Here is a 57,671-nt window from a genome sequence, read left to right as displayed (position 1 = left end):
TCCCGTCGGTTGCCGGCAGGTTAAAATCAATTGCTTGTTCTCCAATTTCCAGTGTAAATGCCATAATTTTAAATTTTAAGATTATAAATTTTAAGTATCAAGATTTTTAGTATCAGGTATCAAGATTGTGAGAATTACCGATTTTGTTTTATGCTTCATTTTATTTTTTGTTTCTCTGTCTTGTGTCTAACCATCCTGATACTTGTATCTTTTTGTCTTGCTACTTGTGTATAAACGTCTTGTCTCCTTATAAAAAAATTCATCCGTTAAATGTTTAATGCAAACCAAAAATCTTACGTATTTTTAACCGTTTTGAAATTCAAATAGTAAATAAGTTTTCAGGAATGAACCGCGAAGAAGCTCATCAAAAAATAGTGCAACTTCGAAAAGAACTCGAAGATCACAATTACAAATATTACGTACTGGCACAGCCCGAAATCAGTGATTACGATTTCGACATGCAACTGCGCGAACTGGAAAAACTGGAAAAAGAGTTTCCCGAATTTGACGATCCCAACTCCCCAACCAAACGGGTGGGCAGCGACATCAGCAAGGAATTTGAACAGGTGGAACACCGCTACACCATGTTGTCGCTTTCCAATGCCTATTCCGAAGAAGAATTGAAAGATTTTGATACCCGCATTAAAAAGCTGGTAGATGAAGATTTTGAATACGTTTGCGAGCTGAAGTTCGACGGTTCTTCCATCAGCCTGCTCTACGAAAAAGGGAAACTGGCGAGGGCAGTTACCCGCGGCGACGGCACCAAAGGCGACGATGTAACCAACAATGTACGCACTATTCGTTCGGTGCCGCTCACATTACGAGGAAATAATTATCCCGAAAATTTTGAAATCAGGGGCGAGGTAGTCTTGCCGTTCAAAGTATTTGAAGAACTGAACCAAAAACGGGAAGAAAACGGCGAGGCACTGTTTGCCAATCCGCGGAATGCCGCAGCCGGCACGTTGAAAATGCAGGATCCGTCTATTGTTGCATCGCGCAAACTGGATGCTTATTTTTATTATATCCCCGGCGAAAAACTACCGGCTGACAGTCATTTTGAAATGCTACAGAAAGCCCGTGAATGGGGTTTCAAAGTTTCAGAAGCCACCAAGCGATGCAAGAACCTCGACGAAGTTTTTGCTTTCATCAAAAAATGGGATGAAAAACGATTTGAATATCCTGTTGCCACCGACGGAGTAGTAATAAAAGTAAACTCGCGGCGAGTGCAGGAAGAACTGGGTTTTACGGCCAAATCGCCACGCTGGGCCATTGCCTATAAATTCAAGGCCGAAAGTGCCTCCACTGTGTTGCGCTCAGTTTCGTACCAGGTAGGCCGGACCGGCGCAGTTACCCCGGTGGCCAACCTCGACCCGGTGCCCATTGCCGGAACCATAGTGAAACGCGCTTCGCTACACAACCAGGACATCATTCAAAAACTGGATTTGCATTTGAACGACACCGTTTTTGTGGAAAAAGGCGGGGAAATTATTCCCAAAATTACGGGAGTGGATCCCGCAAAACGACACCCCATGTCGGCACCGGTCCGGTTTATCAAAAACTGCCCGGAGTGCGGCACTCCGCTCGAACGTAAAGAGGGCGAAGCAGCGCATTACTGCCCGAACGAGGTGGGCTGCCCGCCACAAATCAAAGGCAAAATGGAACATTTTGTCAGCCGAAAAGCGATGGACATTGACGGGCTGGGGCAGGAAACGATTGAACTGCTGTACAACCAGGGACTGGCCAAAGGAATTGCCGATTTGTACCGTCTCGAAAAAGAGCAACTGCTTCAACTTGAACGTTTCCAGGAAAAATCGGCACAACGCATTATGGATGGTTTGGAAGAATCGAAAAAAGCCCCGTTTCAACAAGTGCTTTTTGCATTGGGAATCCGCTACGTGGGCGAAACAGTGGCCAAAATACTGGCAAAAGAACTTCACTCTATCGATAACATCAGGAATAAAACCAAAGATGAATTGGTAGCCATTGATGAAATTGGCGACCGGATTGCCGAGAGTATTATCGATTTCTTCTCTAAACCGGAACACATCGAAATGATTGAATTTTTGAAAAAACAGGGCCTGCAATTTCAGATCAGTGAAGACCAGCTGAGTGACCGGACTGATAAACTCAGCGGTTTGAGCATTGTTATATCGGGAACTTTTGAGAAGCACTCGCGTGACGAGTTGAAACAACTGATTGAAAAAAACGGTGGCAAAAATGTAGGGTCACTCTCAAAAAAAACCAGTTACTTACTTGCCGGCGACAACATGGGGCCAAGCAAACGCGAAAAAGCTGAAAAACTCAACATCCCGGTTATTTCCGAAGCGGAATTTTTACACTTATTGAAAACATAGTGTTCTACACACAAAATAAATATTATTTATATCGTTTTATATACAGAACAAATTACACTATATTTGTTCTACATACGAAACAAAATAGATGGATAAAGAAATAATAAAACAAATAATCATTGAAAATCAGGAGTTCATAAAAGATGTCAATCTTTATGAAAGGGACAACAAACTGGAAAAACAGGGCAACTACGTACTCATAGGTGCCCGGCGCGCCGGGAAGACCTATACTATGTTGAAATACATTAAAGACACACTTTCTGAAGGAACTGATTTATCTCAGATACTTTATATCAATTTTGAAGACGAGCGGCTGATTGAACTTAAAACAAATGACTTAAATCAAATAATTGAAGCATTCCGCGAACTTTTTAATGATAAACCTTTAATCTTCTTAGATGAAATTCAAAACATCCACGGTTGGGAAAAATTTGCACGCAGACTCGCTGATCAAAATTATCAGGTTTTCATTACCGGAAGTAATGCTCAAATGTTAAGCCGTGAGATTGCTACTATACTGGGTGGGCGTTTTCAGATATATGAAGTTTTTCCGTTATCATTTGAAGAATATTTAAAGATGAACCAACTAATTCCTGAGAAAAATTGGGAATATTCATCTCAACGGTTTGAGATCAGAAAACTATTTGAAACCTATTTTTATTTTGGCGGCTTTCCTGAAATAAACAAGTTTGATGAAAAAAAACTATGGCTAAGAAATTTATACAGTAAAATATTCTTTGGAGATATTATTACCCGTTATAAAATCAGAAACGATTTTGCACTCAAAATATTGGTTAAAAAGTTAGCCGAAAGCGTACACGATGAGATAACTTTTACACGGATACGAAACATAATTCAGTCATTGGGGATAAAAATCGGAACGGCAACAATAATTGAATATTTGAGCCACCTGCATGAATCATGGCTGGTTTTTAAAATAGAAAATTACTTTGCAAAAATTACCGAAAAGGAAACATCTGGAAAGTACTATTTTATTGATAATGGAATCTTATCACTCTTTCTTTTGAATCCCGAAACAATATTACTGGAAAATATAGTTGCACTGCAATTGAAGCGCACATACGGAAATGATTTTTATTTTTTGAAAAAAAATTATGAAGTTGATTTTTATGTTCCTGAGGAGAAATTAATGTTACAGGTTTCATATAAACTAACCAAACCCGAAACAGAAAACCGTGAAATTAATGCAATGCAGGCACTTTCAGAAACTGTTGAAACAAGATCAATGGTCATTATTACACTCGACATTGAAAAGAAAGTGGATTCAGGAAAAAACAAAATTAGTTTTATCCCGGTTTGGAAATGGCTTTTGAATTTCTCAAATTAAATACACTGCGCTTAAAAAGTATTTTTTCATTTCATTACATTTGCGCTACCGATGAAGATAATTGAAAAAATTGCGTACTACACGCTCAGCAAAAAAATAAAAGCCACAGAAAGGCAGGTTGAACTACTTCATCCGGATCAAGCCAGGAAGGTGGGAGTGGTTTGGCGGCCTGATGAAAAAGCGGCCTTTCAATTCCTTCACGATTACTTTGCACGCGACAAAGTCATTTTCAGAAATATTTGCGTGTACGAAGATCACGCCGGTGTGCCGGCAGACACAAGCATCATTACTTCAAAAGATTTAAACTGGCTGGGATTGCCTAAACCCGGGCCGGTTGACGAATTTATTGAAACGGAGTTCGATGTTTTGTTCAACATCGCACTGGAACAAAACCTTGTGCTCGATTACATCACAGCACTCAGTCGTGCCAAATTCAAAATTGGCTGGTCGCCCCAAAAAAGCAATTTTTTTGACCTCAATATTAACATCTCCGGCAAGCAGGATGCATTATACCTTGCTCAGCAACAAATTTATTATCTTGCACAATTAAATAAAACTACATAATTATGAATCATCGTTTTACAGGTGCCGGCGTAGCTTTGGTAACGCCATTCACCACTGAAAATAAAATTGATTTTAATTCGCTTGAAAGAATTATCGACAACCAGAAAAAAGGCGGCATGGATTACCTGGTAGCTCTGGGAACCACTGCCGAAACCCCTACCCTCACGGCAACCGAAAAGGCCGAAGTGGTAACTTTTGTAAAAGAGAAAAAAGGCGACTTGCCGCTGGTGGTTGGCATGGGAGGAAACGACACCCGCAAAATCATTAAACAGATCAATAAATTCAATTTCAACAAAGTTGACGGGCTGCTTATTGTTACGCCGTACTACAACAAACCTTCGCAGGAAGGGATGTTCAACCACTACAAGGCCATTGCAAAAGAGAGTCCTGTGCCCATTATCCTATACAATGTTCCGTCGCGCACGGGAGTGAGCATGAAAGCCAAAACCACCATCAGGCTGGCCGAAGCATCTGAGAAAATTGTTGCTGTAAAAGAAGCTTCGGGCAACCTGACCCAAATCACCAGAATTAACAAATACAGCCCCGATCATTTTTCAGTTATTTCGGGCGACGATCCCATGGCGCTTCCCATCCTTTCAGTTGGTGGCAGAGGGGTAATTTCAGTTGTAGCCAATGCATTACCCCAAAAACTGAGCAGCATGATCCATTTAGGAATGGAAGGGAATTTTGCTGAAGCGCGTAAAATCCATTTCGAGCTGACAGAAATGCTTGGACTGCTGTTTAAGGAAGGAAATCCGGGTGGAATTAAAGCGCTGCTGAATATTCAGGGAATCATTGAAAATGAATTGCGGTCGCCGCTGTATCGTATCAGCGAAGAAACCTACCTGAAAATTAAAGAAGAATATCAAAAGCTGAGCTAATCAGTTGCATAACCACAAAAAAACCGGTGAGTATATGCTTACCGGTTTTTTGTTGCAATTACTTTTTTGAAAATGATGTTGCTGATCCGCTCTTTTCGGGGATGGCAGCAATTTCGCCAATTGAAATGAACGGGTTGTTGTTCACCTCATCTTCGGGCACTTCAAAACGCATACGCGGATCGTCGTGGGCGATTACCTCACCGGCCAAATCCATGTGGTTCGGACCGCGAACATTGGTTGCTTTAAACCGTTTCATGGCGAGGTAACTTTTCCCTTCGCCCCATAATTCAATCCGGGTCTGAAAATAAATTTCATTCAGTAGATCCTCACCTCTAAGCGATTTAATCCGGTTTTCGGCTGCCGGGTTGCGTTCTTTAACAAGTTCCCAAAGGGCCAGTGCCCCTTCAGGATCTTTTCCGTCTCTCGCTAAAGCTTCGGCTTTTATCAGGTACATTTCGGCCACACGCATGTAGAGCAAATCATTTGTCCATGTGCGGTCGCTCAATGGTGTCCGGGCTTCATGATAAAATTTCCAGACAGGCAGCAGGCCGCCATCATTAAACATATTTACAAACTGACCTTTACGCACGTCGGTTTCGGGAATTTGTTCCCATAAATTACGGTCAATTCCCTTGTAATCGCCCACACCGGCGTAGCTAAATGTGAAAATATCCATGTGCCCCCAGAAGCTGGCCAGTGCGTAAGTATTATCAGTTGTCAAATCTACTCCCCAAATCCATCCCGGGATGGCAACATTTCTGAAACCGGATTCAATTACTTCACCGGCACTCATCAGCGTAAAGCCGCCATTGGTTACTACATCGTTGGCTGCTTCAACAGCACCTGCATAATTCCCGGTGGTTAAATAGGCATAGGCAAGATAGCCCTGCGCCACATATTTATTAATTTCAACTTTGTTGGTTCGTTCATATCCTTCGAGCGCTTCAACAGCATCTTCCAAATCTTTTATAACAAGGCTGTAAACCTGCTCAACCGTAGCGAGCGGTTGTGCTTCGGTGGTTAACTGTGTTTCGTAAACCGGCACGCAGGGTTTGTTTTGGTTTCCATCATAAGTATGTTGGTAAAGATTGTCCAAATAAAAGTAAGCATACGCACGCAGGGTTTTTGCCTGCCCGAAATAAGCGCGGTTGGTTGGGTCTTCGGGCATGGCATCGCTTCCCCCCAGACCATCGATAACCTCGTTGGCAGCTTTTATAATGGTAAAATAATATCGCCAGTTCATCGACGGGCGGAGATCCGTCATCTTTTGGTCTTTTAATTCATACACACCGGAAAACCAGGTGTAAGTTTTACCGCCCAGTGTCATATCGCCGCTCATTAAATCAGTGGCAATATCAATCGATTTCTGTCCGTAATCATCGTGTCCTGTGGTGCCTCCGGTTCCCTGGGCAAAAGTGAGCGAATAAATCCCCGAAACCATTGCTTTTGATATATCCGGATTGGTTTTCGATGCTTCTTGCAACTGTTCTGCCGTTATTGGCCCCGACGGTTCACGGTCGAGAAAATCTTCGCTGCAGGCTGTAAGCAGAAAGGAAATAACCGTGAGCAATAAAAATGATTTTATATGATTATTCATTTTGCTGATTTTTTAAATTTCTCAATTAAAATTGCAGCTTAATTCCAGACGCGATGGTACTCAACGGCGCATACCGCGTTGTTCTTGAGCTACCCGATTCAGCGCCAACCGGAATAAACCCCCGGCGCGCAGTCAACATGAACAGGTTATCGCCGGAAACCCATAAAGATGCCCGCCCAATATCAACAGTTTTGGTGACCGATGCTGGCAACGTGTACGATAACCTCACATTGGTTAAGTTGAGAAAAGCGTTACTGACAATAAACCGGGAAGAGGTAGCATTGACATTTTTGTCGAAATCGGAGGAAAGGCGCGGCACGTCGGTTACATCGCCCGGTTGCTGCCACCTGTTGAGAATATCCTTCGACCAGTTGCTTTTTCCGGGCAAATGATTTCCCATCAGGGAGGCATAAATGTTGTCGTACGAGTGCCCTCCAATACTGTAGGCAAACTGCGACGTAAGTTCGAACCCACTCCAGGAAAAATCGAGCCCAAAACCGCCGGTTAAGTCCGGAACAACCGATTTATCGATATATTTTTTTGTGGCTTTGTTATAATCGGCAGTGGTTTCAACCCCCAATTCCGAAACTGAATTTTCATTCCGGTAGGTTACCATGTCAACAATATATTCCCGCTCACCGCCAACTTCATTATAATAGCGGTTCCACAGCGAGAGTCCGGTTTCAGTGTCAACGCCTGCAAATTCCCTCACATAAAAATCATAAATCGAATGTCCTTCCGAATAGGCATAAGTTTCCTGAACTTCCAGTATTTTTTCTTCACCGGTTGAATCATCAATGGGCATCTGTGTGATTCTATTCCTGTAATTTCCTCCGTTAACTCGTAAATCGAGCGTCACTTTGCCGGTATTTATCAGGTGTCCAATCAATTCAAATTCAAAGCCTGAATTTAAAAGTTCCCCATCGTTTACGGGTACCTGGGAAAATCCAAGCGAAGGGGCAACCTGTTTGTAAAACAGCAGGTTGGTTGTTTTTTTCGTAAAATATTCAATCTGCCCCGAAATTACATTGGCCAAACCAAACTCAATTCCGGTATTGAATGAATTGGAACTTTCCCATGTTAAACCCGGATTTCCTTTGTAATCAAAGCTAAACGACAATTCATCATTCAAATTTGAAATTGAATACTGGTCGAAGGTAGGGTAATTACCGATGTCCTGGTTTCCCAATGTGCCCACACTGGCTTTCAGCTTCAGGAGGTTGATCCAGTGAGTGCCGGCCAAAAATGATTCTTTGTTGAGCATCCATGCAGCACCAAGCGAACCGAATGTGCCCCATTTATTATCCGGGAAGCGCGAAGTGCCGTCGCGGCGTGCGGTGGCGTACAGGTAATATTTTCCGTCGTAATTGTATTTTGCCTGTCCGAAAAAACTTTCCAGGGCATAATCCACCACCTCGGAATCCATCCAGTCCATTATTACCGCGTTGGTCCATTCAATATTGTATGGCCGAGCGATATTCGATTTCTGCCCCTCCATAAATGCATCGCGGTAAAGTGTGTTTTCGTGGGCGATAAAAGCTTCAATACTGTGTTTGTCAAAAGCATTACGATACGTTAAAATTTGATTCCAGGTGTAAGAAAACCGGTTATCCTGCCGCTTTAAGATTCTGCCGAGTCCTTCGGCATCGCCGTAAAACGGATTGGTAAGTTTGGAATTATTCTGCCCGTAATATTGCATACCAAAATTGGTATTGAAACGAAAATTATTCAGAAACCGAGCTTCCACGGCGGCATTTCCTGCAAAATTATGAATGATGTAAAAATCCCTGTCGAGCCGGGCAGCACCGGCCGGGTTGATATTTGCCCCAAAGCCACGGGTCCCCGTTCCACGGTCGAAACCATAATCATAAAGAAATCCGCCCACTTTGGAGTCTTCTACTTTATTTCCATTTTCATCGCGCACGTAAACCGGATAAACAGGGGGCATTTCATTTACAAAGAAAAACCCGTTATTGGCCACCTCCCTTTGCCCTGGAGAATTCCTTTCCATGTATGAATAGCTGAGGTTCAGATTGGCAGACAACCAGTCCCGCAACTCCTGATCGATGTTGGCCCGTGTGCTGAAGCGGTCGAATTCGGACCCCACATAATATCCTTCGTCATTGAGGTATCCAACCGATGTGTAGTAGCTTCCGTTTTCTCCGCCGCCACTCAGTCGAACACTTGCTTCCCGGCGTTTTGACGTGCTGAAAACTTCGTCGGCCCAGTTTTCCGGGGTATATTTTCTTTCGGTAGTTGTAAACTGCCCTGTGGCCGGGTCAATCAGCTCATTGTCATCCGCATTCCACATATTATAGTAGGGAGACAAACCGTTGCCTACTGAAAAAACATCTTCGGCAGCCACTTGCCCGGGATTTCCAATTCCCTGCGAAACGTATTTATTCTTCAGTCCTTCCCAGCTCAACTGCACATATTCTTCAGGCGAATCAATAACATTGTAGAGCGGAATCAGGCGAAGGTTTATTCCGTAATTTACATCCACATCGATAACCTGTTTGTTTTTCAATCCTTTTTTGGTGGCGATAACCACCACACCATTTGCGCCCCGTGCTCCGTAAATTGCGGTGGCCGATGCATCTTTCAGAACGGTGGTGGATTCAATATCGGCCGGGTCGATGGAGGCCAGGTTACCATTAAACGGAATGCCATCAACAATGTACAGCGGTTCGCGACTGGCATTAACCGAACCGAATCCCCTTATGCGCAGAGAAGCGGTTGTACCCGGCTGGCCGGAAGAGTTGATAACCTGCACGCCCGCCACTTCGCCTGCAAGTGCTTTGGTAATTTCCGATGTATTTTTGCCGGCCAGTTTTTCACCTTCCACTTTCGAAGCCGAACCAGTAAACGATTCTTTGGTGGCCGTTCCGTAAGCCACTACCATCACTTCATCAACGCCAATAACATCAGGTTCCATAACCACATCAACAGTTGCTCCCTGAATGGCCACTTCTGCCATTTGCATCCCCACAAATGAAAAGATTAAAGTCCGGGCTTCTCCGGGAATGGTAAGAACATATTTCCCGTCACTATCGGTAACTGTTCCCAAAGTTGTTCCTTTCACCACAACCGATACTCCCGGAATTGGCGTATTGCCTTCAGAATTGGTTACGCTACCTGATATGCGCCGAGGTTGGGCATTAATCACCTGAAAACCAGCCAAGGCAATGGTTAACAGCATTAGCGCAATTTTCTTCATAAATATTTGCTTTGATTCGGTATTCTCTCTCTCTCTTAAATGCAATGGTATGAACCAAAAAACCACTGCACCAAACAAGGAATGCAAAGTTATTATATTCCTTACGAGTAAAAACAATACTTCCCACTTTTCTCGCTGAAAGTCATAATATCTATTCATTCTACTGAATTTTACTGATGCACTAAAAAATAAAGAGGATGCCATATTGACATCCTCTTTATTAAAAAATTATAATTCAGAAATAGCTTAGAATACTATATCTATCTGAGTCCTATCCTTTCTAAATTTTTTGGGTGCTTTTTTCCCTTGAATTTCGAAATTATTACCAGCACCTAAATCTTGTTTTATAATTAGGTTTGCTGAGGAACGAACATTAAAGGAAGCAAAGTTTTGTGTATTGATATATGCAGACTTAGTTTGCAATGGTGAGAATACTAAGTTGTAGTATCCATCCAACCAGCCACCTGCAGCCTCGCTATTTATAAGATAACCATCTCCCTGGCTTGTTGATGTCATAACCAGGTTGCCCTGCATATTGAATGTGAAATCCATAACAGCAGTTGTACTGACACCTTCAGCATCGGTAGTGTATAACGTTGCATCATATGTAGCCGATTCGGTCACAATATCGGGCAACACCTGCGGTGTAACAGACATAATACTGGTTGACGGATCAAATGAAGCAATAACTTCGGCAGCATAATCAATACCAGTTATAACCAACGAATTCTCATCTTCACCTTCGGCAATGTTTATTTCCATATTAGCGTCTGCTTCACCGAACTGACTCAATCCTGACATTACGAAATCACCAAGGAAATCTTCTTTGTCGTACGATACGGCATCTTCAGAATAGAAGAATGTTTCGGCGAATTCGCCAACAATGGTTCCATCTTCAAAGTGGAATATTAATCCCAGGGTGTAAATGGTAACCCCTTTGGCATTTACCACAACGGATGATTCAATACTATCGCTGGGTGAAACATAAATGTCTTTCCCCATAAATTCAGCACCAATCGACTGATTTTCAGGAATTGTTACGCTTTCTTCTTCCTCATTGTAGTAGAAAGCAACACCATAACCTTCGGCATAGAGATTCGACAAATAATAGAGGTTCTTGTATTCACTCTCCTCATTTTCCGGATCGATATCAATGGCCATTGACAATGTTTGACTCCAGTTATCGCTGTATGCTGCAGATTCAAACTCTCCAACCTCACCTGCGATGGCTTCGTATTCCACATCGTTAAAATCATCAATCTTCAGGTTGGCAGCGATGAAAGCATCTTTGGTCAAGTAAATATAAGTAGGTACAGAAGCTGGATATTTACCACCATCATTATATTCTGCTTCACTTACAAATAAAGAATTACTCGGAAAAGTTATAACCCCATCCACAATTGTTCCTAATGGATAAGAGGCTTTATCGTCAGATAAATTATTATATACAGATCCTATAGAAAACATTCCATCACCCCATGCCATGCCCAATTCATGAGCATACATAAATACCTCACCGGTTGCATTATCGATTTCGATTATGGTATAATAATCGTTGTTTTCATCAAAATCACCCGGATAATTATATGGAAATCCGTCATAAATTCCATCTTCATCCGGGATAGCTTCATATTCTTCTCCAACCCATTCTCCAGTTGGAGCTACTCTGTATGCATTTTTGAAACGATAGCGGGTCATACCTGTAACTTCAGCTTTCTCAGCATTCACATACATCGGCAGGGCTTCTACCCCATAAAAATAAGCCACTGTTCCATCCACATAAACCATAGGTTCTTCAACAGCTGCCCATTTGATGCGTGTCACGCTGGTGGTTACATAGGGTAGTGCTGATGCATACGGATTAACATATTCATCGCCTTCAACGGCCAACTTCAAGTTATAAGTTGTTCCTTCACCGGCATCAGGAAAAGTCACTGTAAAATCCACTTCTGTTTCACCATCTGCAAAGCTAATGGATGACGGAACGTTATAAACATCTTCATCATTTACTTCAACATTTACAGGAACCTCAACTGCACCGGATGAAACCTCACGAGCAATTGTTATCGTAATTTGAGTGGGTTCTGTTGGTTCTAATTCATATGCGCTTGTATTTGAAGCCGGGAAATAAACCCCCTGACATCCATCAGGTACAGCCGGGCTCGGCTCAACAGTATCTTCGAATTCACTGCAGGCTGCTACTGCAAGAGCAACCAAAACAGAAATTGCTATCAATAATTTATTAATTTTCATAATTTTCTTTTATAGATGTGAAACTTTATAAATCTGCAACTGGCGAAGGTGCCGGTACGGCTGGGTTGTTATCTCCTTCAGTCAAAGCAGGGTTTGCCTGAATTTCGGCCTCGGGAATACGCCACAATAAAATATCGCTTCCGGCCGGAATATTAAATACCATAGTGGCATTTGGGAATGCTCCGCCCCTGCGATCTACATCTTTATTTAAACGCATAATATCAAACCAGTTCATCCCTTCACCCCAAAGTTCGAGCCTGCGGTGAAAAAATACTTCCTCCTGAATTCCTTCGGGTGATGAAGCATTACAAACATATCCCGGATCACGATAATTCTGCACAAAGCTTTCAAGAGTAGTTTTGCCATCACCACCACTCATTGCTTCGGCTTCGGCCTTAATTAAATACATTTCTTCAATGCGCATTAACGGAATATCGTTTGCGTTTGTTGAAGTTTTGGGCTCCTCGTTATATGGAGCAAATTTCACCTGGGTATAAGCAGGATAACCATATCCAGCCGCTGCTTCAGCTTCAGCTTTGTTTAAATTTGGTGAAGTTTCATTTTCGTCTAACCACCAGCCTTTGCGCACATCCGTTTCGGGAATGGATTCAAATAACGATTTGTTAATTTGCTTTCCACCGGAGAAGTTGGCATAACCATAATTAAGCGAGCCCATGTGCGATGGCCAGTTCACAATACCTGAAGAAACAACATCGTCGGTTTCCTTAACAATAATCCCCCACATCCAGTTCGATTCGTCGGAACTCCAGAATGAAGGCTTGCTTACATCAGCAATTGAAGCAGGTGTAGCACCAGAAACTTCGATAGCCTTGGTGGCATCAGCAGCCGCTTCGCTCCAATTTTGCATTGTTAAATTAACTCGGGCGCGTAATCCATAAGCAACGGCAAGGCTAATATACCGTTTATCGGCACGGACAATTCCGTTTTCTTCAGCAGAAGTCAATAAATTTACTGCGTTGTCAATATCCGATGTAATCAATTGGTAAACTTCCTGAACTGTAGCACGTGGAGAGCCATCGAGCGCAGCTTCATTGGAATTCTCATTGGTAATAATCGGCACACAAGGTGCTGATTCGTTACCTACGTAATTAAATTGGTATAGCTGTGCCAACACCCAGTAACTAAAAGATCGGGCAGCCAGGCCTTGTGCCAGATAATACTGGGAAGTAGGATCTTCTGTTTCCGGATCAATGGCATCAATCACGTTATTGGCAGAACTGATAATGGCATACATATCATTCCACAAAATTTGGCCTTCGTTGGAAGTATATTCACGGTCAGAATATTCAAGGTTATTACCATTCCAGTTATAACCATTATCATCCGATACCAAATCGTATCCGTTGTGGTCAGTAAACAGCATTACTGAAGGATAGCCAAAATCGTTGTGACGTTCTGCCCCGAGAGCAGTTTCATTAGGCATGTACTGAGTGAACTGTGCAAATATGGCATTTACACCAGCTACTGCCTTTGAAGGATCATTATCCAAAACTTCTTCTTTTTGCGAAGTCGTAATCGTGTCTCCTTCTGGGAGTGTATCCAGATCCTCGCAGCCTACTGTGGCAAAGAAAAAGGATACCAGTAATAAGATAATATATTTTCTATTCATAATAATCTACTTTAATAATTAAAACATTAAATTAAGACCTCCCGAAATTGAACGAATAGGAGTATATCGCGCGGTAGTTGCAGAAATATAACTTTGGCGCGGGTCTAATCCTTTACGGCTGGTCAGCAGCGCTACATTATCAGCAGCGAAATACACACGAATTCTTTCAAATTTTAACTGGTTGCTAATGTCAGAAGGTAAAGAATACCCAACAGTTATATTATTCAAACTCAGGTAATCAGAGCTGGTAATAAAACGTGTTGAGGTGGAGTTGGCATACCTGTCATTTGCATTCAGCCGTGGTACATCGGTGTTGGTATTTTCAGGTGTCCATGCATTATAGATATCCTTGTGCCAATTGTTTCCGGCAAAGCTCGACATTCCGTTGTGCATTAATCTACGGTATCCTGAGTCATAAATCTGACCTCCCAATTGGTAAGAGACCTGTACTGAAGCATCAATTCCGTAGGCTTCAACAGAAGTACCAAAACCTCCGTAAACTTTTGGCAACAAGTCCTCAGTAGCAATTTTGTAAGATGTTGCTATTGAATAATCACTTGTTTTAATGGCACCACCGTCTTCATCTTCGGCCCAGTATTGTGCCATCCCAGTTTCAGGATCTACTCCTGCGTAATCAACCAGGTACATCCTGTACATCGATTCACCTTCTTCATAAATGCGTGTACCATCAATTAAATCACCTTCCAAATCGGGATGCAGTTCATTAATTTTATTTTTAATGAAGGTAGCATTCGCATATACATTCCAGGTTAAATTATTCAGGTTCAAAATATTCGAGTTAAGGTCAACCTCAAGACCGGAGTTGGTCATTGAACCAATATTCATTGGAATTTCAGTATATCCCAAACTTGCAGCAACCGGCTTATAATAGAGCATATCGGCTGATTTACGGCCAAAATACTCCACTGTTCCTGACAAATGGTTCTTGAAGAAACCAAAATCAACTCCCACATTATAAGAGGTAGAAGTTTCCCAGGTTAAATCCGGATTACCTTTATAAGTTAATGTTCCGTCAGAGAAAACACCTTCGGCACCTGTCATTTCGTATTGGTCAAGCCAGGCGTAATAGTTACCAATATTGTCGTTTCCTTGCTGTCCGTAGGAGGCTTTTAATTTCAACATATCAACCCACGAAACACCGGCAAGAAAACTTTCGTTGTTTAACATCCATGCTGCACTTGCCGACCAAAAGTTTCCCCAGCGATTGTCAGGATGAAAACGTGAAGAAGCATCGCGACGGTACGTCACATTTGCAAAGTAGGTATCGTTATAAGAATAATTTAAACGGCCTAAAATCCCCTGGGTTGCATAAGTATCTTTTGCACCTCCGCCCCTAATTTGGTCAATGGCATTATTCACATAATAACTTTCAGGATTGTAAAGGTTTTGTCCAGTTGCAAAAACGTACTCTTCAGCATAGGAATACCCATCGTAACCAACTGTTAAATCAAATTGGTGTACATCATTAAATTCACGCTGGTAATAAGCAATATACTGCTGGTCAAATCCGGTTGTACGAGTCTGTTCCTGATAGGCCGTACCACCATACGAAGCACTTTGCCCCATGTATGCATTACCAAGGTCGTTATACTTGGTATTGTCAACATTAAGACCATATTTTGCTGTAATCGTCAATCCTACGACAGGCTTAATTTCTGCATACCATGAACTATTCACGATATCCATCAAATAATCGGTTTTATTATAAACCAGGTCACCTGCAGGGTTGGCAATTTGCATAAACGAACGTGAATAGTTAGTACTCACACCATCACCGTAATCATAAACTTTACGACCATTATTCAATAATATATCCTGAGTGCTTCCATCCCGCACATAAATCGGATAAACAGGAGCCACGTAGTTTGCTATAAAAAAAGCATTTCCGCTGGAGTTGGTAGTTACCTGTTCTCCCGGATAGTCACTGGTTATTTGGTTATAGTTTACGTTTGCGCCAACTTTTAACCAGCTTTTCACTTCATGGTCACCGTTGAAACGACCTGAAATCCTGGTAAATCCAGAACCTGGCACAACTCCCTGGTCATCCATATAGCCAAAAGACATGAAGTAATTTTGCTTGTCATTACCACCTGAAATCGACAGGTTGTATTCTTGTCTCGGATTTTGCTGAAAAGTTTCATCAGCCCAGTCATCTGGTGTATAATAATAAGTACCGTCATTATATCCTAACTGAGCATTGGGATTTAACTTGCCATTTTTACCAATAATAAGTTCACCTTCGGGAACAGTATAAATCTGGTACCCGTAACCACCTTCAGTATTGGTGATAATTTTTTCGTTTGCATAAGCATTGGCCCGGGTTGGCGTGTAGCCTAAGTTATAAATACCAGCATTGTAAATTGATCTGTATGCAGTTTCAGTATAATTCTGGTGACTGGTTAACACATCATAGTTTTCAATCGCCCGTGAATTTACACCATATTTAACATCCAGTGTAACCCTGGGTTCTCCGGCAGTACCTTTTTTGGTGGTAATCATGATGATTCCGTTGGCACCGCGTGAACCATACAAAGCAGTGGATGCAGCATCTTTCAATACTGTCATCGACTCAATATCCGAACTGTTAAGTGAAGAGAGGTCACCGTCAAACGGGATACCATCAACAACATATAACGGATCCATTTCGGCATTGATAGACCCCACGCCACGCACTCGAACAGTAGCGGAAGTACCAGGCTGGCCGTTGTCACTCAATACCTGAACACCGGCGACTGCTCCCGCCAATGCATTTGAAACATTGGATACCTGCCGTTTTTCAAGTTTTTCATTGTCCATAACCGCGGCAGAACCGGTAAATGAACCTTTGGTGGATGTACCGTAGGCAACCACCATAACTTCGTCAATACCTAAAATATCAGGTTCCATTACTACATTAAATGTAGTACCTGAGGTAATATCAACTTCTCTGGTTCCCATACCAATAAAGGAAAAAACCAGAGTTTGAGCATCTTCAGGAACATCGATGCTGAATTCACCGTTGAGGTCGGTAACAGTTCCCAAAGTTGTCCCTTTAACAGAAATCGAAACTCCCGGAATTGGCATTTCGTCCTCCGAAGAAGTAACCGTACCGGTTATCATCCTCGTTTGGGCGTGAGATGCCAAAGTTCCTATGAAAAGAAGAATCGTAAAGAATAGTGCAATTTTTTTCATAGATCAAATTTTAAAATTAATAACTCACTCTTTTTCACAAATAGGAGGGCTAATATAAAAAAAAATTCAGTGATTAACATATTTTCACAATTAATTGAACTTTTCAAACTATTATTCATTTAAAATCATCATAAACTAATAAACTCTAATGATGTTCAATCTTTTTCTTAAAAAAGCTGAAAAATGGAAATATAACTACAGCCCCCATAAAATCTAATGACTTAGGTCATAATTAAACTGATTTAATGCAAGATGACTCAAAAAAAACGAAAAAAATTCAGCTGGCTCAAAAAAAGAAAATTATTTTTAATTTTTTAAAATACTAAACTAATTGTCCGATGAAGAAATTACTTTTTATTTCGATTGCTCTTTTCTTTTTTGTTCCTTTTTCATTTTCTCAATCACCTGTTAACGTAGTTGTTATTGGTGCCCACCCCGATGATGCCGATGGAGACGCGGGCGGCACAGCCATAAAATTCTCAAAAATGGGACACAATGTGCTGTTTGTTTCGTTAACCAACGGCGATGCCGGGCACCATGAAAAAGGCGGCGGCGCACTGGCCAAAATTCGCCGGGCTGAAGCCCAAGAAGCCGGAAACAGATTTGGAGTAAAATATATTGTTTTAGAAAATCACGACGGAGAGTTGCTGCCAACACTGGAAAACCGGAAAGAAGTTATACGGCTCATCAGGCAGTGGAATGCCGATGTGGTGATCAGCCACCGCCCCAACGATTATCACCCTGACCACAGGAACACTTCAATACTTGTGCAGGACGCTGCCTATATGGTTATTGTGCCGAACGTGGTAACTGATACCCCGCCACTAAAAAAGAACCCGGTATTTTTATATGCACAGGACCGCTTTCAGAAACCTTATCCTTTTCAACCGGATATTACCGTGGACATTACCGATGTGTACGACCAGAAAATTTATGGTATGGCCGCACACGAATCACAGTTTTTTGAGTGGTTGCCCTGGACCAGCGGAAGGTTAGATGAAGTACCCGAAACCGAAAACGAACGGCTGGAATGGCTGGCCGGATTGCGCAAGCCACGTATCACAGAAGAGATGCGGCAATCGCTCGAAAAATGGTACGGCGTAGAAAAAGCGAAAAATGTAAAAGTGGCCGAATCCTTCGAAATTTGTGAGTATGGAAGAAGGCCTTCGGATGATGAGATCAAAAAATTGTTTCCGATGTTGGGGGAATGAAAAAACATGAGCCATAGCCTCACTTGAAATGAGGCTATGGCTAAGCTCTCCTACTGTTGTTTATCCATCGAAATAAATTTACCACTGATTGAAAAGTCCGGAATGAAATTCTACTTCAATTCCCTTAAAACTTAATTTATAAGAATGCTGAACATGGGGAGAAATACAAAAATTTTTCCCTTCGGGATAAAATTCACGAAATTTCAGCAACGCTTTCGGTGAAAATTTATCAGGATTAATTTTGCATTCAAAAGCATGAACTTGCCCTGTGCTGGCCTTTGCAATAAAGTCTATTTCATTTCCATAGGTATCCGCCCAATAAAATACGTTTCCTTTTTGTGTCCGAAGCATATCTAAAACAAGGTGTTCCCATAGAATGCCTCTGTCAGTTTCTCTTATTTCATTCCAACCTTTTACATGAGTAACAAAACCCGTATCAAAAGCATATACTTTTGGGCGTTTCACAATCTCTTTTTTGCCTCCCCCATAAAAAGGCGGCACAGGGAAAATAGCATGAGCTAAAGTTAATGCTTCAATGTGTGCCATTACAGTTGGCCTGCTCAACCCAGATTCTTTTGCCAGAGAAGAAATTTCAAGCATACCTCCGCTTTGCAAAAAAATTAATTGCATTAGTTTTAAAAAACCTGTACGATTCCTAACATTGAACAATTCCTGAATATCCCGGGCATAATAACTATCCATCCACTCCGAATAATGCTCCGCAATTTTTGTATCAGCAAGGAGAAATTCAGGCAATCCTCCTCTAATTAAACGACGATCCAAATCAGAAATGCCAAAATTAGCGTTGCATTCCGACCAAAGTACAGGAGGTAAAAAGAGCTGTACTTTTCTACCGGCTAATGAATCCCTAAATTTTTTAGTTGCAGAAAGTGTAGAAGACCCCGTGGCAAGAATTTTTATTTCGGGGAATTCATCTGTCCCAATTTTTAAAACAGCACTTGGATTTTCAATTCGGTGAATTTCATCGAAGATAACTATATTGTTTCCTGTCACATTGTGAAAAAAAAATTCCGGATCTTCAATTTGTCGTACCACAGAGGGCAAATCACAATTCATGTAAATAGCATCAGGAACCATTTTACACAAAGTGGTTTTACCACTTCGGCGTACACCCGATAACCAAATCAATGATCTTTCTTTCCATGCTTCATTTAACTGCTGCAACCAAAAATTTCGTATTATCATGCAACTATAATTTACAAATAAACGGTTTAAATGTAAAATAAATTTAACAAATATGCAATTCTTCAGAATATTAGTTCCGATAATTTTGCAGATGAAGAAATCAGTTGGCTTTTCATGATGTTGGAAAAGTAACCAAATTAGTCATAGCCTCACTTTGAGTGAATAAAAAGTAAATCTCCCGCTCCTGCCAGACGCAGGCTGGGATTTCGCAGGTTTTCGCAGAAAATAAAATAATCAGCGTTTATCTGCGGAATCTGCGGGAAATCAATAAATATTAATTAGTTGGAATCCCCTTAATACTCATTAGAAAAAATTGGGGCTACTCAAACTTCACCCAATCAATTCCGGCCATGTTGCCGGGTTTGGCATTTGCATCGGCTCCCACAATTTTTACGGTTAGAATGTGTTCACCTTCATTAATTACCCGGGAGCCCAAATCAACCTCCACTGCTCTTACCCCTTCAGAAAAATATCCATTAAATTTCTGTCCAAGAGGACGTCCATCGAGGTAAAGCTGGATAATTCCGTAATCAGGTGCCTGGGTTAGTCGTGCTGAAATCCGGTATCTGCCATCCTCTTCCAGAATGAAACGGGTAAGCAGTTCGTCGTTCGTTTTCCCATGTCGCCACCACAACTGGCTGTCGCCGCTCCAGCCAAAATCACCTCCTTGCATGCCGGCAGTACCCGTAGGTGTCAAAGCTAATTCAAGATGTTCGCCTTCAATCATCCCATCTTCATCCACTACCGGCGGATAAATAGCTGAGCGGTCGAGAGCCACTGGATTTTTTACGCTTTCCACATTGATTTCGGCGTTGGTTTCAACTCCCGGACGGGCGTACCAAAACGATGACATGGCAAAATTAATGGTTGTTTTTGCCCAGTGCCACAATTCAATATTGGAGCTTATTTCAGACTGAAACGGAATGGCATCCAGAGTGCGGTAGCGCATGTTCACCGTCATTCCCGGATGAAAATTTCCAGCGCCGGTAGGCTGTGCAATAAACGGATGGGTAAATTTTTCGGGCCGGCACCAGGCATATCCGTAATAATCCTCGGTACCGGTGCCGATAAAGGACGGGAACTCTTCCCCGTCCACAAAAATCTTTTCGTCCCCTTCGCCCCACCAGGCATCGGCCGTATTGAAAACAGTGAGTGCATCCCCCACGTAAAGCCCATGCCCTTTTAAATCCACATAATTCACATCGAAATGCCATTTGTGGTTATCCAAATCCGGATCTTTCGCCGTATTAATCTGGTAATGTTCTTTCCATGCCGCCCCAAAATACAAACTTGTATTGCTCCATTTATAACTCTCCAAATCAGCCGCAGCCTTTACATTTACTGTTTCTTCACCATAGTTGGTGAATTTAATTTCAACATTTTCTTTAAACGGCATCAACCAGTACGATTCCATATTTCCGTTCTCTGTAACTTTTGTGTACCAAGTGTTGGATGGATTAACCTGGTAGCCGGTTCCAAAAAACTCGCCAACAGGAATCCAGACTGTTTCTTCACCGTCGAAAGAAATGGAAAGCACTGTGGAGCGGAGTGCCTGCGGCAGGTTTTCGCTTTCAAGTGCAGCCGATAAATAGGAAACAGCCTTGTCGGAACCTTCAAAATTGAGCGTTAACGATTCACCCGGCGCCAATGCTTTTTCACCTGACAGTTCTTTTTGATCGGGTGCTGAATAGCCGGCCAGCAAAAAACGACCGGTTGCATCAATAAGTTCGCGGTTTTGCTGAACTACTTCGGGAGAAATGCTTTCCACTTCAACACCTTTTTCGTAGGTGCGGTAACAAATGTTGTAATAAATACTTGGGCGCCTTCCCTCGTCCGTGATTTCCACGGCATCGCATTCGTATGTAATTTTACACTGACTGGCATAAGGCAGGGGCAGGTACAAATTGTGTCCGCGCTGGCCGTACTCAGTTTCGTGCGAAACCGATGCAGCGAGTGGTTCCTTTGCCAACATTTCGCCACTCAGCAGTTTAAGAATATCTCCTTCAATAACAGGTTCCTGTTTGTTATCGAGATAAATCCGAACCGTGCCATCCGCAGCACCTTCGCCTGCAAACGTCATCCACCAGCGCACCACAGCGCCCGGTCCTTCGGCATCGAAAAGTACAAATTCGCGTCGTCCGCTGTTTTCTTCTTCACGAATAAATTGCGTAAAATCGGCATTTGCCCACCAGCCCTCTTCGCCTGGTGTAGTGCTTTGGCGGTCGTAACTGCTAAATTGTTTTAATGTGTATGGCTTTTCAGGCAAACGTGTCAGCACTTCACGATCAGTCATTTCGCTGAGGAGTGAATTCAGGGTCACTTTCTCCTTATTACACGATGAAAACAGTAAAGAGGCAATTAGTCCGATTAGAAGAAATGTACGGTTCATGATTGAATATTTTAGTTTTGCGATAAAACACGAAGGTAATAAAACAGCAGTTACAACTTCAGCCTGATGCCAATTTTTGACAACAACGCTGCAAAGCCAATCATTGCAAATGCCCAAACCAGCGACCCGGCAATTACCAAAAGCGGACTTTCGAGCTGCTTGTAAAAAAGCAACGGGAAACCGGTCATCCATACAATATAATATATAAGATCTGGTGCCAGGTATGTGGTGAGCGAATTTTGACCCGCAGGTTTAAACACATTGCACCATTTGGATTTTCCCCACACGTCAATAATCAGGAAAAGTACCACAAATAGAAGAATACTTATTCCTGTACAAATCGTTTACAAAAAGCATCAGGAAAAGGGTGAGCCCACGCATGATGTCGATGGTAAGAATTCGTTTCACAAGCCTGGTCATTTTAATTTGGGGTGAAGATAAAAAAATCAGGTTTGACGGAAAAGGAAGATGGTTAAATCACTGGCACTTCCCAAGTAAACAAATTCAAAAAAGTTCGTTCGCAGGCAAAAAAAACTGCCATCCCGGAAAGGCAAAAACCATTGGCCAGGACAGCAGCATTCTAAATTGAAAATTAAACTAAACCCAGACCTACTTAATCGTCATGGTCGTCATTATCGTCTTCATCATCGTCATCTTCATGGTCATCCCAATCATCGTTGTCGTCATCGTCATGCTTGTTTTTATATTTTCCGTACGCATGTCCTTCAGGTTTCAACTTAAGGAAAATTCCAACTTCTTCCATCATTTCCCGCATCAAACCTGCAATTTCCTCGTTTGATTCATCGGAAAAAATCAACACTCCCTCTTCGCTGAATTCAAATTCGGGTACATCATCAAAATCTATCACATTAAACATTTGTGGCAGATTAAATATTACCATCAGCTCATTTAAGACACCCTCATCAATAACAATTCCGGTATCATTTTCAATTTCCATTTCAAATTCTTCTCGGGTACTAAATTCGAATGGAATTTCCAGCTCTTCAACAACCATTGAACCTTTTATAAAAATTGAATTCCCACCTTCGAGCAGGTTTTCAGTTTCCAATTCAATTTCCTTGTACACACCGGGATAAACTTCCAGCCAGTTAACTTCGGGATACGATTCTCCTGTGAGCAAATTGATTTCAAAGGGGCCTTCAAAAATAATTTTCTGGTGGTCCTTATTTCTATGTTGTTCTTTCATTTCCTTGCGATCAACCAGTGGTTTGAATTTAATTTTTTCAACCCCGATGAAAGCTTCATCGATGATCATTGTATCAAATAACATTGAAGCACTTTTCAGTTGCGTAGTCTGAGGTTGGGTGCCGGCCTTTAATGAAAGCCGGGCAACTGCCTGACCCTCCGGAAGTGGTTGTTCTTCCACCCTGTCTTCCTGACAGGAAGTTGCGATAATTAAACTTGCTGCTACCATAATTCCTAAAATCCTTTTCATTTTTTTCATACTATTTACGTTTTAGTATTTATTAGTTTTGAATTACAAACTGGTTTTGCAATAAGCAAGTACGCAACCTTCATGCACATTCAAACCACCAACCATAAAACACTGAATAAATGACACTTAAACATTTACCACAAATCAACAACACTATCAAATTGATAAAAATTTATCATTTTGACAGTAAGAGATAATTCATCTCTATCAGCAATTCAACCCGATAACCACGCGGGTTGCGAGCAAACTTATCCCCGACGAGTTTATCCGGTTCCTGACCGATACAAGCAAACCGGTTTCAACGCCTAAATTGTTTTTTGCCGAACTTTTGCTTAATGAGCTGGCCAATGATCCCGGCGCGCCGCTGCATAACCTGCCTTATCCTAACCCCGACCACCTGCGCGAATGCCTGATAAAACTGAACAAAACAAAAGGTAAACTAACCAAAACAGTACTTCGTTTCCTGCGTGGAGACATCTCATACCGTACCATTAAAAACGGGTTCTTTATTGGTGAAAAAAAACATTTACTTTATTACCCGTTCCCAACGGTTAAAGAGCTTGAATCGAAACACTTCGGCTGGTGCCGCCCGGCATTAACGCAGCATTATTAAAAAAATTCATTAATTTTCCCATTCATTTCAAAATCTGCTTTTATGCGTAATTTAGTTTTAGCATTGGCGTTGTTGCTTTTTTCGTTTTCCTGCAAAGACAAGGAAAATAATAACGAGAATCTGCCTGAAGAAAGTATCCTGGAGTATGGCGGCGATTTCTCCATCATGAAAAAACTGGAAGATGCCGGCGGCGAATATAAAATTAACGGCGAGACAAAAGAGGGATTACAAATTTTTAAGGACAATAATTACACCTGGTGCCGGTTGCGTATATTTCACTCTCCCAACATGGAAGGCCCTGTTTGCAACGATTTGGGATACACCATTGCTTTGGCGAAGGAAGCAAAATCGTACGGATTCAAATTCCTGCTCGATTTTCATTACTCCGATACCTGGGCCGATCCGGCCAAACAATATGTGCCGGCAGCCTGGGAAAACCTGGATATTGGCACACTGAGCGACAGCGTTTACCAATACACCAAAAAAGTAATGAATGCACTGAATAATTCAGGAGCAGCCCCCGACATGGTGCAGATAGGCAACGAAATAAATAACGGCATGATTTGGCCGCAGGGAAAATTGTGGAACAACGATGGCAGCGCCAATTGGGAAGAACTGGCGACTTTACTGAAAGCCGGAATCCGAGGTGTAAAAGAGGCAGAAAACGGAGCGAATATTCCCATACTAATCCATGCCGCAACGGGCGGGAATTTAGTTGAGTCGGATAATTTCTACAGCAACATTCTTCAACGGGGAGTGGAATTCGATATTATCGGGTTGAGCTACTATCCCTGGTGGCACGGCACTTTTGATGACCTGGAAAACAACCTCCAGTTTTTGTCGAATAAATATGAGCAGGAAATATCAGTGGTTGAAACCGCTTATTATGCCAACGGCTGGTATCCTGAGCCGGCAGAATGGATACTCGACGTGCAGCCTTTCCCGCCAAACGAACAGGGACAATTTGATTTTTTAGTGAAACTAAACGACATTCTGAAAAAGTACCCGAAAGTTACCTCGGTGTATTACTGGAAACCCGACGGACTGGAAGTTCCCGGAACCGGAGTGCCGTATCTCGGAAGAAGCCTTTTCAACCGCGACGGGAATGCGTTTAAGGGAATTTCGGCGTGGAAAGCAGAAAATTAACTACTTCAGGTTTCGCCGTTTTTCGCGCCTGCTCATTTCAAGTCCTCTGATTTCAGTGGGATGGACAACCGGGGTTTTTGGGGATGAAATCAAAAGCCCGGTTTCATTTTCACTTAAAATAAATTGAGGAATAACAAACCGTAATTCATCTGAATTGAGGCTGTGTTGAAAAATCAGAAGAATGAGTTCATTCGCATTGGGAGGGACAACACCAATTTGCTGGCCGGCAAAATTTTTTTCATTCACTTTTAATTTTTCATCCGGGTCGATTACATTCCGGTAGCAAATAAGTGTTCCGTCGGGCTGAAGCATAGTTACCGAATTTGTCCAGGTGTGGTACCAGTTTGCCGGGTCATCGTCGCGAACAGCGCCGGTAATTTCCACCACAGTGCCGGTTCGGCTGGCAAAAACCGGATCGTTGGGTTGAACGTTAAATCCTGTTGCGTTCCACGATTCCGGTTCGTCGGTTCCCCAAAATCCATCAAGATTTTGCACATCAAAAACCGATGCCGTTTCGCCGGGTTTTAGCGGAATCAGGTACGGGAAATCCAGATCGGCCAGCGCCATAGGGTTTGAGCGGAAAGTTTTCAACTGGTAATTGAAACGCGGCACTCCGGCATCGGGCCGTCGCAACAAGGTAAAAAGCGTGTTGAATCCCGGTTCCAGCAATTTGATGTAAGGCAGCGGCTCATCAAAAGTAGTATTCTCCAAATCGGCAAAATCAACTTGCAGAAAAATCGGTGCCGGCGTATTGTTGTATGCCACAAAATCCACATCGCCCACACTGTTGTAGTTGGCTTGCACTTCTACCGGCTGGGCAGCTGCTGTGAAGTATCCAGCAATAAAAAGGATGAAAACGAAATATTTAATCATAGAGCAATTCATTCATAAAAAGCGAAATTACCTTAAAAATGGTACAATTTCATCTTTCATTTCAGGAAATTCATCGATTAGCCTTTCATCGGCCAGTTCAAAATCTTCATAATGAAACCCCGGGGAAACAGTGCAACCAGCCAGTGCATAGCTATCAGGATTTTGCAGGTGGGCAGCAAACCAGGTATTTTTCGGAACAATGACCTGGAAGGTTTCCCCACGGTCCGGGTCGTTGCCCACCAGGTATTTTTTCAAATTCCCTTTTTCAAGCGAAAGGATTTCGATGGCTGAAGTACCTGCATAGTAATGCCAGATTTCATCGGACTTAATGCGGTGAAAAGCTGAATAATCATTGCCTTCGAGCAAATAATAAATGGAAGTGGAGAAACTGCGTTCTCCGCGGAAATTGGCCGGCAGCCCGGTTTGGGGCACCACATCATCCGACAAATAAATTTCCCTAAAATATCCGCCCTCGGGATGTTTTTCCAATTCCAGTTTTTTAATCCAATACGCTGCTGTTTTCATAAAAGGAGACAATTAGATTTTTAGACCATAGACACAAGACATTATCAAAAAATTCAAATTTCACATGACAATCAACCATTATTCAAATTTAAAAATTTATTTTGCTGAATCAGAACATTATTAACATGTATTCAATAGAGGAAGCAAAAAAACTACGGCTGGAATTCTGGGGGCAGTTTGGCAAGCGGTGCGAGATTCATCCATCACTGCGCGAACGGAAGAAAAAGTGGATGCTGCATCGCACAAAAACACGGGGTGTTGCGCTACGTTTTGAGGCTTCGAGATCGGATGCAAAAGTCATACTGGAACTCAGCCACAAAAACGAGGACAAACGCCTGAAAGCCTACGAAATTCTGGAAAACTACAAAGTGGTTATTGAAGATGGTTTTCCTGATGGGTTAATCTGGGAATTCTTTCACCAACGCGAAGACAGCGGACAGGAAGTGGCCCGGATTTACACGGTGCTGAATAACGTGAATTATCACCGCCGCACAGACTGGCCCGACATCTACAACTTTTTCATCGAAAACATGCTCCGCCTCGAAGAAAACTTTTTGATGGTGCGCGACGTGTTGAAAGAGGAAGTGGGATGAATTCAGGCAGCCGGGGCAACTATTTCAATTCCATTCTTTTTTATTTCTGCAACTAACGGATTGATTTCATTAAAATCTCGAACAGTAAAAGGATGTGGTTCAATTAATAAATCATCGTCAGTCCTTAAATTTAAAAGTTCTATTTGTAAATCAATAATATCGTTAACTGACTTAAAAACAATAGCTAAATCAATATCACTGTCAGAATGATTGGCCCCCCTGGCAAACGAACCAAACAGGATGGCACTTTCAATCTGATATTTCTCTTTTACCAATCCTATATACCTTTTTGCAATTTCTATAGCTGTTGTTTTATCCATTTTCTTAATTCTTTAATTTTAGCTATCCAGCGTTCAGTAAATTGAGGAGTACATTTTTTGTAAAAATCCTGTTTGTAGGTATCGTACCTGGCATTGATATTAAACGTGGTTATTGTATCAAGCCACATTTTATACTCATCATTAAATTCAAATTGGGTTAATTTTGCCAACCTGCGTAAATCATGGGTATATGGAGCGTGGTTTTGAATATTCCGCACAACAGCAGCTTTTAATAATCGTTCCAAAACCAAATGCCCAAGAAATAACGACCAATGCAAATCTTTCTTTTCATAAAGATGAATCATTGTTTCAAAATCCCTGTCGGATGTTTTTTCCCAATGATTCGTAATTTTTTCGATATCTATTTTTTCATTGGCCATTTATCAAATGTATGAAAAAAACATTTTGATTCACATAATTTACTCCTCCAAAAAATACCTCAGCTGGTCGAGCATAATCGGCACATCTTCGCTGTCGATGCCCTGATTTTTGAGGTGCGGTAAATCTTCCTCAAAAACTTCCAGAAATTCCAGCTCCGAAAAACCGGTTTTCGAAATTGATTTTTTATAATTATCGAGTGCGTTCATTCGGTTGCCCAAGCTCCACTGCACGTGTCCCATATTCATAAAATCGTGCTTGCCGGGTGCATCCTCAATCACTTTCATGAAATATTTTTCGGCCTGCTCTTTTTTTCCTGAGAGAAAACTGCACCATGCAATGGGTCGCCACACTTTTTTATTTCCCGGTGCCAGGTATTCCACCTTAAAATAACATTTCAGCGCTTCCTCAAATTGCTCAAGCTCCAGATAACAATGACCAATATTCAGCTGATTATTCAAACTTTCGGGATCGATTTTTTCGGCTGCCTGGTAATATTCCAGCGCCTTTGCCGGTTGTTTGAGATTGCGGTAACACAGCGCAATTTTTTTGAGGTTCCACAAACGGTTCAAATCATACAATTCTGCTTTCAGGTAAGCATCAAGCGCTTTTTCAAAGTCGCCCCGTTTTTGGTAACAATAAGCTATTTTCTGGTACAATTCGCCGTCTTTCTTCTCTTCCAGAAGGTAATTGTAAATTTCGGCGGCTTCTTCAAAATGGTTTTTAGCGAAGTAATATTCAGCAATGTTCCGCAAAACTTTGGGATCTTCTTTCAGGATATTTCCCAAGGCAATTTTATTGTAAAAATCGAAGCGCCAGTTAAAAATATCTTCAAAGTCATTTTTACGCGGGTGCAGTTTAAAAAAGCGGTACAAATCCTGGATATACTGATTGGAAATAAATTCCGCTTTTCGGCCGGGTGAAACCAGCTCTTCGTCTTTTCCCAGTTCTTCCAGCTGCCCCATTTCGGCTTCCATGCCCTTGGCCAGGAACTCGCGGTTTTGCTCCGGCAGGTTTTGCATGCTGAAACAAAACGAATACTTATCGGAGTTACATAAAATGGGGGCACTGCTGATAACTTCCACAAACTTCCGGTTGGTTTCGTCGTTGGTGTCCACCACATTCGAGATGGAAGGATTTTCGGTATAAAACGGCAAAAACCAGTTCCCGATTTCATTGAAGAAAGGGAATGATTTCAGCATGGAAAACGACCCCATGAATACATCAGCGCCTTCCATCTGCAATTCCGAAAACTCTTCCATTTTATCCATTAACCCGGGCGAATCCTTGAAAATCTCCTCCCACTCCGGGTTTTTATCGTCGCCCAAACCTTCTTCCATCAGGCTGTCGAGGTTAATTTTATCTTTAAAATTGGGGCTGATGCGGATCATTTCGGGAATAATTTCGTCCCTGATTTTTTGCTGAATTTTTTCGGTTTCCTTACTTCGGATAAACTGAACGATAATCCGCTCGAGATTTTTTTTGAAAGCAGGATCTTCATTCAGGATTTTCAGCCGGCCTGTAATAGCCGGGTAAAATGGCAACCGGGCATCGTAGCGGTAAAAATTGATAAGCAACCCCACCAAGGCACGCTGGCTCACTTCTGGCTCTTCGGAAGCATACGCCTCAAAAAGCACCGAAAATTTGGCCTCATCGAAATAACGTTGCAGACTGAGTGTTACTGCTGAAATTATAAACGACCGGTAAGCCACCGAGCTGAGCGGATTGGTAAAAAATCCGGTAAGTGTTTCCTTCTCGCCGTTTTGCAGTTTATCGCGAAACCAAACATGGTAAAAAAGCCTGAACATTTTTTGCTGGTGTTCGCGGGCGGCTGTCATTTTATCCGAATTTGTTTTTGCCTGGTTGTTTACTATTGATTGAATCTCATGATCCAGATAAAAATCTTCAAGCTCAGAAATATAATTTTCAAGATTGCTGATATACTGATTTTTAAACAACCGTTTTTTTTCGTATTCAACCGATGGCGAAAATTTGGTGCGCAGTGCCTGGTTCACATTTTCGGCCAGTTCAAAAACCGAAACAATTAATTTGCGGTACACCTTCTGCCGCTCCGGATCCTGGATTCCTTCAACGGTGTATTTTAGCATAAAATGGTATGTTTCTTCCAGGTTGCGGTATTCGTCGTTAAAAACGCCAAGGTTATTATCCGCAATCAGTTTTCCCAGCATGTCGAATGCAGGTTTCAGCTTGCGGCTTTCCAAATTTCTGCAAATTTTCGAATAACTTTTATTGAGCTCCTGTTCTGTCATATTTAATTTTCTTAATCAAATTTAGGCGAAAACGAGATCCCATCAAAAAATAAACCAAGGAAAATAACATGCGGAAATGGCAGGGATTCTCATTAACAGTTTAACAAGCAAAATTGTCAAAACGAATTCACCCTGATTTCTATTTCATTTTTTCCCGGGCTCAACCGGATTGTGCCAAACGCAGGATTTACGGTTTCTCCGTTTATGGTAACCACATCTTCAGAAGCAAAATCTGTAATGAACTCGCCCGCCATATTTGAAGGCAATTCAATAGTATATCTTGCAAACCGGTTATTTACCCGATTGTATTCACCTGTAATTTCCCCCCGGAGTGTGGGCATTTTAACGGAGCTGTTTTTTAAGGTACCCATTTGTGGTTTTATGGTCACCATTTCAAAACCCGCGGTTTTGGGCTGAATTCCCCACAAATACCGTGGAATAATATTGGCTGGAACAGCACCCCACGCGTGGTTCCAGTCGGAGTTAGGTTTGTATTTCATGTCCCAGGCTTCCATGGTAATGGTTGCCCCCACTTTAATCATGTTGTACCAACTGCGGTCGTGGGTGGCGTTCATCAGCTCCAGTGCATAATCCGCTTCTCCGGCATTGTAAACGGCTTCCATTAAATACTGCGCACCATAAACACTGCAGGCCATTCCGCGTGATTTGATGTGGTTGACCACATTTTGTTTGTACTCCTCCGGCACAATTCCAAATGCCAGCGGAAACATATTGGCATGAACCGATCCGTGGTCTGTGCCCAGTCCGTCGCTGTAATATCCTTTTCCCTGGTTATACAACTGTTCATTAATTGATTTTTTCACCCGGGCTGCCCTGAATTTAAAATCGAGTTTATCGCCTGTTTTTCCCAGCAGTCCCGCAAATTCAGCCATAATATTCATGTTTTGGTAATACAGCGAATTGATTACGGTATTTACCGGCCTGAACACAAAACCGTCGTCTTCGCCAATTACGCCGCCAAACCCACCTTTTTGCGGCCAGTCCACAATATCGCGCAACCGCTGGGTAGAATCGGCAAATCCCAGGTTCATCATCAGTTCACCGGTGTGCCCGGGCGCGGATGTCGATATAAAACCGTCTTCCACCTCCAGAGCCATCAAGGTTTTATGCTTTAATTCATCGTAATACTTTTCAATCAGTTCGGTATTCCCGGTGTACAAGTAATCCTGGTAAAACATGAGCGCCACATGCAACTGCCACTCAGTTGGCCAGGTGGGTTTTTCCATAAAATACTCGATGGTTTTGCGCGCTATGGCATATTCGTTGTCCACCGAATAATGGCTTAACTGATTCAGGTAAGCATCGGCTTCGTAGGGAATCCGCTCGCGGTCGCCATCCACATAAACTCCGGCAAATGATGTAGCTTTTTGCGAATATTTACAGAGCTCCCAAACCTGGTTCAGAATGGTGTTGGAACTGGTAAAAGCGCTTGTCCCTTCTTCAAAATAATTAAAATAAGCAACCTGGGTTACATCGTCAGAAGACAAACTTTTGATCCCTTCAATTTCAGCATAACGGAATGGCATAATCACTGGAAAGGAATCGGGAAGCGCCACTGCCATTTCGTTGGTGTTGCGTTTGTCGGGTGTCAGTTCAATCTGGTAATTTTTCTTTTCAGGCGAAACTTCCAGCTGAACTTTCTGGTACCGGATTGTTCCTCCCGGGTTGCGATCGATTTTTCCTTCCAGCAGTTTTTCGCCCAAATGAATGGTTAACGTTTCCGATGTTTTGGCTGAGTAATTAATTTCAAGTGTTCCGAATGCAGCTTTCCCAAAATCAATAAAATAACTGCCATCCGAATCCTGAACCATTTTTTTTGGTTGAATCCTTTCAATTTGAAACCAGTTGGAAGTAGTGATGCTTTTTTCTTTAAAACTTCCGGTGGTAAATTTTTGAGGTGAAGAATATTCCGATAGGCGGTTGTCTTGATCAAAAATCCGCACCTTCCAGAAATATTCCGTGTTTTCCGACAGGGGTTCGCCGCCAAATTCAATATCAACCGAATGGCTGCTGCGTACATTTCCGCTGTCCCACACGTCGCCGATGTTGTTATCGATGTTTTGTTTGGTTGAAGAAACCAGGATTTGATACCCTTTTTGAATGACCGCTTCTTTGGGCACCACCCAGCTAAATTCAGGTTTGCTGTCGATTATTTTTGTGAAACGCGGGTCGCGAATATATTCCACGGTTAGATCCGACGGAATACCTGAATAAGGATCGGCATAGCGTTGTCCCAATTCTTCCATCTTTTTGCGGAACGATGCCAGTTCTTTTTGATATTTTGGATTTTGGACCAGGTTGTTTATCTCTTTCGGATCATCTTTAAGATTATAAAATTCTTCCGACGATTTATCGTTGATATAGCGCATGTATTTCCATTCTGCAGTGCGCACTCCTTCGCTGGGCGGAATATGTTCAAACTCCCAAAGGTGTTCGATTAAAATGGTATCGCGATTAAGTGTTTTTTCTTCGCCTGAAATTAGCGGCACCAAACTTTTTCCCTGGTAAATTTCAGGGATATCAATTCCGGCATAATCCAAAATAGTGGCAGGAATATCAATATTTAATCCCATTTCGTCGATATCACGATGTTTTTGCGTACGAGGATCGTAAATAATTAATGGAACCCTCACTGAATTATCGTACATCAGCCATTTGCCTGAAATCTGGCGTTCGCCGAGGAAAAAACCGTTGTCGCCCATTAAAATAATTACCGTGTTTTTGTCCAGGCCTTTTTCAGTAAGTTTCTTCCTTATTTTGGCAATTTCAAGGTCGATGCCATAAATCATCCGGTAATACCCTTTGGTGCTTCGCTGGTATTTTTCGGGAGTATCGTTTTTCCAGAACCAGCGAACGCGGTTAAAACCATCTTTTACCGGTTGTGGCAAAACCTCAAAATATTTGTCCTCCGAAATATCGGCTTTGGGCATTTCCATGTTCTGATAAAGTTTGTCCGGTTCTTCCTGCCAGAAATACTGAAGCGGTGCGCCGTCGTGCGCATGTGGTGCACTGAAACTCAACGACAGGCAAAAAGGTTTATCCACAGGTGCATCATCGATAAAATCGAGCGCCTTTTGCCCGGTATAACGGGTCAAGTGAACTGTATCACCGTTTAGTGATTTATAACAATATCCGCGGTAATCCTCAAACCGGTTGTTCCGATCGAAAATTTCCACCTCATCAAACATCTTTTCACTGCCGGGATAATTCACACCAAACTTTCCGAAAAAACCAGTGAAATATCCTGCTTGTTTTAGCAATTTGGGATAAGCATTTTCCATAAACTCTCTTCGTATATTTCCGGTTTGGAAGGTGTACCTATGGGTACGCTCGTGAACTCCGCTAAAAATACTGGCGCGACTCGCCGAACAAATAGGAGTTGTTACTATTGCGTTCTGAAAATATGCACCGGCATCTGCCAGTTTATCCATTTCGGGAGTGGTTGCCAAAGGATTTCCGGAATACCCCAATGCGCTCCAGCGCTGATCGTCGGTAAGGATGAAAATGATGTTGGGATTTTCCGACTCGTTTGTTCCGCTCTCCTGAGCAAATGACAGAGAATTGCAGCAAAGGAAGCTGAAAGAATACAGTAAGATGGTTAATTTTAGTTTCATTTTTGTTTATCTATTTATTTTATAATTCAATTGTAAAGCTGTCACCGGCATAATTATCTTGAGGTAACTTAACCGACACGTGGGTAAGTCCATCCTTTTCATTCCACACAGCGCTAAAATTATCCCCATATTTTTCCATTTTTTCTGAAATAGAAAGATGAAATCTGCTCAGCTCGCGGTTGGGATCGGCCACTGAAATTTCGGTCACTTTCTCATCCTTCATTTTAAGCATTATAATACCGGGATTATCAGAAATAAGTTTCAGGTTTTCAGAAACCTGGATTTCGCCAGCCTGGTAAAAAACGGCCTGGCAGATTCCCAGCTTCGTGTTCATTACAACTTGTACTTCAGGGGTATTTGAAAGTATGCGGATATTATTTTGGGAGCTGTTCTGTTTCATTTTTTCGACCGTAGCCGCCGGCACAACAATATACTCATAGGTTTCATCCGATGGCCTTTTGCCGTGGGGTACCCAAAGTTTAAAAATGTCGAGGCTGATTTCATCTTTTGGTGTACTGCTTTGTTTGCTGATCTTCCACCACGAACCGGTTTCGGCGCTGTTTTTTAATTGCACCGTTGCCGGGTTTGGAAAAACGTAACCGATTCCATCATGAAAAATCCAATCCACGCTTTTCAATTTTTTTTCGCCATGTTGAATTACCGAACTATTATTTCCTGAAGAAACGGTTACATCGCCCTTCAGCAGGCACTGATTCAGTGTAGTAACAACCGGGGAGTTGTCATTTTTACAGGAAATTCCTGCTCCGAGGCAAACAAACATTTTATCGAAAAAAAACCAGGATTTGCGGGCAATCAACGGATCGTGCGGACTTTTAAAATCGAAAGCCACCGCCCCGTAAATACCATCGGTTACTGCTCCCACAAAATCGGTCAGCCCAATTTTCTGAATCTGGCTGGGATCAGGTAATTCAGGCTTTTGCATGATGGTAGTTCCCGACACTTTTTGATAGTCGAATACCGGAAAAATGTCGTAATATTCATCGCCGGTGCGCGAAATGTGGTTAGCGCCGTCGCCCCGGTGATGATTGAGTAATCCTTCGCTGTTGTAGGGTACTTCCATGTTATGGTTGCGGGTTGAATACATCCGCACCGAAGCAAACCAACCGGGCCGCTGAAATGAAAAATGTTCCGAGTTCCAGAAAAAAGTAGCATGCGAAAGTGTAGGAGCGATCCCATTATTTCGGATATCGGCAATTTCCTGTAATTCTTTTTTACGGTAATTGGTTGTGAGGAGCAAATTCTCAGCAGTTTTTGCACTGTAAGGCCGCAAAGTTCCACGGCGGCTCACGCTCCGGTTTTTAGCCCCCGGATCGGGATATTTCCCGAAAACAGCAGTTTTGCAAATACCATCGAGGTAATAATCCACTAACCGCGATAATTTTTCTTCAGCAAACGCAAAACGGGTACCTGCCGTGTAAACCGCCCACTCTACAAAGGCATTGGCATATCCGATTCCGTAAGAGAGGGTGTTATTTACGCCATCGGTACGATGATGAAAACTGTTTCCGTACTGAATGCCCCTTCCGCCTGCCGATCGGTTGCCAAAACCTCCGGAATGGCGCCGGTAGGTATAACCGTATTTTTTGCCAACCCACTCCACATACTTTATTTCATTTTCAATTACCCTGACTACTTTTTCAAAAGTTTCACGATCGCCGAGGAAAAGCATGTTTTTGGCCTGAATACCGGCAATTTTAATGCGATCGCCGCCAGGTCGTGCGCCCGGTGCATCAATGTTGGCCCGCCCAATAATTGGCTGTGTTTTTTCCACCAACTCTTCCGGAAGATCGTTACCGGCAAGCAGCAATACATCAACCAGGTTGTCGGGTGTACCAATCTGGTTAAACCACCAGTTTTCGCAAATGTAGTCGTTGTCCACCCAGTTTTTCAATGCAGCTTCCAGCGCTTTTAATACTTCCGGGCTTTTATAAAAAGCAGAAGATTCTTTCCGGTATGCCCACGCCAGGTTAACCATATTGGAATAATGCCGGCTGTGCTGAAAACCTTCATTCGAAACATCTTCGTAATCGATGCCAGGCCAGGTGCCGTCCTCCTGCAAATTGTTAATCAATGGCTGAATTTCAGCGTCATTCACGCCGGGCTGAATAAGGGCTTCCACCACGCGTTTTTTAATGATTTCAAAATCGGTTGAAGCGCCAATTGAATTGGTTGCAAGGGCAGTAAGCACAATAGCAGTCAGTAATTTTAAATAATTTCTCATATAATCAATCTTTATCCAAAAATCCACCACGCAGAGTTTTACCCCCCGACGTATTCCGGGAAGAATGCGAAAAATTAATTTCCAGCCAGTCTCACTTTTATGGTTTCTTTTCTTCCTTTAACTATCCATGCCGGAATACGCAATTCAATTCGTTTCAATCCTTCCATTTGCCGGTCGAGTTCAAAAGGAGGTGGATCCAGTGAAACCACTGAAAAATCAAAATCGGGGTGCGACAAGTTTTCCACCTGCAGTGTTTTTCCATTTTTTGACAATTCAATGCCCCCCGGCTGGATTTGCACATTGGCTGTGGTCATTAGCTGCCAGACAATAACTTCAGTTTCATCCGAAGTTTCAATATTATCTTCAATTATCAGCGAGGAGGAATTCTCTTTCTGAAATTTGCGGATAACTCGTTTCATATTTTCGCCGTAAACTGCTGACAAGTCAAACACAGCCTCCGGTTGTTGTCCTTTTTTAAAACTGATGAGTGGGGCAAATCCGTCGTTCACAAACAATTCGTTATTTACTGAAATAGTGCTGTGCCCAAAATTATTTTTGGTAAGCAGTTTCCAGCGGTCGCACTCCTGGCAGCTTCCCCACAAATTGAAGCCTGTTTTCTCGAGTTCGTGATACGATTGATTTCCCGGATCAATCACCCAGCGAACGCCGTTCAATTCAAAAATAAACGACCCGGCATCCATGTTCCCGTGGCTTGTTGTAGCGCGGCCGCCTTTTCCGCCAAAATAAAATTGGTGTGGATTGTCATCGTCGCCTCTGAAAACAACCACCGGGTTGTCGCCCTCGCCTTTCCAGGCAGTGGGCAATTTCTCGTTAGTGCTTTTCTCAAACTGCGAAATCCACACCAGTGCCGCACCACCTAATCGCTGAAGTTTTCCCATTTTGTTTGGCTGAATCAAAAACCGTTCACGTTCAAAATAATTTTTATTCCCGGTTTGAGCAGCAAACCAAGCCAGCGCAACATCTCCTTTTTCACTGCGCTTGTCGCCACAATCGGCAAAGTTGTAATACCAACCCGACGGTGCATTCATTAAAACCCTGAATGTCGCACTTTCTTTAAATGCCGGGTAATCGGCAATGCCAAAATCGGTACCGAAAGCACTTTGGAGCATAGCCGAAGTGATAACGGAAAAACTGGTTCCATATCCCCAGTACGTAGAGCCTTCAGGATACAAACCATCGGGGATGTATTCTGCCAGTGCGAAAGGAATTCCGTTAAGCGACCGGTGAATTGTTTTGGCAGCCAGCTCCGGGGCTTTTTCAGCAACTGCAATGGAAGCGGCGATCATGCCCCCGTTACACACCTGGTTCCAGTTGTTGGTACCGTTCACCCACCATAAAGTGTCGCCATTTTCGAGCCAGGAAGGTTTAATTCCCTTTTCAATCAGCGCATTTTGGGCCATTTCGATGGTTGACTGAGGCAAATTTCCGGCTGTCCAGTCGAGTGCCAGTGCCACGGCCAGCGACATTTCAGCTACGTCCAGAAAATGGGAAGGGTTCCAGTCTGCAAAATTACACACTGCAATCACCTCATCGTTTATACGCTGCAAAATTTCTTCCTCCTTTTCCATCCGGTAAACCATACCCAGCATATTCATCCGGTAAAGCATTTCGCGTGAAACGGAAAGTAACCGGCGGCCGGTCATCACCCGCTCCAGCAGTGGTTTGTCAAGAATTTCAGCAGCATTTAACTGAATGGCTTTGTACATATTCTGAACCACCGGATTGGTTCTCAACTCTTTTTTTAGATGACTTTCAATTTTAGAATTCAGAACCAGACGCGGTTGCGATTTCCGCAGGTTCTTCCTGAGGTACTGTTCAGTAACCGGATTGTTTAATTTTGGAATGTCTTCTTCTCCGCTTTCGGATAGAGAAAAGGCCTGCGAACATTGAAATGAAAATGCAAGGAAAATCAGGATAAAAATCGGCCAAAACGAAACGATATTTTTTCTCATAGTACAGTCAATTTAGGTTGAAGTGTACAATTTTAACAAATAATCGAGAAAAATCCCCGCAGAAATATGAATTTGACAGAATAAAATCCAGTGAATTACACGCTACTTTTGGTACTCCTTCACCTCCACCTCTCCCCGTGCCACACGCAGGGCATTCATGGCCAGCGCTTCCAGTTCGTCTTCGCCAGGGTAGGTATAAACTGTTGCAATAAATCCGGTTTTTATTTGGATGTATTTTTCGAGTTCCTCGTTGTAAGCTAATCCGCCGGTAAGGAGTATGGCATCAACTTTTCCTTCGAGCACTACCGCCATTTCACCAATAATTTTTGAAACCTGGTAAAACAACGCTTCCTGGATAAATTTTGCCTTTTCGTTGCCCGATTGCGCCAGCTCCTGCACTTCCTGGGCACTGTTGGTTCCAAGATAGCCCACGTAGCCTCCCTCGCCCACAACCATGCGGCGAATTTGGTCCTCGGAATATTTGCCGCTGTAACAAGCTGCAATTAATTGTCCAACAGGAAGTGTCCCGGCTCGCTCTGGGCTGAAAGGGCCTTCGCCATCAAAACCATTGTTTACATCCACCACCCTGCCTTTTTTGTGGGCACCAACCGATATTCCTCCGCCCAAATGAGCCACAATCAGATTCAGCGTTTCATATTGTTTGTTCACTTTTTGGGCATGAACCCGCGCAGTAGCTTTCTGGTTCAGTGCATGAAAAATGGAAACCCGCTCGAAATTGGGATGCCCGGCAACCCGGGCCACATCATCCAGTTCGTCGGTTACCACCGGATCGGCAATAAAGGCCTGCGCATTTGGAATTTGCAAGGCAATGTAATCGGCCAACATAGGCCCCAAATTACTTGCATGTTGTCCAAGAACTCCTTTGTGGGCGTGTTTAATCATTTGGTTGTTCACACGATAAACCCCCGACTCGAGAGGATAGGTAAGTCCCCCGCGGCCAATAACCGTTTTGATGGAATCCACCTCAATGCCTTCCTCTACCAGTGCATCGATAATAAATCCTTTTCTAAAATCGAACTGTTCGACTACATTTTTGTAACTCATCAACTCATCCATCGAATGCCGGATGGTTTTGTTCAACACACATTTATCATCGAAATAAACAGCAAACTTGGTGGAAGTTGATCCCGGATTTATGGCTAATATTCTGTGCATTCGTAAAAACTGATTAACTGATTAACGAGGCCATGGCAATTGAATTAAATTTTATTCTTTCGCTATCTCCCCTGGACACAACCACAGCAGGCACTTTTGCCCCTGCAATAATTCCTGCCATCTGGGCTTTGCAAAGTTTCGAGTTGGTTTTGTAAAATACATTGGCTGCGTCAATATTCGGGAAAAGCAGGCAATCGGCATCGCCGGCCACAGACGAGGTAAATCCTTTTATCGATGCTGAATTCCGATTAATGGCCACATCGAGTGCCATTGGCCCGTCCACTTCGCCGCCTTCAATTTGTCCGTGTTCCGACATTTTTGCAATAGTGGCTCCGTCCATGCACGACTGTATGGAAATAATAATTTGTTCGGTAGGGGCAATTACCGCCACTTTGGGTTTTTCAATTCCCAGTGATTGTGCAGTTTGAATCAGGTAGCGGGTCATGGTAATTTTCTGCTGCAAATCGGGATAAGGAATCACACCGGCATCGGAAAACACCAGCAGTTTGTGGTAGTTCGGGTTTTCCATCAGGGCCACATGGCTTAAAATCCCCCGGGGGGGCACCAGTCCATACTCCTTTTTCAGCAGCACCTTCATAAACTTATCGGTAGAAACCAAACCTTTCATTATCAAATCAGCTTTCCCGTCGTGAATCAAGCCAACTGCTTTCTCGGCAGCTTCGCGTTCCGAGAGGGTGTGAACTATCTCATAGTTATTGATATCGATATCCAGATTGCTGCAAGTTTCTTCAATTCTCTCCCTGTCTCCGGTTAAAATAGCTTTCACCAAACCCATTTCAACCGCTTTATTCAAAGCTTCCAGTGTATTTACATCCACACCGTTTACAACAACCAATCTTTTTTCGGGTTGCTTTTTTACCTGTTCCAGTAAATCTTCAAAGTTTAGATTTTCCATATTTAGGATTTTTGTCCGAATTTAGAACAATACTTTTTCCCAATTGGTAACTTTTCTCAGTTTTATTTATGTTTTTAACCATAGTTAAAAAACTTTCGGATGTCAAAACGAAATCTACACTATTGAATCGACAAAGAATTTTAACTTAATCTGTCCTTCTGCTTTCGTTTTGCCAGATCGGCCACTTCGCGGGCAATCATCAATTCTTCGTTGGCCGGAATAATCACGATTTTCACGTTGGCTTTTTCCTGCTGAATGATTGCTTCCGTACCATTCAGCTCCGTGTTTTGTTTTTCGGAAAGCTGAACACCCAAAAACTCCAAATCACTGCAGATTTCTTTTCGGGCATTTGCACTGTTTTGCCCTATGCCACCTGTAAAAGCCAAAAGATCGAGCCCGCCCATTGCAGCAGCATAAGCTCCAAAGTATTTTTTTATCCGGTAATGATACACCGCCAGCGCCGTTCGCGCAGCTTTATTGCCTTCTTGCGCTGCCTTTTCCACTGCACGATAATCGCCCGAAACACCAGAAATCCCCAGCAAGCCACTCTCCTTGTTTATAATTTGCTGAACTTCTCTGTTCGACAAATTAAAATTTTGCTGAAGATATATCAGCACTCCGGCATCGATATCGCCGCAACGCGTCCCCATCAACACCCCTTCCACCGGGGTAAGCCCCATGGAAGTATCGATTGATTTTCCGTTTTTTATGGCAGCTACCGATGCCCCGTTGCCCAAATGGCACGAAACAATTTTGGACGATTGGTAATCCAAACCGGCAATTTGGCTGGCACGCTGCGATGCATATTTATGTGAAGTGCCGTGAAAACCAAACTTTCGGATTTTATGTTTTTGGTACCACGAGAACGGAATGCCGTACAAAAACGCCTTTTCAGGAAGTGTATGATGAAATGCAGTATCGAAAACCCCGGCATGAAAAACATCCGGTATAAGCTTACGAGTGGCATTTATTCCTTCAAGATTAGTCGGATAATGCAAGGGAGCCAGCGACACTAATTTTTGCATTTCAGCAACAAGGGAGTCAGTTATTTCCACGCACCCGGTTCCATTTTCACCTCCATGGATCATTCTGTGTCCAACTACATCTACTTCGCTCAGCGATGACAGACATTCATTGGCCGGACTTACCAATTCTTTTAAAATAGCATCCAGTATTTTTTTACAGGAATATCCATTCCACTTTTTTACGGTCTTTTCCTTTTGGGAACTGATGCGAAAAGTTGTATTTCCTTCGCTGTTTTTTTCAGCAACTCCTTGTAAAACGAGGATTTCTTCAGGCATACAAAACAACCTGAACTTGATGGAAGAACTACCGCTGTTAATTACCAGAACATTCATGGAATAAACCTAAAATTTGAAGTAAGCACAGTACAGCCTCTTAAGTTACTAAAAAGTGATTGAAATGCACGAATAAATCCTAAGGTTTTAACAATTTCAACAAGGTGTTATACAATATATTAAATTCATTTTAAAAAAGCATTTTTTCTATTAATTTAAAAGCCTTTTAAAAGTGGGTTGATTCAAAATCAAAAATCTGTAACGTGGATAACATCTGTTTACCATACAACCTCAATTGCTTAAACTTCGAAGTTTCATTCGAAACAAAAATATTCAGGAAAAATAGTAACCAATTTTACAAACACAAAACAAACTACCGGAGTGTTGGTTAAATAATACTGTTTGCAAGCAATTGAATAATTAAAATATAGACATTTATAATTCATTAATCATTTAAATTCTAAGCTATGGTAAATAAAATAACCAGTCTTGCTGAATATTTTCAAAAGTATGAGGAAAGCGTTTCCAACCCTGAGAAATTCTGGGGCGACATTGCCGAAAACTACAAATGGCAAAAAAAGTGGGATAAAGTCCTCGACTGGAAGTTTAAAGGGGAAGGTGCCCCGGATGTAAATTGGTTTGTTAATGGTAAACTGAACATTACCGAAAATATTTTTGAACGGAACATGGACACCCGTAAGGACCAGGTTGCAATAATCTGGGAGCCCAATGATCCGAAAGAAAAAGAAATTAAACTGACCTACGGCGAACTGTTTGACAAAGTGAAACAGTTTGCCAACGGGTTAAAAAAAATGGGGATTAAAAAAGGCGACAGGGTTGCTATTTACCTTCCCATGGTTCCGGAACTTGCCATTGCAATGCTTGCCTGCGCGCGCATCGGTGCTATCCACTCCATTGTTTTTGCAGGATTTTCGGCCACAGCACTGGCCGACAGAATTAACGACGCCGAAGCCAAAATGCTCATCACCTCCGATGGCGGTTTCCGCGGCACCAAGTCAATTCCAATGAAAGGAATTGTTGATGAAGCTCTTGCAAAAAGTCCTTCCGTAAAACATTCTATTATTTTACAACACACCAACGAAAACATCAATCTAATAGAAGGCCGTGATGTTTGGTGGCATGATGTAATTAAAAATGCAGGTACAGACAACACTGCCGAGGTGATGGATTCCGAAGATCTGCTTTTCATTTTATACACATCCGGGTCAACCGGTAAACCAAAGGGAGTTGTGCATACTACAGCAGGTTACATGGTTTATACCGAATACACCTTTAAAAATGTGTTCCAGTACACCGACGGAGATGTTTACTGGTGCACCGCCGATATTGGTTGGGTAACCGGACACTCCTACATTGTTTACGGACCACTGCTTGCCGGAGCAACTACGGTTATGTTCGAAGGTGTTCCTACATGGCCCGATGCCGGCCGTTTCTGGGATGTGGTTGACAAATACAAAATAAACCAGTTTTACACGGCACCAACTGCCATCCGCGCACTGGTTGCGCAGGGCGACGAATGGGTGAACAGCCACGACCTGAGCTCCCTGAAAGTTTTGGGAACAGTTGGTGAACCCATTAACGAAGAAGCCTGGCGCTGGTACCACGACCTTGTAGGCAAAGGAAAATGCCCGATTGTAGATACCTGGTGGCAAACAGAAACCGGCGGGATTATGATTTCACCGCTGGCCGGACTCACACCTACCAAACCCTCGTTTGCAACGCTCCCGCTGCCAGGGGTACAACCCATTCTTGTTGACCCCGAAGGAAATGAGCTGAAAGGAAACGGAGTTGAAGGAATTCTCTGCATCAAATTTCCCTGGCCCGGCATGCTGCGCACAACTTATGGCGACCACAAAAGATGCTACCAAACTTACTTCTCGGCATTCCCCGGTTTATATTTAACCGGCGACGGGGCCAAGCGCGACGAAGAAGGCTACTACCGCATTATTGGCCGCATTGACGATGTAATCAATGTATCCGGTCACCGCATTGGAACAGCCGAAGTGGAAGATGCCATTAACCAGCATCCCAAAGTAGTAGAATCGGCAGTTGTTGGTTATCCGCACGAAATTAAAGGTGCCGGAATTTATGCTTATGTAATTTGCGAGGATCTCACCGACGAGGAAATGGAGAATATTGAAAATGAGATCAGGGCTACTGTAACCAAATTTATCGGCCCGATTGCAAAGCCCGATAAAATTCAAATCGTGAGTGGCCTTCCCAAAACCCGTTCAGGAAAAATTATGCGGCGAATCCTCCGCAAAATCGGAGAAGGCGACGCCACTAATCTTGGCGACACTTCCACCCTGCTCGACCCGGGAGTTGTGGAAGAAATTATAAACGGAGCCAAAGTGAATATAAAAAGGGAATAAAATTCAACTCTTTCAAAAGCACCTTCAGCAAGAAGGTGCTTTTTTCTTTTAAACCAATAAAAAAACCAAATTATGAACTATCAAAAAGTAATGAACAGGTGGCTGGTAGTTGCCGGGGCTATTTTAATACAATTGGCGCTGGGAGCTATTTACGCCTGGTCGGTATTTACGCCCCAGCTTACTTCAGCCGAAGGAATCTACCACTTTTCAGCAGGTGAGGCCGCATGGATTTTTTCAGCAGGGCTCTTTTTCTTTGCCCTCGTTATGATATGGGCAGGCAGAAAGTTAGCCACATTGGGACCACAAAAACTTGCAATTGCAGGTGGCTTCACACTTGGTCTCGGCTACATCCTGGCCGGTTTCTTCGGGAGCAACTTTTTAAATCAGCTAATTTTTATCGGTGTTATTGGCGGATCCGGAATTGGCCTGGCTTATGTTGTTCCAATCGCCGTGGGTGTTAAATGGTTTCCCGACCGCAAAGGAATGCTGACCGGACTGGCCGTTGCCGGTTTTGGTTTTGGCGCAACCATTTGGGTTAAATGGGCCGGCTCCTGGGGAGGTGGCCTTCTGAACAACCTCCATCTTTTTGGCCTGGATGGAGTACGCAGCGTTTTTATTTTGTACGGGATAATTTTTGCTGCCATGGTTTTAATTGGCAGCCTGGTTATGAAAGATCCCCCGGAAGGTTGGCTGCCCAAAGGCTACACTCCTCCTGATGCCAATTCCAGCAAGGCAACCGGCGAAGTTAATTTTGATACCGGCGAGATGCTCAAAACCCCGCAGTTTTACATGCTGTTTTCAACTTTTGTATTCTCTGCTCTTGCAGGGTTAATGGTTATCTATTGCATCAAACTATTCGGTATCGATGCATTAACGTTTAAAGAACTCGGCTCGCTGACCCCTTCAAGTTCTGAATTCAGCAAAACAATAAACTGGGCAAGTTCAGTTGCCGGAACAGCAATGGCCGTTTATGCCATTCTTAATGGCCTGGGCCGAATCATCTGGGGAATTGTATCTGATAAAATCGGACGCAAATTATCCATTTTCCTGATGTGTCTTTTGCAGGGCATTGTAATGCTGTTGTTGTACAGGCTGGGCTCAACTACTTCTACTTTCATTATTGCCGCAGCCATTATCGGCTTTAACTTTGGCGGAAATTTCGCACTCTTCCCGGCTGCCACTGCCGATTTTTTCGGAAATAAAACGGTAGGCAAAAACTATGGGTTTGTGTTTTTTGCATACGGAATTGCAGGTATTGCCGGGCCGCAAATTGCCGGGTTATTTAAAGACGCAGCCCAGGGGGCCGACACTCCGGCAGCATGGCTCACCCCTTTTATAATTGCAGGTGTGGCCTGCATTGCAGGAGCAGTTATCATTCTGCTTGCAAAACCACCAAAACGTAAAACAAAATAATTATCGACACTGATTATCCATACAAAAACGTCCTCTTTGAAGGGCGTTTTTTATAACCGGGAAACAAAAAATGTTGTCAAACAGGTGACTGTAAAATTGTTTTTAAACATATAACCAGAAATAGCCCAACTTTATAACCATTTAATTTACTGATTTTTAGTATTTTTAATCCCTGCTAATTTCTAAAACCGCAAAGAACAAAAATTTCGGATCATGATTTTTTTTCATGATTTTTATAAGAAATTTCTGCCAACTTTAAAGGCAGATAACAAATATTCAACAAAATAAAAAAACATATACCAATGGCCATCAAGAAGTTAGACAGCATTTTCAAACCAAAACGGATTGCATTAATCGGAGTTTCCAATAATCCTGAAAGCGTAGGTGGAATTACCTTGCGTAATTTAGTTGGAGGAGGATACAACGGAGTAGTTTATCCTGTAAACCCAAAACGCGAAGCCGTTTTTGGTATTCCCTGCTATCCCGATGTAAAAAGTTTGCCCAAGGTTCCTGACCTGGCAGTAATTATGACAGCAGCCAAACTGGTTCCCACGCTGGTTCGGCAATGCGGCGAGGCTGGAATTAATGGTATCATCATCATGTCGGCAGGTTTTAAAGAGGCTGGCGAAGATGGTAAAAAACTCGAGGCACAAGTAAAAGAGGAAAAATCGAAGTTTCCTGACATGCGGATTATCGGTCCCAACTGCCTGGGAATTTTGGTTCCGGGGTTAAGCATGAATGTGAGTTTTGCCAACGGAATGCCCGAAAAAGGTCATGTGGCCTTTATTTCTCAATCGGGTGCACTTTGTACTTCAGTGCTCGACTGGGCTTATGAATCGCACATTGGGTTCTCCTATTTCGTTTCAATAGGAAACTCCATGGATGTAAACTTTGGCGATTTAATCGACTATTTTGGCCAGGATCCCAACACAAAATCCATTGTGCTTTATGTTGAATCCTTATCGCATGCCCGCACTTTCATGTCGGCAGCACGTGCATTCTCACGCGAAAAACCAATTATCGTATATAAATCAGGCCGTTTCCCCGAATCAGCAGCCGCGGCAGCATCCCACACCGGTGCACTGGCATCGGAAGATTCAATTTACGACGCTGTTTTCCGCAGAGCAGGCCTGGCCAGAGTTTACGATTTTGGCAACATTTTCGATTTTACCGACCTGGTTGGTCGCCGGCGCATTCCTAAAGGAAACCGGCTGGCAATTGTCACAAACGCTGGTGGCCCCGGTGTTATGGCAACCGACTCCCTTATTTCGTGGGGCGGAAAGCTGGTAAAACTTTCTGAATCAACCATGCAAAAACTTAACGAATACCTGCCACCTTTCTGGTCGCACGGAAACCCGGTGGATGTATTGGGAGACGCAACACCCGAACGTTTTGCCGAAGCAACCAAAATTGTGTTGGAAGACGAAAAAGTTGATGCCGTGCTCGTTTTGCTCACCCCGCAGGCAATGACTGCCCCCACCGAAACAGCTGAAGCTATTGCCGAAATGGCAAAGAAAACCTCCAAAACAATTATGACTGGCTGGCTTGGTGGTGCCAGCATGCGCGAAGGAATACAAGTATTCAACAAAGCCGGACTATCAAGTTACCCAACACCCGAGCAGGCCATCCGGGCATTTATGACACTCTCGCATTATGCCGAAAACCAGGAGATGCTTTATGAAACCCCCAAAGAGGTGCCGTTATCGTTCGAATACGACAGAAATCTGCTGCGCGAAAAATACCTTAAAGAGGTTTTCCCAAAAGCTAAAATCCTGAACGAAGACGACTCAAAGATGCTGATTAACGATTATGGCATCGATACAACTCATCCCACGCCAGCTGCTACAGATGACGAAGCCGTTAAAATATCAGAAAAGAAAGGTTATCCGGTAGTAATGAAAATTTACTCACCTGACATAACACATAAATCGGATGTTGGCGGTGTTGCCCTGAATATTAAAGATGAAGAAATGGTAAGGGCCACTTTCAGGAATATGGTAAAAACTGCGGCTGAAAAACGCCCTGATGCAAAAATTGACGGAGTTACCATACAAAGAATGGTTGATAATAAAGATGCCGAAGAAATTATCCTCGGAATTAAAAAGGACCCGGAATTCGGAACCGTCATGCTGGTGGGAATGGGAGGCACCTCGGCCGAATTGTTCAAAGACAAGCGACTTGAATTTCCACCGCTGAATGAACAGCTTGCAAGGCAAATGCTTCAGTCATTGAAAATTTACCCGTTACTGGAAGGTTACCGCGGGGCACCGGCAAAAAATATCGACAAACTGGTAGAAGTGCTAATCCGCATGTCGTACCTGGCAGCCGATTACCCTGAAATTAAAGAACTCGATATTAATCCGCTAATAGTTACACCGAATGATGTTATTGCGCTTGATGCCCGCATTGTGGTTGATGAAGAGGTACTGGCGACCCCGGTGAAAGAATACTCGCACCTTATTTTACGTCCGTATCCGGAAAGCCTGATTACAACCAAAGAATTAAAAGACGGCTCGCCGGTTACGCTAAGACCCATTAAGCCGGAAGACGAACCCATGTGGCTTGACCTGCTCGCCAGTTGTTCGAAAGAATCGATTTACCACAGATTCAGGTACGACTTTTACTTCGATTCGCATGAAGTGGCCACACAGTTCTGTTTTATTGATTACGACCGTGAAATTGCCATTGTGGCTGAAGTGGAACAGGAAGGCAAAAAACACATTGTAGGTGTGGGACGCCTCATTGCCGACCCCGATGTGGAGGTGATGGAATATGCCATATTAATTACTGATGCGTGGCAGAAAAAAGAATTGGGTTACATCATTACTGAATATTGCATGAAAGTTGCGAAAATCAGAGGTGTAACAAAACTTGTTGCAGAAACGACCCGCGATAACAAACCAATGATTTCTGTCTTCAGAAAATTGAATTTTAAAATTAGATTTAATGAAGATTCAACCGTTTCAGTAAAAAAAGAGTTAAACGGTGAATCGGAATAAGTTCAAAAAACAAATAAATCAACTCGAGGGTGCCTAAAAAGCCATTATGCCTGTTATACTCAGCGTAGTAAAAAAAATAGTACAGCTAAAGACAGATGTTTTTTTACAAAATACTTCCGTTGGAAGGCTACGCTCAACGTAATAAAAACGGCTGATGGTAAACATTTTTAGGCAGCCTCCTGTTTTTTGAAAAATTTTAATGGATATTGAAAAAGCAGAAAAGGCAGTAAAACTAATCCGAAAATCAAAATACATGGTCGCCTTTACAGGGGCGGGAGTTTCTGTCGAAAGCGGAATCCCACCTTTCAGGGGCACCGGCGGGTTATGGAATTCAACACACCCTATTTTTCTTGAAATTGAATATTTTCATAAAAAACCACTCCAGGCCTGGAAAAAAATTAAAGAAATATTTTACGACAAGCTTGGCGACGCTGAGCCCAACATGGCCCACGAAGTGCTGGCAAAAATGGAAAAGCGCAGTTTCCTGGAATCGATTATTACGCAAAACATCGATCACCTGCACCAAAAAGCCGGGAATAAATATGTGTATGAATTACATGGAACGTATCGCCGGCTGGTTTGCACCGAGTGCAATACAGAATACGACATGAGTTTTGCCGATTTGAATTTCCTGCCGCCCACCTGCTACATTTGCAAAGGCATTTTAAAACCCGATATGGTTTTTTTCAACGAAGAAATTCCGGCTTTTGCCAAAAAACGTTCGTTCGAAGAAGCCGAAAAAACCGATCTGCTGCTCATTATTGGCACCCATGCCGAAGTGCTGCCCGCCGCACGAATACCGGAAATTGCCAAAAAAAACGGGGCAAAAATTATCGAAATAAACATCAAGCCATCCCCTTTTTCGCACTCCATTACCGATATTTTCATACAGGCACGGGCTACCGAAGCAATGGAAAAAATCGGGGAGCTGCTCTATTTGTAACCGCACAAAAAAACCGGCTGAACAAGTCAACCGGTTTCAATTGAAAATCAATTTATCCTCTGTTCTACAACATCTCTTTCATTGCTTTGTAAGCTTTGTCGCCATAAACAATTGAAGGTCCGCCGCCCATTACCACAGAAACACCTATGGTTTCAACAATCTCTTCCTGAGATGCGCCGGTTTCAATAGCAGCTTTCACGTGGCAGGCAATACACCCTTCGCAGCGGATACTAATAGCAATGCCAAGTGCAATAAGCTCTTTTTGCTTGGCCGTCAAAGCTTTATCCTCTGCTGTTGCATGATGCATTGCTCCAAATCCTTCAGCTATTTTCGGATTCTCTTTCGAAAGCGTTCCTATAAAATCATAAACTGCTTTTGCTTGTTCTGAATATGTACTCATAATTTTTTCATTTTTAATTTAAACTAACTAATGGTTAAAAATAAATAATGCAACACACTAATCAACTGACAATAATCACAAATAAATATGCTTAAAAACAGCACAATAATCACAATTAAATCCAACTCAAATTTCAATTGACTATCAGTAAAACATTTATATTTTTGAAAAGGTAAAAACTGAAAACCATGGAACAATTCCTAACAAAAAACTGGAACCTTAAAGCACCTAAAATAAAACAGATTGAAGGTTACAGTAATTCCAACTTTAAAATAGAAGACAGCGAAAAAAAATACATTCTGAAAATGTACCCGAATGAAAAGCATTTGGCTAATTGGGCAGAAGCTGAAAACAGGTTGCTGCTGTGGCTAAACAAAAAAGCCGAAGACACTTTTCCGTTCCCGGTTTTAACCAAAGGAGCCCAAACTTTTTCGTATGATGCTAAAAAACGAAACATTTTCAGGTTACTCACCTGGCTCGATGGCGATTTTTGGTTTGAAGTAAAACACACATCCAAATTGGTTGAATCGTTTGGAAAATTTCTGGCCAAACTAAATTTGCACCTGCGCAACTATCAGGATTATGTCATTGAAGCCCGCCATTCGGAATGGGACCTGCAACATTTCCTTGAAGTAGTTCAGCAAAAAAGACACTTCATCTTAATTCCGGAAAACCGCAAACTGGTTGACTATTTTTTGTTGCAATACCGCGAAAATGTGCTGCATGAATTGCACAACATGCGAAAATCCGTTATTCACGGCGATGCCAACGATCGCAATGTGCTCGTACAAAACGAAGCAGTTTCGGGAATCATCGATTTTGGCGACATGTGTTACTCGCAGCTCATCAACGAACTGGCCATTGGAATTACTTACGCTGTTATGGGAAAAGAAAATCCGGTGGAATGGGCACTGTCCATAATTACGGGATATCATGAAATTTTCCCGCTTCAGGAAAGAGAAGTTGATTTACTCTACTGGCTCATTGCAGCGCGGTTGTGCATGAGTGTGTGCCATTCGGCTTTCGAAAAAATCCGTCAACCCGAAAATAAGTACATTGCCATCAGCGAAAAACCAGCCTGGGACCTGCTGCACAAATGGGTAAAAATTAACCCGGTTCATGCGCGCAACGAATTCCGAAAAGCAGCCAGATTTTCCATACCCGCTGAAAAATCTGAAAATGAAGTCAAATCGGAGCGGCTGAAATCAGTCAGCTCCATTTTTTCCGTCAGTTACAAAAAACCCGTTTACATGGAGCGGGCTGCTTTCCAGTACATGTTCGACAAATACGGAAACAGCTACCTCGATGCCTACAACAACATCCCGCATGTGGGGCATTCGCACCCGCTGGTGGTGGAAGCCGGGCAAAAACAGATGGCACGGCTCAACACCAACACCCGCTACCTTTACGATAATTTGAATGAATACACTGCAAATCTTTTAAGTTGTTTCCCAAAACCGCTTAACAAAGTTTTCCTGGTGAACTCGGGCAGTGCGGCAACTGATTTGGCATTGCGCATGGCACGCCATTTTACCGGCCGAAAAAAAGTGGCAGTTGTGGAACACGGTTACCATGGAAATACGCAGGCCGGCATTGAAATCAGCCACTACAAATTCAGTGGGAAAGGTGGACAGGGCGCATCAGAAAATGTGATTTGCCTGCCCATTCCAGACGTTTACCGCGGTGAATTTCGGTTTGAAAATGCCGGCGTTTTCTTTGCCAAACAAGCCATTCAGCATATTCAAAACGAAAAAGAAAAACCAGCTGCATTTATTGCCGAACCCATTGTGGGCTGCGGCGGGCAAGTACCACTAGCAAAAGGGTATTTAAAAGAAATTTACACAGAAATCAGAACGCTGGGAGGGATTTGCATTTCCGACGAAGTACAAACCGGCTTCGGACGGCTGGGAAATTATTTCTGGGGATTTGAAATGCACGGCGTTGTTCCCGATATGGTCATTCTTGGGAAACCCATGGGAAACGGCCATCCGATGGCCGCAATGATTTGCACCGACGAAATTGCAGAAGCGTTCAACAACGGCATGGAATTTTTCAGTTCCTTTGGTGGCAACCCCGTTTCGTGCTCCATCGGACAAGCAGTACTCGATGTTCTGGCAGAAGAACATTTGCAGCAAAATGCAAAAAAAGTGGGCGATTACTACCTGCAAAAATTGACAGAACTTCAGCAAAAAAATGAGCGCATTGGCGATGTGCGCGGTTCAGGGCTATTTATCGGTTTTGAATTTGTGAAAGACCGCATTACACTGGAACCGGACACTGAACTGGCACAAAAAGTAAAAAACGAACTGCGCGAAAAATTTGTACTCGTGAGCACCGACGGCCCGTTCGACAATGTCATCAAATCGAAACCACCGTTGTGTTTTTCTAAAGAAAATGTGGATGAAGTAATTTTAGCAGTTGAAAGAATATTGAAAGAAAAATAAAATAAACAACTCTCCTATCGTCATTATTTGCGCCAAACCAACGAAACTTCTATTTTTACTGAACTTAAATATGAACCGTATGCAACCCGATTTCAACCAGCTAAAAACCCAACTCGAAGGCGACCTGTTTGCCGACAACGTGCAACGTGTCCTCTACTCCACCGATGCTTCGCAATATAAAGAATTGCCGCTGGCCGTTACGCGCCCAAAAAACAAAGAGGACATCAAAAAAATAATTGCTTTTGCCCGCGAAAACGGCACTTCTATCATTCCCCGCGGCGGAGGTACGTCATTGGCCGGCCAGGTGGTGGGCCCAGGAATTGTGGTGGATATTTCAAAATACATGAATAAAATCCTCGAACTGAACGTGGATGAAAAATATGTAATTGTTGAACCGGGAGTAGTTTTGGCTGAGCTGAACCAGATTCTGGCCAAATACAATTTGCAGTTTGGCCCCGAAACATCCACCGCCAACCGCTGTGTTATTGGCGGCATGCTGGGCAACAACTCCTGCGGTTTGCACTCACTGGTTTACGGCAGCGTGCGCGAACACATCCTCGAAGTGGATGCCGTTCTTTCCGATGGGTCGGAAACCACCTTCAAATCGCTTTCAAAAAAAGAGTTTCAGAGAAAGCTGAACGGAAACCCCAACCAACTCGAGAAAGCCATCTATCAAAATATTCATGAGATGCTTTCCGATCCGGACAATCAAAAAGAAATCCGCGAAAAATTTCCCGATCCGAAACTCACCCGCCGCAATATGGGCTATGCCATCGATGCGCTACTCAACTCAGAAATATTTTCCAACGGTGAATCACAGTTCAATTTTTGCAAGCTGCTGGCCGGTTCAGAAGGCACACTCGCTTTTTCGCACCGGATTAAGCTGAACATTATTCCGCTGCCGCCCAAACATAAAGGTTTGGTATGTGCCCATTTTGATACGCTGGAAGAATCGCTGCAGGGGAATTTGATTGCATTGAAGCACCAGCCCACGGCCATAGAACTGATGGACGACACTGTGATGCAGGCTGCCAAACAAAACATCGAGCAGCGCAAAAACCGCTTTTTCGTGAAAGGCGATCCGGGTGCCATGCTCATGATTGAATTTTCGTTTGAAACGGAAGAGGAACTGCAAAACAAAGCCGCTGAGCTGGAAAAAGATTTCCGGGATGCCGGTCTCGGCTACCACTTCCCGCTGGTTACCGGCGATGATAAAATTAAACGGGTATGGGCACTGCGCACTGCCGGGCTCGGGCTGCTGGCCAATATTCCCGGCGACCGCAAAGGAGTTCCCGGAATTGAAGACACCGCCGTGGCGCCCGACCGGTTGCCCGATTACGTGGCCGACATCAAAAAAGCACTCGAAAAACTGGGATTGTCAAGCGTGTTTTATGCACACATTGCCACCGGTGAAATCCATTTCCGGCCGCTCATCAATTTTAAAGACCCGGAAGATGTAAAACGTTTCGACACGCTGATGAACGAAACCGCGGCACTGGTGAAAAAATACCGCGGATCCATGAGCGGCGAGCACGGTGACGGACGTGCACGCGGAAAATTCATTCCTTTCATGTTGGGCGAACATAACTACGAGCTGTTAAAAAACCTGAAAAAAACGTGGGACCCACACCACATTTTCAATCCCGGCAAAATTACCGATACACCACCCATAACCGAAAACCTGCGGGTAACTCCCGGAAAAGAGATTCCTGAATCAGATACCTATTTCAATTTCTCTAAAAACAAAGGTTATATCCGCAGCATTGAAAAATGCAACGGCTCGGGCGACTGCCGCAAAAGCGAGATGATTGGCGGAACCATGTGCCCCACTTTTATGGCCACGCGCGACGAAGACAAAAGCACCCGAGGACGGGCCAACATTCTTCGGGAATTTTTCTATTCGCCCAAAAATGGAAACGCCTTCGACCAAAAAGAAATATACAACATCCTCGACCTCTGCATTTCGTGCAAAGCCTGTAAAAGTGAATGCCCGTCGAATGTGGATATGGCCAAACTGAAAGCTGAATTTTTGCAGCACTATTATGATGTGCACGGCATTCCGCTGCGCTCGCGATTGGTGGCCTACCTGCCCCGCCTCAACCAATTGGCAATGCTGGTTCGCCCGATATCCAATTTTATGATGAAAACCACTTTGTTGAAAAAAATCATTGGGATTGCACCACAGCGCAACCTGCCTTCCCTTTCCAACATTACCCTGAACCGCCGCACAGCGCAGGGTATCCCGCATCCCGAGAAGGAAATCAAAGGCAAAATTTACCTTTTCAACGACGAGTTTACCAACTACAACGAGAGCGACATTGGAATTAAAGCCATTTTGCTGCTCACGCGGCTGGGCTACGAGGTAAAAATCCCGGTGCATAAAGAGAGCGGCCGCACGTTCCTGTCGAAAGGCCTGGTGCGGACTTCCAAAAAAATAGCTACCGAAAATGTTGAGCTTCTCAAAGATATTATTTCAGAAGAGACGCCGCTAATCGGCATCGAACCATCGGCCATCCTGGCTTTCCGCGACGAGTACCCCGATCTTGTGGATGAAAATTTACAACCCTTTGCCAAAAAGCTGGGACAACATGCATTGCTCTTTGAAGAATTTATATCAGAAGAGATGGATAAAGGAAACATTGATACATCGGAATTTTCAACCGCAAAAAAACAGGTATTGCTGCACGGACACTGTCAGCAAAAAGCAGTAGCCAGCACTGAACCCACAAAAAAGATGCTTTCGCTGCCCAAAAATTATTCGGTAAAAGAGGTCCCATCGGGTTGTTGCGGAATGGCCGGTTCCTTTGGTTACGAAAAAGAACATTACGATCTGTCCATGAAAATCGGGGAAATGGTGCTTTTCCCGGCCGTGCGCCAGGCAGAAGAGGAAGTCATCATTTCAGCGCCCGGCACCTCGTGCCGCCACCACATAAAAGACGGCACAGGAAAAACAGCTAAACACCCGGTTGAAGTGCTCTATGAAGCGCTGGAAAATTAAAGATACTAAACAGAAAGTACATCCGATTATAAAAAAAAGACTCATCCGTCATCTTAACCACATGTCTTGAACCTCTTTTCAGCATTATTGTTTGAAGGGTATAAAAATAGCAGTATGACTGAATTCTGGAACGAACGATATGCGGTAGAAAAATATGTTTACGGAACGGAGCCCAACCATTTTTCCAGGGAGCAAATAGAACAACTGCCACCGGGCAAAATATTGTTTCCGGCAGAGGGCGAAGGACGTAATGCAGTGCATGCAGCCACAAACGGCTGGCAGGTAACAGCGTTCGATGCCAGCATTGAAGCTCGCAATAAAGCCGAACGACTGGCTGTACTAAATGGAGTTTCCGTTGATTACCACACCGTTGATTATGAAAATGTGAGTTTCCCGGAAGAAAGTTTCGATTGCATTGTGCTTATTTATGCCCATTTGCACCCGCTGAAAAGAGAGCAAATCCACCGCAAATTAGCCACGTTCCTGAAACCGGGCGGTAAGCTTATCCTCGAAGGGTTCTCAAAAAAACAAATCAACTACAATACCGGAGGCCCCCGCAACGAGGCCATGCTCTTTTCCCTGCAGGAAATCCGGTCCGATTTTCAATCGTTTTCCCATTTAACAACCACCGAAAAGCAAATTGAGCTTGCCGAAGGCATTTTTCACAACGGAACAGCCTCGGTTATACAGGTTTGGGGAAGAAAATAATATTCGCTATATTTGCGGAATAATTTATCATTTCATCCGTTATCAAATAAATGTACACCATTAAAAAATAACTTTTTTAAACGCACAGGCGTAAAAATAATATTGAGACTACGGCATTACTGACTAAAAACTCATGTTGCCAGTCGTTTAAACATATTTTTACAAACAACAATTATATTGAATTAAATAACTTAAGATTGCGGGACGAAAATTAAAAAAACAGAAGTTAATTTTTGGTATGTAGCAAGTAATTACTATAATTGCAACCGAATTTCAACTAATTCTCGTCTCCACTTTATTTGTTCCAAATAAATTATCAAAAAAACAATTTAACAGGATAAGAGAATATTAATATTACACCAATGTACGATATTTTAGAATTGAACAAAAAGCTCGTGCCCGAGCTGCGTGAGATTGCCAAAGAACTAAAAATCAAACGCGTAGAATCATACAAGAAACAAGATCTAATATACAAGATATTAGACACACAAGCTGTTCAGGAAGCCGAAAAGAAAGAACAGAAATCAACTTCGAAAGAACAGAATAAAGAAGACCGCCCGCGAAAAGGTTTTTTGCGAAAGAAGCAGGACAACAGCCAGCAGCAGGACAACCAGCAGGATGACCAGCAGCAGCGCCGCGGGAGACGTCCGCGCCGCGACAGGGTGGAACCTGTATTAAAACGCCAGCGAATTGAACCCGGCAGCAAAAAGGAAGAACCGCAAAAACCCGAAATAAAACAATCGCGACAGGATCAGATAAAAGCGATAATCCAGAACTTCAACCTGGAAAAAACGAAAAACCCCGAAGAAGCTGCCAAACAAAAATTAAAAGAACAGGAAGAAAAAGCCGCTGCCAAAGCTAAAAAACACGAAGAAAAAGCAAAGCCGAAAAAACAGGAAAAAGCGGACGCCCCGGAGGAAGAAAACAATGCCCGGGAAAAACAGGATAACCGGCCGCCACAGGAAAATAAAGATCAGGAAAAAAAGAAAATTCACAGAAAAGATAACCGCGACCAGAACAAGCATCAGCAGCGAAACGGAAACAACAAGTATTACGAATTCGACGGAATTGTTACCAATACCGGAGTGCTGGAAATCCTCCAGGACGGTTATGGGTTCCTTCGTTCTTCCGATTACAACTACCTGAATTCGCCCGACGATATTTACGTTTCACAATCGCAGATTAAACTGTTTGGATTAAAAACAGGCGACACCGTAGAAGGAACAATTCGCCCACCAAAAGAAGGCGAAAAATATTTTCCGCTCATTAAAGTGCTCGAAATTAACGGCCGCACCCCGCAGTTTATCCGCGACCGCGTTCCATTCGACCACCTTACCCCGCTATTCCCGGAAAAAAAATTCCAACTCACCGGAAACGGGCACGACAATATTTCCACACGTATTGTGGACATGTTTGCCCCGATTGGAAAAGGCCAGCGTGGTTTGATTGTGGCGCAGCCCAAAACCGGTAAAACCGTATTGCTGAAAGAAATTGCCAATGCCATTGCTGCCAATCACCCAGAAACTTATATGATTGTGTTACTGGTTGACGAACGTCCTGAAGAAGTTACTGATATGGCACGCAGCGTAGATGCCGAAGTAATCGCCTCCACATTCGACGAACCGGCAGACAAACACGTGAGGGTAGCCAACATCGTGCTTGAAAAAGCCAAAAGAATGGTTGAGTGCGGCCACGATGTGGTAATTCTGCTCGATTCCATTACCCGACTGGCACGTGCGTACAACACGGTTCAGCCGGCATCCGGCAAAGTGCTTTCGGGTGGTGTTGATGCCAATGCATTGCACAAACCCAAACGCTTCTTCGGTGCTGCACGTAATATTGAAGAAGGTGGCTCGCTTACTATTTTGGCCACAGCCCTCACCGAAACCGGTTCGAAGATGGACGATGTTATTTTCGAGGAATTTAAAGGTACCGGCAACATGGAGCTGCAACTTGACCGCAAATTATCGAACAAACGAATATTCCCGTCGCTCGATATTCCCGCCTCAAGCACCCGCCGCGAAGATTTGCTGCTGCCCAAAGAAATGCTCAACAAACTCTGGATTTTACGCAACTACCTCGGCGATATGAACTCAATGGAAGCCATGGACTTTATG

38 protein-coding genes (2 of these 38 cut by a window edge) are annotated in these 57,671 nt (G+C 43.1%); 16 read left to right on the top strand and 22 right to left on the bottom strand.

Annotation, left to right across the window (positions count from 1 at the left end):
• Positions 1 to 64, bottom strand: partial view of a thioredoxin family protein gene (locus tag BUC07_RS07815; protein WP_073168117.1) — the start only. It extends 521 nt beyond the left edge of the window; 64 of the gene's 585 nt are visible here — the first part of the coding sequence; it begins with the start codon at positions 62 to 64; its stop codon lies off the left edge, out of view.
• A 280-nt stretch (positions 65 to 344) separates the two neighbouring features.
• On the opposite strand from BUC07_RS07815, the gene ligA reads away from it, so the two are divergent.
• The 4 genes from ligA (at position 345) to dapA (ending at position 5,147) form a co-directional block, all read left to right on the top strand.
• Positions 345 to 2,354: an NAD-dependent DNA ligase LigA gene (gene ligA, locus BUC07_RS07810; protein WP_073168115.1), complete on the top strand. Its 2,010-nt coding sequence runs from the start codon at positions 345 to 347 to the stop codon at positions 2,352 to 2,354.
• Positions 2,355 to 2,442: 88 nt separating this feature from the next.
• Positions 2,443 to 3,702 carry an ATP-binding protein gene (locus BUC07_RS07805; RefSeq protein WP_073168113.1) on the top strand — a complete coding sequence of 420 codons (1,260 nt, stop codon included), beginning with the start codon at positions 2,443 to 2,445 and terminating at the stop codon, positions 3,700 to 3,702.
• 51 nt (positions 3,703 to 3,753) lie between these two features.
• Positions 3,754 to 4,266, top strand: coding sequence for a DUF6913 domain-containing protein (locus BUC07_RS07800; RefSeq protein WP_073168111.1), 513 nt, complete (start codon positions 3,754 to 3,756; stop codon positions 4,264 to 4,266).
• Positions 4,267 to 4,268: 2 nt separating this feature from the next.
• Complete coding sequence (gene dapA / locus BUC07_RS07795) at positions 4,269 to 5,147, top strand: 4-hydroxy-tetrahydrodipicolinate synthase (protein ID WP_073168109.1); 879 nt, start codon at positions 4,269 to 4,271, stop codon at positions 5,145 to 5,147.
• A 58-nt stretch (positions 5,148 to 5,205) separates the two neighbouring features.
• Here the strand turns inward: dapA and BUC07_RS07790 are convergent, their stop codons facing one another.
• From BUC07_RS07790 to BUC07_RS07770, 5 genes are all read right to left on the bottom strand, one after another.
• Positions 5,206 to 6,744 (bottom strand): RagB/SusD family nutrient uptake outer membrane protein, encoded by a 1,539-nt coding sequence (locus tag BUC07_RS07790; protein ID WP_073168107.1) that lies wholly within the window; start codon positions 6,742 to 6,744, stop codon positions 5,206 to 5,208.
• A 25-nt stretch (positions 6,745 to 6,769) separates the two neighbouring features.
• Positions 6,770 to 9,961 (bottom strand): SusC/RagA family TonB-linked outer membrane protein, encoded by a 3,192-nt coding sequence (locus tag BUC07_RS07785; RefSeq protein ID WP_083578163.1) that lies wholly within the window; start codon positions 9,959 to 9,961, stop codon positions 6,770 to 6,772.
• 246 nt (positions 9,962 to 10,207) lie between these two features.
• Positions 10,208 to 12,214, bottom strand: coding sequence for a hypothetical protein (locus tag BUC07_RS07780; protein WP_073168105.1), 2,007 nt, complete (start codon positions 12,212 to 12,214; stop codon positions 10,208 to 10,210).
• 25 nt (positions 12,215 to 12,239) lie between these two features.
• The gene (locus tag BUC07_RS07775) at positions 12,240 to 13,844 is read right to left on the bottom strand and encodes a RagB/SusD family nutrient uptake outer membrane protein (RefSeq protein ID WP_083578157.1); all 1,605 of its coding nucleotides are present in this window, start codon (positions 13,842 to 13,844) and stop codon (positions 12,240 to 12,242) included.
• 18 nt (positions 13,845 to 13,862) lie between these two features.
• Positions 13,863 to 17,036 (bottom strand): SusC/RagA family TonB-linked outer membrane protein, encoded by a 3,174-nt coding sequence (locus BUC07_RS07770; RefSeq protein WP_083578156.1) that lies wholly within the window; start codon positions 17,034 to 17,036, stop codon positions 13,863 to 13,865.
• Positions 17,037 to 17,374: 338 nt separating this feature from the next.
• Here BUC07_RS07770 and BUC07_RS07765 point away from each other — a divergent pair, with 338 nt between their 5' ends.
• Positions 17,375 to 18,247, top strand: coding sequence for a PIG-L deacetylase family protein (locus BUC07_RS07765; RefSeq protein WP_073168099.1), 873 nt, complete (start codon positions 17,375 to 17,377; stop codon positions 18,245 to 18,247).
• Positions 18,248 to 18,325: 78 nt separating this feature from the next.
• Here BUC07_RS07765 and BUC07_RS07760 read toward each other — a convergent pair whose 3' ends face one another.
• From BUC07_RS07760 to BUC07_RS07740, 4 genes are all read right to left on the bottom strand, one after another.
• The gene (locus tag BUC07_RS07760; protein WP_073168098.1) at positions 18,326 to 19,453 is read right to left on the bottom strand and encodes an ATP-binding protein; all 1,128 of its coding nucleotides are present in this window, start codon (positions 19,451 to 19,453) and stop codon (positions 18,326 to 18,328) included.
• Positions 19,454 to 19,772: 319 nt separating this feature from the next.
• Entirely contained in the window at positions 19,773 to 21,842 is a 2,070-nt protein-coding gene (locus tag BUC07_RS07755) for a glycoside hydrolase family 172 protein (protein ID WP_073168096.1), read from the bottom strand.
• Positions 21,843 to 21,892: 50 nt separating this feature from the next.
• Positions 21,893 to 22,102 (bottom strand): hypothetical protein, encoded by a 210-nt coding sequence (locus BUC07_RS07750; protein WP_394333207.1) that lies wholly within the window; start codon positions 22,100 to 22,102, stop codon positions 21,893 to 21,895.
• 353 nt (positions 22,103 to 22,455) lie between these two features.
• The gene (locus tag BUC07_RS07740; protein ID WP_175552492.1) at positions 22,456 to 23,298 is read right to left on the bottom strand and encodes a hypothetical protein; all 843 of its coding nucleotides are present in this window, start codon (positions 23,296 to 23,298) and stop codon (positions 22,456 to 22,458) included.
• Between the two features lie 310 nt (positions 23,299 to 23,608).
• Here BUC07_RS07740 and BUC07_RS07735 point away from each other — a divergent pair, with 310 nt between their 5' ends.
• Both BUC07_RS07735 and BUC07_RS07730 read left to right on the top strand, forming a co-directional pair.
• Entirely contained in the window at positions 23,609 to 23,911 is a 303-nt protein-coding gene (locus BUC07_RS07735; RefSeq protein WP_073168087.1) for a hypothetical protein, read from the top strand.
• A 42-nt stretch (positions 23,912 to 23,953) separates the two neighbouring features.
• Positions 23,954 to 25,057 (top strand): glycoside hydrolase family 53 protein, encoded by a 1,104-nt coding sequence (locus tag BUC07_RS07730; RefSeq protein WP_083578154.1) that lies wholly within the window; start codon positions 23,954 to 23,956, stop codon positions 25,055 to 25,057.
• Here the strand turns inward: BUC07_RS07730 and BUC07_RS07725 are convergent, their stop codons facing one another.
• Together BUC07_RS07725 and BUC07_RS07720 are read right to left on the bottom strand one after the other, a co-directional pair.
• Positions 25,058 to 25,930, bottom strand: a complete 873-nt coding sequence (locus tag BUC07_RS07725) for a hypothetical protein (RefSeq protein WP_073168083.1) — start codon at positions 25,928 to 25,930, stop codon at positions 25,058 to 25,060.
• 27 nt (positions 25,931 to 25,957) lie between these two features.
• Positions 25,958 to 26,455: a cupin domain-containing protein gene (locus tag BUC07_RS07720; protein ID WP_073168081.1), complete on the bottom strand. Its 498-nt coding sequence runs from the start codon at positions 26,453 to 26,455 to the stop codon at positions 25,958 to 25,960.
• 125 nt (positions 26,456 to 26,580) lie between these two features.
• Here BUC07_RS07720 and BUC07_RS07715 point away from each other — a divergent pair, with 125 nt between their 5' ends.
• Positions 26,581 to 27,048, top strand: coding sequence for a DUF4268 domain-containing protein (locus BUC07_RS07715; RefSeq protein ID WP_073168079.1), 468 nt, complete (start codon positions 26,581 to 26,583; stop codon positions 27,046 to 27,048).
• Positions 27,049 to 27,050: 2 nt separating this feature from the next.
• Here BUC07_RS07715 and BUC07_RS07710 read toward each other — a convergent pair whose 3' ends face one another.
• From BUC07_RS07710 to BUC07_RS07670, 9 genes are all read right to left on the bottom strand, one after another.
• Positions 27,051 to 27,368: a nucleotidyltransferase family protein gene (locus BUC07_RS07710; protein ID WP_073168076.1), complete on the bottom strand. Its 318-nt coding sequence runs from the start codon at positions 27,366 to 27,368 to the stop codon at positions 27,051 to 27,053.
• Positions 27,347 to 27,748: a HEPN domain-containing protein gene (locus BUC07_RS07705; RefSeq protein WP_175552491.1), complete on the bottom strand. Its 402-nt coding sequence runs from the start codon at positions 27,746 to 27,748 to the stop codon at positions 27,347 to 27,349. The genes BUC07_RS07710 and BUC07_RS07705 overlap by 22 nt, the downstream gene beginning before the upstream one ends.
• 39 nt (positions 27,749 to 27,787) lie before the next feature.
• Positions 27,788 to 30,016: a tetratricopeptide repeat protein gene (locus tag BUC07_RS07700; protein WP_073168074.1), complete on the bottom strand. Its 2,229-nt coding sequence runs from the start codon at positions 30,014 to 30,016 to the stop codon at positions 27,788 to 27,790.
• A 116-nt stretch (positions 30,017 to 30,132) separates the two neighbouring features.
• A complete protein-coding gene (locus BUC07_RS07695) occupies positions 30,133 to 33,651 on the bottom strand; it encodes a sulfatase-like hydrolase/transferase (RefSeq protein ID WP_073168072.1) in 3,519 nt (1,172 codons plus the stop codon).
• Positions 33,652 to 33,670: 19 nt separating this feature from the next.
• Positions 33,671 to 35,893 carry a polysaccharide lyase family 8 super-sandwich domain-containing protein gene (locus tag BUC07_RS07690; RefSeq protein WP_073168070.1) on the bottom strand — a complete coding sequence of 741 codons (2,223 nt, stop codon included), beginning with the start codon at positions 35,891 to 35,893 and terminating at the stop codon, positions 33,671 to 33,673.
• 74 nt (positions 35,894 to 35,967) lie between these two features.
• Positions 35,968 to 37,866 carry a heparinase II/III domain-containing protein gene (locus BUC07_RS07685; RefSeq protein ID WP_073168068.1) on the bottom strand — a complete coding sequence of 633 codons (1,899 nt, stop codon included), beginning with the start codon at positions 37,864 to 37,866 and terminating at the stop codon, positions 35,968 to 35,970.
• Between the two features lie 102 nt (positions 37,867 to 37,968).
• Positions 37,969 to 39,042 (bottom strand): butyrate kinase, encoded by a 1,074-nt coding sequence (gene buk / locus BUC07_RS07680; RefSeq protein ID WP_073168066.1) that lies wholly within the window; start codon positions 39,040 to 39,042, stop codon positions 37,969 to 37,971.
• A gap of 13 nt (positions 39,043 to 39,055) precedes the next feature.
• Entirely contained in the window at positions 39,056 to 39,958 is a 903-nt protein-coding gene (locus tag BUC07_RS07675; RefSeq protein WP_073168064.1) for a phosphate acyltransferase, read from the bottom strand.
• A gap of 140 nt (positions 39,959 to 40,098) precedes the next feature.
• A complete protein-coding gene (locus tag BUC07_RS07670) occupies positions 40,099 to 41,316 on the bottom strand; it encodes an acetate/propionate family kinase (RefSeq protein ID WP_073168062.1) in 1,218 nt (405 codons plus the stop codon).
• A 407-nt stretch (positions 41,317 to 41,723) separates the two neighbouring features.
• On the opposite strand from BUC07_RS07670, the gene acs reads away from it, so the two are divergent.
• The 4 genes from acs (at position 41,724) to BUC07_RS07650 (ending at position 49,004) form a co-directional block, all read left to right on the top strand.
• Positions 41,724 to 43,649 carry an acetate--CoA ligase gene (gene acs, locus BUC07_RS07665; RefSeq protein ID WP_073168059.1) on the top strand — a complete coding sequence of 642 codons (1,926 nt, stop codon included), beginning with the start codon at positions 41,724 to 41,726 and terminating at the stop codon, positions 43,647 to 43,649.
• 72 nt (positions 43,650 to 43,721) lie between these two features.
• Positions 43,722 to 45,062, top strand: coding sequence for an L-lactate MFS transporter (locus tag BUC07_RS07660; RefSeq protein ID WP_073168057.1), 1,341 nt, complete (start codon positions 43,722 to 43,724; stop codon positions 45,060 to 45,062).
• 302 nt (positions 45,063 to 45,364) lie between these two features.
• Positions 45,365 to 48,061, top strand: coding sequence for a bifunctional acetate--CoA ligase family protein/GNAT family N-acetyltransferase (locus BUC07_RS07655; protein WP_083578153.1), 2,697 nt, complete (start codon positions 45,365 to 45,367; stop codon positions 48,059 to 48,061).
• A gap of 199 nt (positions 48,062 to 48,260) precedes the next feature.
• The gene (locus BUC07_RS07650; RefSeq protein ID WP_073168056.1) at positions 48,261 to 49,004 is read left to right on the top strand and encodes an NAD-dependent protein deacylase; all 744 of its coding nucleotides are present in this window, start codon (positions 48,261 to 48,263) and stop codon (positions 49,002 to 49,004) included.
• 64 nt (positions 49,005 to 49,068) lie between these two features.
• On the opposite strand, the gene BUC07_RS07645 is transcribed toward BUC07_RS07650, so the two are convergent.
• Positions 49,069 to 49,404 carry a carboxymuconolactone decarboxylase family protein gene (locus tag BUC07_RS07645; RefSeq protein WP_073168054.1) on the bottom strand — a complete coding sequence of 112 codons (336 nt, stop codon included), beginning with the start codon at positions 49,402 to 49,404 and terminating at the stop codon, positions 49,069 to 49,071.
• 188 nt (positions 49,405 to 49,592) lie between these two features.
• Between BUC07_RS07645 and BUC07_RS07640 the strand changes: the two genes are divergently transcribed.
• The 4 genes from BUC07_RS07640 to rho all read left to right on the top strand — a co-directional run.
• Positions 49,593 to 51,848 (top strand): aminotransferase class III-fold pyridoxal phosphate-dependent enzyme, encoded by a 2,256-nt coding sequence (locus BUC07_RS07640; RefSeq protein ID WP_073168052.1) that lies wholly within the window; start codon positions 49,593 to 49,595, stop codon positions 51,846 to 51,848.
• Positions 51,849 to 51,918: 70 nt separating this feature from the next.
• A complete protein-coding gene (locus BUC07_RS07635) occupies positions 51,919 to 54,846 on the top strand; it encodes an FAD-binding and (Fe-S)-binding domain-containing protein (protein WP_245792664.1) in 2,928 nt (975 codons plus the stop codon).
• Positions 54,847 to 54,960: 114 nt separating this feature from the next.
• Positions 54,961 to 55,554 carry a class I SAM-dependent methyltransferase gene (locus tag BUC07_RS07630; protein ID WP_073168050.1) on the top strand — a complete coding sequence of 198 codons (594 nt, stop codon included), beginning with the start codon at positions 54,961 to 54,963 and terminating at the stop codon, positions 55,552 to 55,554.
• 362 nt (positions 55,555 to 55,916) lie between these two features.
• Positions 55,917 to 57,671, top strand: partial view of a transcription termination factor Rho gene (rho, locus tag BUC07_RS07625; protein ID WP_073168048.1) — the 5' portion only. 63 nt of this gene lie beyond the right edge of the window; the window shows 1,755 of its 1,818 coding nt (coding positions 1-1,755); its start codon is at positions 55,917 to 55,919; its stop codon lies beyond the right edge, outside the window.

This window comes from Tangfeifania diversioriginum (assembly GCF_900141875.1).
In the GTDB taxonomy this organism is placed as follows: domain Bacteria; phylum Bacteroidota; class Bacteroidia; order Bacteroidales; family Prolixibacteraceae; genus Tangfeifania; species Tangfeifania diversioriginum.
Note: the sequence above shows the minus strand (reverse complement) of the source record. Positions and strands in the feature narration are given on the sequence as shown.

Bases quoted from the DNA above. Each gene is read 5' to 3' on its own strand.
- BUC07_RS07640 (WP_073168052.1), top strand. From the start codon at position 49,593: ATGGAACAATTCCTAACAAAAAACTGGAACCTTAAAGCACCTAAAATA.
- dapA (WP_073168109.1), top strand. From the start codon at position 4,269: ATGAATCATCGTTTTACAGGTGCCGGCGTAGCTTTGGTAACGCCATTC.
- BUC07_RS07650 (WP_073168056.1), top strand. From the start codon at position 48,261: ATGGATATTGAAAAAGCAGAAAAGGCAGTAAAACTAATCCGAAAATCA.
- BUC07_RS07675 (WP_073168064.1), bottom strand. From the start codon at position 39,958: ATGGAAAATCTAAACTTTGAAGATTTACTGGAACAGGTAAAAAAGCAA.
- BUC07_RS07655 (WP_083578153.1), top strand. From the start codon at position 45,365: ATGGCCATCAAGAAGTTAGACAGCATTTTCAAACCAAAACGGATTGCA.
- BUC07_RS07790 (WP_073168107.1), bottom strand. From the start codon at position 6,744: ATGAATAATCATATAAAATCATTTTTATTGCTCACGGTTATTTCCTTT.
- BUC07_RS07690 (WP_073168070.1), bottom strand. From the start codon at position 35,893: ATGAGAAATTATTTAAAATTACTGACTGCTATTGTGCTTACTGCCCTT.
- BUC07_RS07740 (WP_175552492.1), bottom strand. From the start codon at position 23,298: ATGAAAAGGATTTTAGGAATTATGGTAGCAGCAAGTTTAATTATCGCA.
- BUC07_RS07685 (WP_073168068.1), bottom strand. From the start codon at position 37,866: ATGAGAAAAAATATCGTTTCGTTTTGGCCGATTTTTATCCTGATTTTC.
- BUC07_RS07670 (WP_073168062.1), bottom strand. From the start codon at position 41,316: ATGAATGTTCTGGTAATTAACAGCGGTAGTTCTTCCATCAAGTTCAGG.
- BUC07_RS07780 (WP_073168105.1), bottom strand. From the start codon at position 12,214: ATGAAAATTAATAAATTATTGATAGCAATTTCTGTTTTGGTTGCTCTT.
- BUC07_RS07695 (WP_073168072.1), bottom strand. From the start codon at position 33,651: ATGAAACTAAAATTAACCATCTTACTGTATTCTTTCAGCTTCCTTTGC.
- BUC07_RS07630 (WP_073168050.1), top strand. From the start codon at position 54,961: ATGACTGAATTCTGGAACGAACGATATGCGGTAGAAAAATATGTTTAC.
- acs (WP_073168059.1), top strand. From the start codon at position 41,724: ATGGTAAATAAAATAACCAGTCTTGCTGAATATTTTCAAAAGTATGAG.
- BUC07_RS07760 (WP_073168098.1), bottom strand. From the start codon at position 19,453: ATGATAATACGAAATTTTTGGTTGCAGCAGTTAAATGAAGCATGGAAA.
- BUC07_RS07765 (WP_073168099.1), top strand. From the start codon at position 17,375: ATGAAGAAATTACTTTTTATTTCGATTGCTCTTTTCTTTTTTGTTCCT.
- BUC07_RS07635 (WP_245792664.1), top strand. From the start codon at position 51,919: ATGAACCGTATGCAACCCGATTTCAACCAGCTAAAAACCCAACTCGAA.
- BUC07_RS07785 (WP_083578163.1), bottom strand. From the start codon at position 9,961: ATGAAGAAAATTGCGCTAATGCTGTTAACCATTGCCTTGGCTGGTTTT.
- BUC07_RS07725 (WP_073168083.1), bottom strand. From the start codon at position 25,930: ATGATTAAATATTTCGTTTTCATCCTTTTTATTGCTGGATACTTCACA.
- BUC07_RS07710 (WP_073168076.1), bottom strand. From the start codon at position 27,368: ATGGATAAAACAACAGCTATAGAAATTGCAAAAAGGTATATAGGATTG.
- BUC07_RS07720 (WP_073168081.1), bottom strand. From the start codon at position 26,455: ATGAAAACAGCAGCGTATTGGATTAAAAAACTGGAATTGGAAAAACAT.
- BUC07_RS07645 (WP_073168054.1), bottom strand. From the start codon at position 49,404: ATGAGTACATATTCAGAACAAGCAAAAGCAGTTTATGATTTTATAGGA.
- BUC07_RS07770 (WP_083578156.1), bottom strand. From the start codon at position 17,036: ATGAAAAAAATTGCACTATTCTTTACGATTCTTCTTTTCATAGGAACT.
- BUC07_RS07805 (WP_073168113.1), top strand. From the start codon at position 2,443: ATGGATAAAGAAATAATAAAACAAATAATCATTGAAAATCAGGAGTTC.
- BUC07_RS07775 (WP_083578157.1), bottom strand. From the start codon at position 13,844: ATGAATAGAAAATATATTATCTTATTACTGGTATCCTTTTTCTTTGCC.
- BUC07_RS07705 (WP_175552491.1), bottom strand. From the start codon at position 27,748: ATGGCCAATGAAAAAATAGATATCGAAAAAATTACGAATCATTGGGAA.
- BUC07_RS07755 (WP_073168096.1), bottom strand. From the start codon at position 21,842: ATGAACCGTACATTTCTTCTAATCGGACTAATTGCCTCTTTACTGTTT.
- BUC07_RS07800 (WP_073168111.1), top strand. From the start codon at position 3,754: ATGAAGATAATTGAAAAAATTGCGTACTACACGCTCAGCAAAAAAATA.
- BUC07_RS07660 (WP_073168057.1), top strand. From the start codon at position 43,722: ATGAACTATCAAAAAGTAATGAACAGGTGGCTGGTAGTTGCCGGGGCT.
- BUC07_RS07715 (WP_073168079.1), top strand. From the start codon at position 26,581: ATGTATTCAATAGAGGAAGCAAAAAAACTACGGCTGGAATTCTGGGGG.
- BUC07_RS07700 (WP_073168074.1), bottom strand. From the start codon at position 30,016: ATGACAGAACAGGAGCTCAATAAAAGTTATTCGAAAATTTGCAGAAAT.
- buk (WP_073168066.1), bottom strand. From the start codon at position 39,042: ATGCACAGAATATTAGCCATAAATCCGGGATCAACTTCCACCAAGTTT.
- BUC07_RS07730 (WP_083578154.1), top strand. From the start codon at position 23,954: ATGCGTAATTTAGTTTTAGCATTGGCGTTGTTGCTTTTTTCGTTTTCC.
- ligA (WP_073168115.1), top strand. From the start codon at position 345: ATGAACCGCGAAGAAGCTCATCAAAAAATAGTGCAACTTCGAAAAGAA.